Raw genomic sequence first — 57671 nt, forward strand, 5'->3', positions numbered from 1 at the left:
ACCACTCCCGGCCCCTACCAACCATACTGCAGGATCGAGCTGCTGAGTATGTAAATAATGACTGCCCACCACCCCTAGCAGACCAAAGAACACAAACACACTGAGATCGCCCAAACCGCGATAACCGTAGGGTTTCTCTCCCATGGTGTAGGCAATAGCGGCAACAATCGCCAGAGCCCCCAGACCAATGAAACCAAGCCAGGCCAGCCAATAATCGCCGATGCTCACCCACAACAGCAGCAAACCACTCGCCACCGATAACAAGGCCATTAGCACTATCGCCCGCAACATTTGCGGTGCGCTCAGCAAACCAGCCTGAATCGCCCGCGTCGGTCCCACCCGGGTCTCATCATCGAGGCCCTTCAGCGCATCACCATAGTCATTGGCTAAATTGGATAAAATTTGTAACAACACCGCCGTCAATAACGACAGTACAAATACTGGCCAACTAAACTGCTGCTGTTTCAGCGCCAGACAAGAACCTAAAAGAACCGACGAGCTCGCCAAAGGCAGCGTTCGCAAGCGGGCAGCATGCAACCAGGATTTCACAGTAATACTCAACATAAAAATAACAACTCGGCGCCTATTATTGCTCAGCATCAAAGCAGAACCAAATCTGACTATGATGTTATAAAAAAAACCGCTACATTGAGACGGTCGTCGATAGCAGGAATCGTAAAGGTGCAGCTCTCTTATAATCAATTTAAACTGCTGATGCAGCAACTAAAAAAGGCGCCACAGCATGGTTTTCAGCAAGCCTGCATCCGCTTGCCTAAATTAGATTTATTAGCCTGGTTAAATCAACAGCAACAACATACTCGTGGCTACTGGCGGGATAAACATCAGCAACAAGTGGCTTTTGTCGGTGCCGCAAAATCACTGATTGGTCAGGAACAACTACAAGCTCAGTGTGAACAACTCAACGCCCAAAACAATCAACTGCGATTCTATGGTGGTATTGCCTTTGCGGAACAAGCCGCATCGTGGCCCAGTTTCCCACAACAGCGTTTTATTTTGCCGCGCTTTGAGATCCGAGGCAATGGCGAAGATTTTCAATTCCTCATTAATGCCAATTTTGAACAACAAATCGACTTAGAATATCAACGGATCGAACAAGCTTTTTCATCGCTCCAAGCCACTCAAACCATCGAACCAAACCAGCTCACAGTGCTAAGTCGTCACGACCAGCCCAGTCAAGCCCAATGGCAGCAACTGGTGACACAGGTCACCAGCAGTGAATTTCAGCAGCATACTGCAAAAGTGGTCTTATCTAGGCAGACAAGTCTGAGCTTAAGTGCTGATATTAATGCTTTTTCACTGTTGCAACAATGGCAACAAAAAGAGCCTCAGTGCTATAGCTTCTTATTTCAGTTTGATGGCTTTCACTGCTTTGTTGGCTGTAGCCCCGAGCGCCTGTATTCACGGGAAGGAAGCCAGCTGACCAGTGAAGCCCTAGCCGGAACTGCCCCAAGAGGCGCAACTCCAGAACAAGATTTACAACTTGGACAGGCCTTATTAGATGACGCAAAAAACCAACGAGAAAATCAATTGGTGGCCGATGACTTAAGCTGTCGTCTCGGCGAACTCAGCTTACATGTACAAACCTTGGCCGAGCCAGAGCTCGTCAAGCTAGCTCAGGTGCAACATCTAAAGCGACGGATCATTGCTCAAATCAGTCCCGATTTGGATGATAGTACTCTGTTACATGCCTTGCATCCAACCCCCGCCGTCGGCGGTCTACCGCGCAGTTCGGCGATCCAATATATCTTAAAGCATGAAGGATACGCTCGCGGCTGGTATGCCGGTGCCGTCGGCTGGTTTAGTGGCGCGCAAAGTGAGTTTTCGGTCGCGATCCGTAGCGCCTTGGTCGGTGCTCAACAACTGACTATTTTTGCTGGCGCGGGGATCCTCGCCGGCTCAGATCCTGAGCTAGAATGGCAAGAACTCAACCACAAAATCGCCACCGTATTACAATTAGTCGATGAGGACGCCCTTGAACAAAAGTAACCCCAAAAATATTAATATCGCTTGGGCGGAACTGTTGATTGAAGACTGTCTGCGCCATGGTATTCGCCAGTTTTGTATCGCGCCGGGCTCTCGCTCTACCCCCTTAACCTTGGCCGTCGCTAATCACCCTGGCTGCCAAAGTCTGGTTCACTTTGACGAACGTGGTCTTGGCTTTTTCGCCCTCGGTCTAGCCAAGGCTAGCCGACAAACGGTGGCAATTATCACCACCTCTGGTACTGCCGTCGCAAACTTATATCCGGCGGTAATTGAAGCACGGCAAACCGGCGTGCCACTATTGATCCTCAGTGCCGACCGCCCCCAAGAGTTGCTTGCGGTGGGAGCCAATCAAGCCATTGATCAGCGTAGGATTTTTTCCGACTACCCGATTTACCAAGCCAGTTTAGCCGAACCCAACCTCGCCATGTCACCCAGTAGCATGCTCACGGAACTAGGTCAGGCCTTGGCCATGCAACAACAAACCGCTGGCCCGGTACATCTTAATTGCCCCTATCGAGAACCCTTTTACCCACAGCAGGCGCGACAAGATTTATCCAGCCACCTAGTTGACTTAGCCGTTTGGCACGACAGTGACCAACCCTATTACCAAGTAGTCATCAGCCCTCAGAGCCCCACTTGCTCGGCGGCTTGGTCAAGCTTGGATCGCAACAGCAAAGTGTTAGTGGTAGTTGGTAAACAACTGCCCGAACAGACTCAGGCGATTATCGCTTGGGCTGAGCAACACCATTGGCCAGTGGTAGTCGATTGTCAGAGCCATTGGCAAGTAGTCGATAGCAAAGTCATCACTCAAGCAGACTTATTACTGGCCAACCAGCACTTTGCCACGGCTAATCAACCGGATTTAGTGATCCAGTTTGGCGCGCATCTGGTCGCCAAACGTCTCAGCCAATGGTTGGCCAAGATCTCGACACAGCAGTGGCTAATTGATCCCGCACAGCAGAGACTAAATCCCAAGCATCAACAACAAATTCGCTGGCAGTGCCAGCCCACTACTTGGCTCAAGAGCCATCTGGCGAAGCAGCCAAGTAGTGGCGCTTACTTAGAGCGATGGCTCCAGGCACAGCAACAAATTCAACCCATCGTGCAGCAGCATCTGCAAGACTATTCAGAGCTATCGATCAGTGCTCAAATCAGCGCCTTACAAGCACCTGGCTCAACCCTCTTTATGGGCAATAGTATGGTGATACGGACCTTCGAACTCTTAGGCCAGAGCTGCGCTGCCACAAATTATTTTGCCAACCGCGGAGCCTCGGGCATCGACGGTCTGCTGGCAACCAGTGTCGGAATTAGTCAGGCTTTGGCTGGATCAACCAGCTTAGTGATTGGCGATACCTCGCTACTGCATGACTTGAATTCACTGGCGCTGGCGAGTCGCAACCAACATAAGCTAGTGATCATCTTATTGAATAATCAAGGCGGCGAGATCTTTAGTTTACTGCCTGAACTGGGTGAGCCCGAGCAGCACCAGCAACTGGCCGAGGACTATTACCAATTGCCCCAACAAACCAACTTCGCCGCAGCCGCGCAGTTATTTAACTTGCCCTTCCACAGAGTCTCGAGCAAGCAGCAATTCGAGCAAGCCTTTAAGCAAGCACAGCAACATCAAGGCGCGAGTTTGATTGAGGTTTGTTTTTCCGCCGGTGATGCCAGTCGGCGTTATCAGGCCTTACTCAGCGAGGTCAGTCAACAGCATGCACTTTAGTGTTTATGGACAAAGTCAACATCCCTGCTTGGTGCTGTTACATGGTTTCTTGGGGAATGGCAGCGACTGGCAGGCAGTCATCGCCGAATTAAGCGCTGATTATTACTGCGTCGCCATCGACATTCCTGGTCATGGTTTGAGCGGGCAGCAACGGTTGAAACCGCGCGCAGCATTCAAAGACTTTAGTCATCGCTTGAGCGCCTGCCTCAAACGCCTGAAAGTACGCCAATACCGATTACTCGGTTACAGCCTCGGAGGCCGCTTAGCTTTACATCACGCACTACTCGCTCCCAAAGGCTTGCAGCAGCTGATTATTGAATCGGCTCACCCAGGTTTATGCGACGCTCAAGCTCGCCAACAACGTTTAGTACAGGATCACCGTTGGGCCGACCGTTGCTTAAACGAGCCGCTGGAAGAGCTATTAAACGATTGGTATCAACAGGCGGTGTTTAGCAATTTATCGAGCTTACAACGCCAGCAACTGATACGAAAACGCAGCCACCAAGATCGTCAAGGCCTAGCTGCAACCTTAACCGCCTGTAGTTTAGGTTTACAAGATGACCTCTCAAAGCAGCTAAGACGCTTAAAAATGCCGCTCGATTTTATCGGCGGAAGTTTAGACCATAACTACCAGCGCCTAGCCAAGCAGCTACAGCAAGATTATCCGCAACAGCATTGGCATCACATTGCCAATGCTGGGCACAATTGCCACTTTGAACAACCGGCGCTGTTTTCCCAACAACTCACTCAGTGTCTTAAAAATATATAAGAGAAAAACATGACTACAATTGAACGCACCCCAGTAAATTGGCAAAACGTCAACCATGACTACCAAGATATTTACTACCATAAATCGAAATACGGTATCGCCAAAATCACCATTAATCGTCCGCAGGTTCGCAATGCTTTTCGACCGTTAACGGTGCAAGAGATGATGCATGCTTTGCACGATGCGCGAATTGATCCTGAAGTCGGGGTGATTATTTTAACTGGTGAAGGAGAGCTCGCCTTCTGCTCTGGTGGTGACCAATCGGTACGGGGGGATTATGGCGGTTATCAAGACGATCAGGGCACTCATCATCTGAATGTTCTCGATTTTCAACGACAAATTCGGACCTGTCCCAAGCCCGTGGTCGCGATGGTAGCTGGTTATGCTGTTGGTGGCGGTCATGTCTTACACATGATGTGCGACCTAACCATTGCCGCCGATAATGCTAAGTTTGGCCAAACTGGGCCTAAAGTTGGCTCCTTCGATGGTGGCTGGGGAGCCAGCTACATGGCACGCATCGTCGGTCAGAAAAAAGCCCGCGAAATTTGGTTTCTCTGTCGAATGTATGATGCCCAAGAGGCGCTCGACATGGGCTTGGTCAACACCGTGGTGCCCTACGCTCAATTGGAAGCCGAAACCGTACAGTGGTGTCGTGAAATGCTGCAAAACAGCCCAATGGCGCTACGTTGCCTGAAAGCCGCATTGAATGCCGACTGTGATGGACAAGCAGGCCTGCAAGAGCTCGCGGGTAATGCCACCATGCTATTTTATATGACCGAAGAAGGCCAAGAAGGACGCAACGCCTTTAACGAGAAGCGCCCTCCGGAATTCAATAAATTTAAAAGGAACCCTTAGGCAAATAACAAATTAATCATCTAATATTAGTAAGTTAACTTGCTGTGATTAATTTAAGGGATGAAAATGTCTTTCATCCCGCCTGCGAATAAGGAACTCGGTATGCTCTGTAATTGGCAAAGCGCAAAGATCTCTCGCTATACTCTGCAACTTCGTCACCCAATTAACCTTGGTCCACAGCAAATCAGCCAACGGCAAGGTCTCTATCTGGACGTCTGTTTTAACGATGGACGAAGAGGTCGTGGGGAAGTTGCCCCGCTGCCGGGCTTTAGCGAAGAAACGCTCGACCAAGCAGAGCAACAACTACTGGATTATTTACAGGGCCATAGTATTCGCAAGTTCTATCCCAGTGTCGCCTTTGCCATCGACTGCTGTGTCGCGGGTATGCCCCCAGAAGTACCGATCAAGGTCGCGTACCCCCTATTAGACGGTGACTTCGCCCAGTGCCAGCAAACCTTAGACCAGAGTCATGCAACTTTAGCCAAACTCAAAGTGGCTCGTAACTCCCCTAAAAGTGATCTAGAGCTAATTACCCAATTGCAACAACATTATCCTCAACTGCGTTTACGTTTAGATGCCAATCAAAGTTGGCTCTGGAACCAAGCAATTTATGTATTAGAAAATATCGATTTAAATCGTATTGATTACATCGAAGAACCGCTTGTCAACAGCCAACAGTGCGCGATGCTCGCCAAGCGAACCCAAGTCGGAATAGCTCTAGATGAAACCCTACAAGATAGCAGTTATCGCTACCACTACTTCGACGGTTTACGCAGCTTAGTACTCAAGCCGAGTCTAATCGGAACATGGCATCGCTGTACCAGCTTAATTGATCAAGCGCATGCCGACCAGGTTAGCTGTGTACTCAGCTCAGCCTACGAAAGTGAAATAGGTTTACAATGGATCCAGAACATGGCGAAAGACTTTACTCCCGAGCAAGCGCCAGGACTGGACACACTTAAAGCATTTAGCGACCAAACCATTCAACTTGAGCTGATCCAACAACTTCAAAATAACCACTAATTCGCTCAGCGGTGACCCTAAATAAATCAATAACGGCACCGCCAGCTCAACTTTTGAGCAGCCAATTCATAGCATCTTGCCGCGTTTTCGATGAAACCCCAGATCTCATTCAAGCATCGCTCATCACTTAAAAAGCGTTTTCTAGAGCCTTGTCACACTCTCACTACGTTTGTGAATAAACGTCATAAGCGTACAAAAAAGCGTCATTGGTTGTTTACCAATATCGACTTAGGCTGATTGCTGAGGAGTGCCTTATTGGGATGACCTCTACACCCTACAACTAGAGCAGATTGGCCGAACGATGTAATTCTCGCCAGGCACAATCGCCCTAAATAAAAACATAATAAAACAAGCTATCAAGCAAGGAGCCATATATGAAAAAGCTGATCATGTTAATCTGTACAGCCGTATTAGCCCTATCCACACCAGCCTTTGCCAAAACCGTAAAAATCGGTTTAGCCATCGATGATTTACGTCTAGAGCGCTGGCAGAAAGACCGCGATTTTTTTGTTGAGAAAGCTGAGGCGCTTGGTGCCAAAGTATTCGTACAGTCTTCAAATAGCAACGAGACTGCACAAATATCTCAAATTGAAAACATGATTTCTCGCGGTGTCGATGTATTAGTAATTATCCCTTACAACGGCAAGGTTTTGTCGAATGTTATCGCTGAAGCAAAATCTGAGGGCATTAAAGTGCTCGCCTATGACCGCTTAATCAATAATGCAGACATCGATTTTTATCTATCTTTTGACAATGAAAAAGTAGGTGAATTACAGGCCAAAGCGTTGATCCAACATAAAGCCAATGGCAACTTCTTTTTGATGGGAGGCTCACCTGTCGACAACAACGCGAAATTATTCCGCCAAGGACAAATGAATATCCTGCAACCGCTGATCGACAAAGGCGATATTAAAGTGGTTGGCGATCAATGGGTCGATGGCTGGCTCGCTGAAAACGCATTAAAAATCATGGAAAATGCACTCACCGCCAATAACAACAATATCGATGTTGTTGTTGCCTCCAACGACTCCACCGCTGGTGGTGCAATTCAAGCGCTTGAAGCGCAAGGTTTAGCCGGAAAAGTCTTTATTTCCGGTCAAGATGCCGACTTAGCAGCAACTCGTCGGGTCCTTGCTGGCACGCAAACCATGACGATTTACAAACCCATTAAGCTATTAGCCACCACCGCAGCCGAATTAGCGGTTGAAATGGGCGAAGGCAAAATGCCCAAAGCCAACTCGAGCTTAAACAACGGCACCAAAGATGTGCCCGCTTACTTGTTAACTCCGATCCCCGTAGACAAAGACAACATCGACAGCACGATTCTTGCCGATGGTTTCCACACCAAAGCAGACGTTTACCAATAACCTTCTGATCATCCAGCGGTATTGAAAGGCGGGGCCTTCCCCGCCTTTTGAGGAGCACTTATGAGTCAAACCAGCTTATTAACAATGTCTAACATTGTTAAGAAATTTTCCGGCGTGGTGGCCTTAAATGGAGTCAATTTTAATCTTGAGCGCGGTGAGGTGGTATCACTTTGCGGCGAAAACGGTTCGGGTAAATCAACCTTAATGAAGGTGCTCACCGGGGTGCACCCCTACGGATCTTATCAAGGTCAAATCCATTACAAAGGCCAACCCTTAATTTCACACAATGTCAGAGATAGTGAGGAAAAAGGCATTGCGATTATTCACCAAGAACTCACCTTGGTGAAAGAACTATCGATCTTGGAGAACATTTTTCTGGGCGCCGAGCTCAGCCATTATGGCGTGCTGGATCACAGCGCAATGTTTCAGCAAACCAAAGCCCTGTTGCAACGGGTGAACTTAGATATTTCGCCGGATACACCGATCCGCGAGTTAGGCGTCGGCCAGCAACAACTAGTGGAAATAGCCAAGGCCTTATCCAAACAAGCCGAAGTTTTGGTCTTAGATGAACCCAGCGCCCCACTCACCGAGTCGGAAACTCGGATACTGTTAGACATCGTCAAACAGCTGCGCAGTGAAGGCGTTAGCTGTGTGTATATTTCTCACAAGCTCACCGAAGTCAAAGAAATCTCTGACCGCATCTGCATTATTCGCGATGGTGAGCATATTGGGACTCAGTCAGCCAAACAAATGAGCACCGACGATATTATCAGCATGATGGTTGGCCGCGAACTCAAACAACTGTTCCCTCGGGAAGAACATCCGATCGGTGACGTGGTATTAAAAGTTGGGCCAGTGAATGCCAAGCTCACCAAAGGCTCGCCCTTAAAGCAAGTGGACCAAGTCAATTTTAGCCTACATAAGGGCGAAATATTAGCGGTCGCCGGTTTAGTGGGGTCGGGCCGCACCGAACTGATGCAATGCTTGTTTGGTTCCTATGCGGGCATTTATCAATGTCCGATCGAACTAGACGGTCAGCCAATTAAGATCCGTCATAATCGGGATGCTCTCAAATATGGCATTGCCATGGTACCTGAAGATCGCAAGCGTCACGGGATTGTTCCGATCATGGGCGTTGGCCATAACATTACCTTGGCAGGATTAAATATGTTTACTGGCCCCGCTCAAGCCTTAAACGAATCGGCGGAACAGGCCTCAATAGACCAATCCATCGCACGACTCAAAGTCAAAACCGCTTCTGCCGACTTGGCGATTAAAAGCCTTAGTGGCGGTAATCAGCAAAAAGCAATTTTGGCGAAGTTTCTGCTACTAAAACCGCGTATTTTAATTCTCGATGAACCAACACGAGGGATCGATGTGGGGGCTAAATATGAGATCTATAAACTTATTTTTCAGCTTGTTAAACAAGGAATTAGCATCATTATGGTGTCTTCAGAATTACCCGAAGTATTAGGGATCAGTGACCGAGTCTTGGTGATGCACGAAGGTAAATTAAAAGGCCTATTAGACAATCAAAACCTGAGCCAGGAAATGGTGATGGATTGTGCATTGGCCGAGGAGTAAAACATGTCTAGTCAAGAAACCACCATCACCCCCCCTGCAGTCAAGGGCAACTTGATGGATAAACTGAAAAAAATGCAGCTACAGGTATTAGTAATGTTTGCCGCTATTGCTTTGATCATGCTGTTTTTCTATTTTGCTACTGACGGTAGTTACCTCACCCCTCGTAATATTTCAAACCTGTTACGACAAACTGCAATTACAGGGATCCTCGCCATCGGTATGGTCTTTGTCATCATTTCTGCTGAGATTGATTTATCGGTCGGCTCAATGATGGGGCTACTCGGCGGCGCTGCTGCAATTATGGATGTATGGTGGCAACTGCCCTTGCCTCTCACCATTGTTCTCACCTTATGTGCTGGCTTACTGCTCGGGCTTTGGAATGGCTGGTGGGTTGCCTATCGCAGAGTGCCTTCTTTCATCGTCACTCTCGCCGGTTTATTGGCCTTTCGAGGTATTCTGATCGGTATTACTGGTGGCAGTACCGTGGCGCCCACCAGCCCCAGTATGGCGATTATTGGCCAAAGCTATCTCCCCGATCTGTTTTCGCTAATGACCACTGTTGGCGCATTGATCGTATTCTTTGCCTGGCAAGGCAAACGACGTAAAAACCGTAGTGCCCACCAGCTAGATAACAGTCCCATTGCCGGGGATATACTGAAATTTGGTTTTATCGCAATTTTTGCCTTAGCGGCAATATTGTTGCTCAACGATTATCGCGGCGTCCCCACCCCGGTACTACTATTGGTAGTTTTGATGTTTATCGCCGCATTCATGGCCAAAAAAACCGCTTTTGGACGGCGTATTTATGCCATTGGCGGTAATCTCGAAGCCAGCCGCCTATCAGGGATCAATGTAGAAAAAACTAAACTCAGTGTATTTGCCATTAATGGTTTATTAGTTGGGGTCGCAGGTTTAATTTTGGCCTCCCGCTTAGGCGCGGGTTCCCCCTCGGCGGGTAATATCGCCGAACTGGATGCAATTGCCGCCTGTGTGATTGGCGGTACCAGCTTAGCGGGTGGGGTCGGTACCGTATTCGGAGCTGTTTTAGGCGCCTTTATCATGGCCAGTCTGGACAACGGAATGAGCATGATGGATGTACCGACCTATTGGCAATCGATCATTAAGGGCAGTATTTTGCTACTCGCAGTATGGATGGATGTTGCCAGTAAAAAACGCGCTTAAAACAGCACGCTGTGCAAGCCGACAATGATCGCACACCAGGCTGCTTAATTGTTGGACTGAGCTGATTTAAGGTCGTAAAAGCAAAAGCAATTACGACCTTTTTCCTTGGCTTTATACATCGCGGCATCAGCATTTCGGATCAACATTTCGGCATTAATGCCATCACCCGGATAAATACTGATGCCAACACTGGCGTACACCGGATGAACCTGAGTATCCAAATATATTTCTTCGGCTAAACGACTTAAAACCTTATTCACCACCGACGATGCATCCTGATGCTGGTCTATCGAAGTCAATGCGAGCATAAACTCATCTCCCGCAAAACGAGCCACCGAATCTTCCGCTCGAATGGTGTCTCGCACCACCTGCGCAACTTGCTGCAATAATTGATCACCCGCAGCATGACCAAAACTATCATTCACCTGTTTAAAATCATCTAAATCAATAAACACGACTGCCAATTGAGTCTCACTAAGTTGTGCTTGACGCATCGAGGCATTTAACTGCTCCAAGAACAGCGCTCGATTTGGCAGGCCAGTCAAACCGTCGTGACTGGCGAGATGACGTAGATTAGTCTCATTGTCTTTCAGTATTTTAATCTGCAGGTTAATTTGCTGCGACATGGCATAGAAACTATTCGCAAGTAAACCAATCTCATCATTACGGTCGCTTGGTAATAAACGCTGATCCAACGACTGGCCCGCAGAAAAATCTTTCACTGCCGCCACCATATTACGGATCGGCATCGACAAAATCCGAGCAAACAACAGTGAGGTCAATAATCCCAATAGGCTCAAACCCAAACACACCTTAATCATTGAACCAGCCAAGACATCCATAATCGCACTCAAGCTTGGTAAAGGGCTAGCCAAACCCAATACCGCCATTTTTTGATTGGTGATAGAACCATAAAACAACGCAGTAAATGATACCGCCCGTTGGTAATTCACGCCAACAGAGGAGGGCAATACATAGGTCAGCGGTTGATGGTTACTAAATAACGCTTCCATTTCGGGAAAATCTTGTTGAATTAAATAGCGGTGGCCAAAATGAAAACCAAACTGCTTATCAGAATCTGGATTCACTAAATAATCACCGTGCTGATTACTCAGATAAATATCAACACCTTTTGGTAAATCCGCCTGTAATAAACTAAACAATTGGGTCAAACTTACATTAATCACCACCAAACCGAGCGTCTGACCATCAACATACACTGGCGAAGCAACCTTTAAAGTTGGATGATGCAAATCCACTTCCAAGCCCTGCTCGGTATGAATTTCAATATCCGATAGATAAACTTCATCCGGACTAAGCCGCAACGTTCGAAAAACATAAGGATAATGAGCTTTTTCTTCTAACTCAGAAGGGCTGCGAGAAACCACACCAGAACTTAAACGGTCCACCCGAATCAACTCTCGACCAAAGTCGGCGGCACCAATAAAACGGATCTGAAAATAAGAAGAGTTTAACTTCAGTTTTTGGGTAAATATTGAATTCAGTTGCTCGGCAAATTCAGCGGGTTGAAGCGTACTAAAATAACCGACGGTCTGTGGTATAGCACTCAAAAAACGTGCATCTTTGGCAATTTCATCGATGGTTCGACTAAACTCACGGGTTAATATTTGAGTGGTTGTGGCTAGTTCTCGTTCGGCGCTTTGGCTGAGCAAACCGCGGCTTTCGTGATAACTGATGGTCGCCGTCACGATCGAGGCTAAGATCCCAAACATTGAAAACCATAAGCCAAGACGAAGTGAGATGGAATTACTCATGGTCATTCCATCGTGGCCATATTTTTGCCACTTAGAATAAGCTGCCAAACTTGACTACGACGTTGCTGATCCTCTACCGCTTGTAGCCAGATAATTTTATCTTCGGTAACACTTCGCGGATCTTGTACAATCGTATTCGCCAGCCCTTGGCGCTGAGTTAAACGCTCACTCACCCAAGGCTCTAAAGTGTAATTAATCCATTGATGGGCTAACTCTGAGTTTTTCATGCCTGCCGAAAGAACCCAACAATCAAGCCAGGCTAAGGCTCCTTCTCTTGGGATCACGTAACCAACCTGAGCGCCAGCATCGGTGAGCATTTTGACCTGCTGCGCGCCATAGTTAGCAAACATCAGCGCTATATTTTCCTGAGTAAAATAATCTAGCGCCTCCTCGGGGGAAGCATAAAAGGTCAATACATTCCGTCGCAAAGCCACTAAACGTTCGGTGGCTTGCCTGAATTGCGTCTCATCCAATTGAAACGGATTAGCAACCCCCTCGACCATCGCCGCCAAAGAGTAATTATGCGAACTGCCGTTATAAGCCAAAATTTGAGCACGATAACGGGGATCCCATAATACCTGCCAACTAGTAGGAGGCTGTTTAAACATGGCTAAATTATAAATAAGCCCCATTTCAGAGTAGGTATAAGGTACCGCATACACGGCATCGCCGCGAGTCGCTCCCGGGATCGATTGCAATGCCTTAAAGCGAGACCGTTGATGAAGCACATTCGGCAGTAGTTTTGGATTGAGCGGCTGGGTCAAATTAGCGTTGATGTAACGCTGCAATTCGGCGCTATTCACCGCAAATACATCAAAATCAGCCCCCTGCTGATGACCGATCCGTAGCCACATATCATCATCGTTAGTCACATAACTAACTTTAACTTTTACTTGATAGCGTTTCTCGAACACGGTCACAATATCGCTGTCAGCATAACCGGGCCAAGCCAGTACCCGCAAATCGACCTGCTCTGCAACCGCTGGCAAAATAGCTAACCAAGCAACCAGCAAACCTGCTGATATAACTCGCAACATTCCTTGTTCCTTGATGTTTACTTAGAGCTAAGCTATAAAACGTAAAATAACAATAGAGTGATTAAGTATACGAATAATGTCCATAATGTGAATTAAAAGTTAAGCGCATTCAACAAACCATCGCTATAAAGCTTAGCTTACTCTTCAGCGCTTATACAAAATCCATGTGTGAACGATTGATTGCTACAAGAAAAATGAATATTAGAGTTCAGTTTGGGTTAACGCTTGACCCAGTGATTCAAAATAAGCCAGTAGCGCAACGCCAATCCGCTGCAGATGTTCGGAATCTGGGTAAGCCCCTGCTTGAGCAAGCTCACTTTGCTTGGTTCCACTCACCAAATAGGCATTTTTGAGTTCCTCGCGACTTTGCACCCAAGCTTCGAAAGCACGAGCCATCATCTCCGTTGGCAGACTAAAATAACTTTGCTTAAACTGCCTATCTAAGGCCAGCGAACGTCGCACATAAGAGTTTAGATCTTGTCCATCTGAGCTTAATAGAGCCACAGCAAACAAGCGGTTGAGGCGTTGATTCAATGGATGCTGGCGTTGCCGATCATCAGACAACCAGCGACTTGAAGCAAAATCATGGATAGCCGCGGGCTCAACAAATAACTTATCGGCCATATAATGATCGAAGGCATGCCACCATTCATGGGCCAAAGCACCTGCCCCTGCATTTTTTGCTAAGGCAAGGGTTCGTGAATTGAGTGCGTAATGGGCTTGCGCTAAACGCTGCCCGCCATGCCCAAAGGCCAAGTTTAAATGACCGCGTAACCCCAAGGCCTGAGGCGGCAAATTTAATAGAAAAGCAAGATCAGCCAAAGCATCAAATAATAAGTTTGCGGCCAGCACCTTTTCTTGCGCAGTCACCCAAGCGCCAATGCTTAAGCCCGCAAAACCAAAAGTATTTTTAATGTCAGCAAAATCCACTTCATCACCATGACGGTAATCGGGCCCTCGCCGATAGTAATCACGATATAAACCTGATTGACCCGGTTCCGACTTATCCAAACTCAGATCCTAGCGAACGACTGATCTGAATTTTACCATCCACAAAGTCGATGAAATGGTGAATACTGGGTAATGCATCTTGCTGATGGTGCGTCACATACACCAGATGACTCAGTTGATATTTTGCGACTCGCTCAAGGGCATTCAGCACCAAACGACGCTGTAAAAAATCTAAGCCTTGGCATGGTTCATCAAGTAATAACAAAGCGGGGCCTTTCACTAAGGCTCTAGCAATCAGCAGTAGCCGTTGTTGTCCGTAGGATAAAGATTTAAAACCACAGTTAGCCAGCTCAGTTAAACCAAATAGTTCCAACCACAACTTGGCTTGTTGTCGTTCCAGCTCCGAAACTTGTTGATAGATACCGATGGAATCATAAAGACCTGACAACACCACTTCCAGAGCACTGCAGTTAACCCGATACTGCAAATGTAAACTCGAGGAAACCATGCCAATTTGCCGTTTAATTTCCCAAATGCTTTCGCCACTTCCCCGAGAATAACCCAAGACTTCAATTTGATTACTATAACACTGGGGATGGTCGCCAAAGATCAGGTTAAGTAAAGTGCTCTTACCACAGCCATTCGGCCCCCGAATTTGCCAATGCTGACCTGCTTCAATACTCCAAGTTAGGCTCTCAAATAGCGTTTCACCGGCATAGGCCACTTGCCCATCGCGGATCGAAAACAAGGGACCCGATGGCGGCGATTGGCACTGTTGGCGTAAACCTTCAACAATCGCGAATGACTGCCGCTCAGCCTGTTGCTCTAACAAACGACGCTCTGGGTGCTCGCGCCATTGCTCGATGGTGAGTTGTTGACTCAAAGCCTGATCGTCGAGCACCGCAACATGACTGATCGCCGCAGGTAGCTCTTCGTCACGCGAACTAATCAGCATCAGTTGGCTCTGCTGGGCAAGCGAGGCCAGTAAATCCAGTAACTGTTGTTGGTGCGCCAGATCTAAACCGGCAAAGGGTTCATCGAGCACCAATAACTGCGGCTGGCGAAGTAAGGCCAAGGCCAGCATCACTCGGCGAGTTTCTCCCGTAGAGAGCAGCTTAAAACCACGCGCCAACAAACCACTTAAATCACACTGTTCGATCACTGCTTGTCGTTGCGCTGGCTCATGGTTAACCCGCAGCAATAATTCAGCCACACTATGTCCGGGGTCGAATTGGTCACTAAAATCGCTGTCATCTTCGGCTAACTCGCGCTCTAACAATGCTTGTTGCTGCTCTAGGGAGACCAAAGCCACTCGCTCCGGCGCACCGCAACACTCGCCAGCTTGAGCAATTAATTCACCATTGAACCACGCCCCCAACAAAGATTTACCACTGCCACTGTGGCCTAAAATGGCCCAGTGCTCAGTTGCTGCTATCGACCAATGTTTGATTGCTAAACGCCGCTCACCGGCGAGCAGTACCAAGTCTTGTATGATCATCGAAATACTTCCTAGAGCCTTAGGGGATACTTGTTGGAGATGAAACACGATTCATCCCTGGCCGCAATAGCATAAATTAAACGTCCCTTATCTTCATCTAAATCCCTCATGACGATTGGTCAACACTGGCATTTCACTGCCCACTACGACCAATCTAGCCGAGACATAAAGTCAGCTTAAGAAGCCCTTTTATTGCCATATTCAGCATAATTTGAAAATCCTTACCCACTTGTCAGCGGACTAAATTTGAAGACCTTGAATTATTTATTGGGTTTCTCAGGTCTGATAGGGCAGAACAAATATAATTGGACGCCTCTATACCGTGACTCAAGCATCAAATCATAAACCCTCCACACCCTATGTCTCTCCCGGTATGCCCGCCTTAGATATGAGTGGCAAAGCCACCTCATTCTTTGAGTTTTGGCCAACTTGGGCAGTCTACATTCCAGTCGTGGTACAGTGCTTACTGTTAAGCCTACGGCATCGCTCGCTCACTTTACCACTACTCGCCAACCCCAAGTTGCCGTTAGCGGGCATGGTTGGTGTTGGCAAGAGTGAATTACTCTGTCAAGCGCAAGGACACTGCGAACAAGCCGTGCTGCGTTGGTTAAAAGTGACTCGCAGTGGCGCACCACTAGAACGCCAAGTTGAAGACTTAATATCCTTAATGGCGCAACGTGACTTGCAATTTCCCTTGGTTGGAAAACCCGATATCGGCTGTCGAGGTGCAGGAGTCAAGTTACTGCACAACACCAAACAATTACGCGAATGTTTAGCCAGCTACCCACTCAATGCCGTGATGTTGCTCCAAAAACTGGCCAGTTATGAAGCGGAAGCGGGCGTGTTTTTTGTTCGTCACCCTGAACAAGCCGAGGGGAAAATTATCTCATTGGCACTCAAGTACACCCCCTATGTACTCGGCGATGGAACCAGTACCTTAAGGCAACTCATTCAAGCTGATCCCCGCGCCAGCCAATTACAGCACCTATATCTATCTCGTCACCAAGACAAATTAGATGAAGTGCTCCGCCTCGACCAACCTTATAAGCTGGTATTCTCTGCCAGCCACTGTCGTGGCGCTATTTTCCGCGATGCTCAGCATCTGATCACGCCACAACTGAATGCTGCAATCAATCGGATCATGGCTGATCTACCAGAGTTTTATTACGGCCGCATGGATATAAAATTTGCCGATATAGAGCAGTTACAACAGGGCAAAAACTTAGAAATAGTGGAGATCAATAGCGCCAGTTCTGAATCACTACATATTTGGGATCGCAATACCTCTTTTCGAGAAGCAATCCGCTCATTGCTGTTTCAATATAAAACCCTGTTCGAACTCGGCGCTGCAAATCGTAAACGAGGCTATCAACCACCAAAATTTAAAGAACTGCTGGTTCGCTGGAAACACGAGCGCGAACTAAGCGCTAGCTACCCAGAAACAGACTAAGGAGCAGTCCATGCAAAAATTCGATAACCCATTTAAGCTAAAGCTGCGTCCCCAATGGCTGGCACGCATCCTTGAGCAGGTACTGGCTCTTTCGCCCTTGGCCAAGCACTATGCAAGTCGGCCACGGCACGCCGATAAGCAGCACATCGCCGCTACGTTTTTACGTCATACTATGCGCAGCCTGGATTTCTCATTATTGGTCAACAATCCTGAAATCTTTCAAACTATCCCGCAACAAGGCCCACTATTGATTGTGGCGAATCATCCTTTAGGCGGTTTAGAAGGCGTCGCGATGAGTGAGCAACTGCTACAAGTGAGGCCAGACTTAAAGGTGCTCACCAATCAACTATTGGCCAATATTCCCGAGTTTAACCAGCTATTCATTGGGGTGGATGTATTATCAAAAAATGCTACCAAAGCTAACGCCAAAGGGATCAGAGCGGCTTGCCAGCACCTCGCCAAGGGCGGCGCGCTGATGATTTATCCTGCGGGCATGGTCTCGGCCATCAATACCGACACCGGCAAAATTGAAGACCGTCAATGGCATACTTTGGTTGGTCGTTTGGCGCTGCGTTATCAGGCGACGGTACTACCCTGTTTTGTCTCAGGCCGCAACTCGAAGCTGTTTTATTTAGCCGGCCTCGTACATCGTCGACTCAGAACTCTATTGCTGCCCCGAGAACTGGTGAATAAACGTGGCCGTGAATTTACCCTGCAGCTAGGTCAAACGATTGCCCCTAAGGACTATCAAGACTTAGCCGATGAGCAAGCCGTGACTGATTATTTTCGAGTCGCCACCGACCTACTGAGTTTATCGCCACTCACCACTCCCAAGCTGGTGTCGAAATATCCCCCGCTACACTTGGTTGAAAGCCTGCCCCATGGCCGCCAACAATTACGTCAGCAATTACAAGCGCTCGAAGATTGCATGTTACTCGAACGACGCAACTTTGCAGTCTATTGTGCCCCATACTCACGATTAGGCCCGATGATGGATGAAATAGCTCTCGCCAGAGAAGTCACCTTCAGAGCCGCTGGCGAAGGCACCGGAAAACCACTCGATAGTGATCAGTTTGACCCTCACTACCTGCACCTGTTTGTTTGGGATAAACAAGCCAATTGCTTAGTTGGCGGTTATCGTTTAGGTCAAGCCAATGAGATTGTGAAACAACATGGCATTAAAGCCTTATATAGCCGCTCTCTGTATGATTTTGAACCACAATATCTGCAACGCATGGGTGACTGTCTGGAGATGGGGCGGTCGTTTGTGGTTCCTAAGTATCAACGCCATCCGCGGGCTCTCGACTTGCTTTGGCAGGGGATTGGTCACTATGTTGCCAAACATCCGCAATATCACACCTTATTTGGCTGTGTCAGTATCTCTCAAGAGCATTCTGAGCTCGCCCAAGCTTTTATATCTGACTCTATGATTTCTGCCTTTCGGGCTGAACAACGTTACTTAAATGACGTCAAGCCAATGGTGCCTCTCAAGGTTAAAGGCAAGGTATGGACTACCAAGGTACTCGCATCCTTAAGTAATATCGCCATCTTAAACAAACTGATTGGGCAATGCGAACCGGGGAAATCGATCCCAATTTTATTACGTCATTATTTAGCGCTAAACGGTCGTTTTGTTTGTTTCTCGGTGAACAACCGCTTCAATCAATCACTCGATGGGTTAATTATTGTTGATCTTAGAAAGACCCCTCAGAAATATTTACGGCGTTATCTCGGTCAAACGGGTAGTGAAATATTTTTAACTAAATGGAGACATAATGAAGCCGCTGCATAAGGCAACCATCGGGGCATTGCAACAAGTACAACACTTAGTCGAAGCCAGTGATAGACAACGCTACAATCAACCCTCACGACACAGTGAATCTGGGATAGGACGCCATGTGCGACATATTTTGGACCACTTTTTAGCACTACAACAAGGTATTAAACAAGGCTGTATCGACTACAATCAGCGTCATCGCGACAGTCAGTTAGAACAGGACCCAATGATTGCATTACAACTCATTCACCAACTGAACCATTGGTTTTCGGTAAGCGAGACTACGCTCGCAGACGCGCCCATTCGAGTTGAATCTGAAATTTCCAGTGTGCAGCAGTGTAGCCAGCAATTTGACAGCAGCATCGACCGAGAACTTTGTTATCTAATTAATCATACGGTGCACCATGTCGCCTACGCCAAGCTGGTAGCTAAAGAACTCGGGCTGCTGGTAAATGCCAAAATTGGGATAGCACCAAGTACCGCCAGTTATCTGCGTCAGCAGGCCAATTAAATGTGTACTTTAAGCCTGATACGCCTGCCACAGCAGCTAGTCATCACCATGAATCGTGATGAGGCAAGAACTCGTCATGAAGCCGGACTCATCCAGCACAGCATATGCAACACTCAGCTCTTATATCCACGCGATGCTCAAGCGGGTGGCAGCTGGTTTGGAGTGAACAATCATGGGGTAACGCTGGCCTTACTCAATCGTTATCAAGATCCACAGCACAGCGATGCGCCAAGCCGCGGAACCATCATTCCACAGGCGCTCAATGTTGGCGCAGCCGAAGCACTTGAAGAACATTTAACCAACCAAGATTACCGTGACTATAATCCTTTCGATTTATTGATGATGTCACCACACTTATGTCAACACTACCGCTGGAATGGCCAACAACTCAGCACCAGTCCAGTCACTCAAAAAGCGCTGCTATTCAGTTCTTCGGCGCTAGATACCAAGCGGATTATCGCCAAGCGCCAACAGTACTTTGCGCAATGGTGGCAAAGTCAGGAGGAAAATCTCAAACAGAATGCAGAACAGTTGGCCAACGGTGTACTGCAAGCCGTTCACCTCCAACAAGGCAAGCAGCCGAATGAATCCGTATTAATGGATCGCCAAGATGCTCACAGCAAAAGCATATGCCAAGTGGTCCTCGGTAGGAAAAATCTTAATTTTAACTACTACCCCGAAAACAGTTTAGCGCACTGGCGCAACCAAGCGGCAAATCCAAAAAGAGACTGGCAGTCATTGCATAGACAGCAGCGCCAGTTAATCCGCCTTACCCCCAGTCAATGAGAGAGGAACCATGATGAAAAAGCTCCTATTTAGTTTGCTACTACTATCTGGCACCAGCTACGCCGCCGATGCTATTTATACGCCTTGGTATAACAATTTAGCAATTAAAGGCTACGACAGCGTCGCCTACTTCACCGACAATGCGCCGATAGAAGGCAGCAAGCAATACCAATATCAGTGGCAGGGTGCGATCTGGCAATTTAGTAATGCCGAACATCTCGCCATGTTTAAGGCGCAACCGGAAAAATATGCCCCACAGTATGGCGGCTATTGCGCCTATGCCGTCGCCAACAATAGCACCGCCAGTATTGAGCCAGAGCAATTCACCGTGAACCAAGGTAAGCTCTATCTCAATTACGATGCCGAAATACAAAAAAAATGGCTCGCGCAACGCGATAACTATATTGCAGACGCCGATAAAAACTGGCCCAGTGTACTGAAATGATACAGCGCTACAGCAAGTTAGTGAATGGCCTCAGCCCTTGGCAAATAGCCATCTTAGCGGCACTGGGATACGGCGCTTGGGCCGCTTTGGTTAATCGGGAATATGGGCCAGTTGTCAGCTTAAGAGCCGGACTGGTACAAGGCAGCTACGCGTTTGTTTCAACGGCCTTGATTAGTTATGTCGCTCGAGCAGTATTGCAACGCTGGGGGTATCACCAGCACATCCGTTACTTAGCAATGCTGCTAAGTTGGTTGGTAATGCTGAGCATTCCCAGCCTGTTACACCTGTGGCAACATACCCCAAATTGGCAGCAAGCGATGCTACCCGGCGTATTATTCGGAAGCCTCTATTTATGGAGCTACTGCCAACAGCTGCAACCAAGCAAATCATGACTCAAAGGGATTTTAATCCTCAGCGAAGTAATGTCTTAAAAGTATTTCACATCAAATAAATCACGGATTTCAGAAGTGAGGGGCATGAGGCTTGGCGAAGTCTCAAAATGCCAAAGCGAGCCCCATCAACGACCATGGTTTAAAGCTTCAACGGAACATCTATCCGCTGATTTCGCCTGCAATAGCCAGTGATCTATCACTGCCCTCTCAGCACCTCGTAGAAAATTGAAACACGCTCTACAACATGTCTTGGCAACACTATCGTTGTTTCACCATGAAGTACTGACAGCCCGTTTTGGGGTAACCTTCTTGCACCCACTACACTTGATAATCCTGCGGTTTATAAAAGGGCATGGCTTGAAAATCTAGTGAGTGCAAGAAGCACTTAAGACAAGCCCGAAATTTCCCCACTTGCTCTACTTTATTTAAAATTTGACGACCAATATCTTGACCGGGTAATGCTTCACAAACCCCTAGCGTATCCAATAACAAGCAATCACCAAAAGAGCGAGTGATCGCACCAGCAATCACCTCACCGGTATTACTTTTCAGTTGAACCACGAGCGGAATTCTTTCGGTAATTTCCCAATTGGCGAGTTAAAGTCCTTGATTTGTTTATCGAGATAATCAATCGGCTGTTGAGTAGGATTGTCTAATACTTCAATGTTTATTTAAACTCCGTAATGCTCAGTAGGACTGACGACATGCCAAGCTTGGCTGCTTTCAGGCCTTTCATTGTTTGCTGAAGGTGCTGACATTTCTAGTGCTATCGTGAGTGACTCACGCTAAGCACGCTCATCTTCGATGATGACTCTGATGTTGAGAGCCGCTAGTTGCAGCTAATCTTGTCACTAAAAAAGATGCCCTTAAACAGGGTTTCTCTTGGCTTCCCAGCATTACTCAGGGCGATGTGGTTTGTGCTGTGACTCATTTTGTGGCTTAGGTTGGAGCTCGGCTTGCGATTGGATGCTTTTACCTTTTACTTGCTGATGCTGGTATGCCTGTAAGCGTTTCACCTTATCAGCCAAAGTATTGGTCCAAGCGATATACAATAAAACAAACAAGGCAAGCATGCTCAGTACATCAAGCGAAGAGACCAACGAGGACTGTACCAAGGGATTGGTAAATATCATATTAAGCAAATCAATCAAGGCAAGGCCAGACAATAGCAAACGGCCGTGAATACTGCCGTAGCGTAAGGAGTAAGCAGCCAATAAACTGAACAATAATACAACTAAGGTCAATTCAAAATTGAGTGGAAAAATCCATAGCTTCGGGCCTGATTCAGCCTCCGTAAGTACTCCACTGAAAACCGCAACAAGCCACGCCAATAATGCGCAACCCACATAAGCGTTAATCGTCCATTTCATCATTCGAGTATGAGTCATATACAACCTCGCAAATGAGCTATCCAAAACAATGCACAGCGATATGTTTACTATGGATATTTGCAAACAACATCGACTCAGTCACTCACTAAATCAAGTACCGCACGATTACGCCCTTGGTGTTTGGCATCGTATAAACAATCGTCGGCCATCTGGAGTATCTCGTTGTTATCATCAACCGACATCGAGCTCAGCAATACCCCGCCTAAACTAATCGTCAACACTGGACTCACTTGCGAATCCTGATGCTCAACTTGAAGAGCCGCCACCTGTTCTACGATTCGCCTGGCCATCAAAGGTAGTTCATCTTGATTCACGTCGGTTAACAGCAACGCAAATTCCTCACCACCGACTCGCGCAACACAATCTTCGCTACGCTGAACCACCGAAGTTAAAGCCTTCGCCACCAATTTTAAAGCTTCGTCCCCCTGCAAATGCCCATAGCGATCGTTATAAGCCTTGAAATAGTCGAGGTCTGCCATCATCACGGCAAGCTTAGACTTGTGACGACGAGCACTCGCAATTGCTCGAGTAAGTTCACGCTTAAAGGGGCGGCGATTCAGTAAGCCGGTTAGCTCATCGGTTTCGGCTAATACCAATAAGCGTTGATTTGCTTGTAGTAATTCAGACTGCAATCGCACCAGTGCCAGCTCTTTCTTTTCTTTGATCAGCAAACTAGTAATCGCGGTCGCAAATTGGCTCAACAGCGTTACCTGATGATCATGCCATATCGATCGATAATTCAGACTCGCACAGCTCAGCAAACCAAAAGTCTGCTTGCCATCGTGTAAAGGAAAACCAGCAAAAGACTTAATACCACGCTCGCGCAACAAATCATATTCAGGCTCCGCCTGTTGCTTAACCGTTTCAATATCATTCACGGTAAAGGGTGTCGCATCGCGCAAATATGCATTCAGCAATCTCAATGGCTCTAAATCAATCGGATCGAGTCGGACCTCTTGCTCAAAAAGCGTCCAAACATTTCGATAAACCGCCAACGGGCCTTCAAAAGTAAAGATACAGACCCGTTCCACCGCAAATAAACGACCAATGATAGCAAGCGCACGTTGTAATAACTCATCCGTGGAGCCTTGAGTAAGAAAGGACAGTGATATCTCGGATAACAGTTTATTGGCTTCGGTTTGCCAATTCAGCAAAGCCGTTCGCTGTTCAACGGTAGCTTCCAGCTCCTCTCGATGTTGATGTAACTGTAATTCGGCAGCTAAACGCGCATCCAACCCCCGCTGAAAACGATGTTGCAATTGCCGCATTGAACTCGCAACCAAGCCAATTTCATCGTTACGTTGCAATAGCTGATCTGGCAATTGCACGATTTGCTGCTGCTTGGTGAAAATTTGATCCGCCACCTTGGCTAAACGGTGTAGGTCGTGAGTGACCAGACGCGTCACCAATAGCAGAATAATAAGAGTCATCAACAACGTCTTAAAGCCGTTAGTCAGAAAGATAACCAAAGCTTGATTTACAATATCACGTTTCACCACCGATAAGTCTAAACCGACACTTAATTGACCAAGGTTTTGCTGTTGATAAACCAAGGGATAAACGTAAATTTTCTCACTCAGCTCAGCCACACCGATAGCAATATTCAGCTCATCGTTAACTTCTAACTTAAGCATTCCCACATATTGTTGTTTGAGCAAAGCCTGCAGCAAATCATCAACCAAGTTGTAGTCGATATACCATAAGGCTTGTTCAAGTGCGGTAATATTGGCCTGGTTATACTCATCAACGCTTTGTTCGATGTGTCTTACCGCACCAGTGAAATGAAACGCTAACTGCACCACAACCGAGACCAACGCAAACACCGTGCTAGCACCAACAATCAGCAACACCATTTTTTTAGCAATTGGAGATCGCGATTTCAACAAGGCTTTTAGCATGGCATCCTCAATGGACAAACTCGAGTGTTAGCTTATTATGCTCATCCAAAAATAGTCGTTCAAAGGCGATCCCAGACCAGTCTTGCGCTTTGAGCTGTTGATAAAATTCTGTATTTGGTTGTACTAGTCTGAACATCGGTAGCGTCACATTTGACGGCAGTGCGTAACCCAGATAGTGCAGATGAATTAGGCGTAAACCCCAACCTGCAGCCATAAAGTGTCCTCCCCCGAGCGCGCTGAGTTGTCCCTGCTCTCTTAATTTGAGTGCTTCTAGTGAAACATTCACGCTACTTAAAAAAATATCTTTTCCAGCGCTTTTACCAATGTCTTGTATCGCTTGCAAACTGCCAAAAGCCATATGATCATTGGCCGTCCAAATATATTTGAGTTGGGGATATCGACGCAGCAAAGATTTGCTTTGTTGATAACTGCGAGCCTGTTCCCAATCACCATATATCACTGGTTTCACGCTTAAATTAGTTTGCTGATGAAAAAAGCTAAGAGCGCCCGCTTCCCTTTCCTTGGAGGCCGGAGTGGCTCGATCACCGGATATCAGCACCACTCCGCCAGGCTGCCCGCCCGCTTGCTGATACATCGCTTTAGCCGTTTGTTCGCCAATCCAATAATTATTCGGCACCAAACGGCTAATAATATACTGTTGCCAATGCGTATTTAGCGCATATTTTGAGCGCAGCACTGCTTCTAAATCGTTGAGTAATATCAATACATAAACTGGCTGCTCTTCCAACAAATGAAGCATTCGTGGCAAGCTTTGTTTCTCGTTAACCAACATCAAGTAATCGGGCAATTGCTGTTGCTGAATCATCTTCTCGAGATACTTAATCATTGAATACTGCTCACGTTTCGCGTGGAAAATTGTCAATTTTAAATCTAAACGTTGTGCCGCCGCGAGGGCAAACAAATCGACGTGTGCCCAAAAATTCTCCGTCGGCTTACCTGGATTAAGAAACACCACCGAAGGTTGCGCAAATACGCAAGCACTCAAAAAAATAAAGATTAAAGCGATGACTTTAAGCAAAGTCTAAACCTAGGAAAATAATCACTATCTAAAACTATAAACCACCTGACAAATTTAGCTTCTTTAGTTAGCATTCAGCCCTGTATTTACCGAACGAAAGCCAACCTTAGCGAACAAAAACCACAGCTAGAGCAGCGGCACCAATTCAATGGCTCATGATATGACAAACCATGAGTGATAAAGCCCTATGCTCAGGTCTATTTTTAGATCAAACAAAACCCGGTTCGTCGAAACCAAAACAGCCATGATACTTTGACCAAGCAGGTGGTTCGATGAAGCACGGCGCTCTGGCCAGCAATCAACAAATCCACGAATAATTTACTCGGCTCACAAGATCTTCGCGACGAGACCATTAATTTGCTAATTATTCTTCAATTCTCGATAAAAATTGAGCACTTAGAGCAAAAGTATGCGATCTTAGAAGACTAGTTATTTACGGAGAAATATAATGGCGCAGTTGTCGTTTAAACTAAAATTACTAATCAGTATTACGGTACTATTTTGTTGTTTGTTAGTGACAATGCTGATTTTTGGGAACGCATCACTCAGTACCGAGCAGGCTGCTGCTGCCACCCAATTAAATGCCAATCAAATTCAGGCATTATTTGCCGAAACGACAGCTCAGGCAAAAGCTAAAATGTTGTTAATTTCAGCGCTTGGTGGCCTTGTGATATTAGTGGTGGTGACCATGATATTACAAAACTTCTTAGCCTCTTTAGCTCGAATGACCCGCCACATGGGTTATCTCGCAGGAAAAGATGGTGACTTAAGATTGAAATTGGAGGCTCAACAGAGCCAAGAGTTAACCGACATGGCGCTGCAATTTAATGCCTTTACCGAAAAACTTCGCCAAATAATGCTACAGCTACAACAGCAGGCCAATCAGCTCACTCAAAGTTCACAGCAACTGGCAAAAAATGCTCAAACCTCTGGTAGCTTAAGTCGCCGCCAACATAATGAAACCGACAATGTCGCCACCGCGGTCAATCAGATGTCATCCAGCGCCGGAGAAGTCGCCGAACTGGCCAATGGTACTGCCAGTAACGCCCAAAAAGCCGAGCAACAGCTCAGTCAAACTCAGCAAGAGTTTCAATATTCTGTGGAACAGATCCGCGACGTATCATCAAGTATGGAAGGAATTAGCGAGCGAATCACCAAGGTTGCCGGACGCAGCCAAGATATTAACAGTATTTTAGAAACCATTCGCGGTATCGCCGAGCAAACCAACTTATTAGCTTTAAATGCCGCCATTGAAGCCGCTCGAGCTGGTGAACAAGGACGCGGCTTTGCGGTTGTAGCCGATGAGGTTCGTAATCTTGCAGGAAGAACCCAAAGCTCCACCGAAGAAATTAACCAGTTGATTCAAGCCTTACAAAGTGATGTGAATGCAACCGTAGATTTAATATCCACCAGTCGAGAACAAGTCAACAAAACAGCTTTAGATACCGAAGGTAGCTACGAACAGTTGCATAGCGTGGTCGCTAGTATTTCGGCCATCAACGACAATGCCGCTCAAGTTGCGACCGCAGCGGAGGAGCAAAGCCATGTCAGCGGCGATATCAATAATAATATTAGCGGCATGGGTGAAGCGGCTGAGCAGCAAAATGCCTTAACTCATGATATTGAAAATCTCAGCACCGAATTATCTCAATTGGCCCTGTTACTCAATGACCAACTGGCGACTTTGAAGGCCTAAGTTATCGTTAATGAGTACCAGTTTACTTTTTGCCAGCTGGTACTCATCCTTCCGATGAGCGGTTTAATTCAGTTCCCGTTCTCAATCATCCATCCCTTCATGCCGTGAGCCAACTCGCGAGTAACTTCATTAAACTAGCCTATCCTTAGAAGAAACAAGTCATTGGAGTTGGTTTATGGACATGACACTCACCTTTTTAGGAGCCGCCGAAGAAGTCACGGGATCTTGTCACTTACTCACCATCAATGATCGCCAGATCCTATTAGATTGCGGGTTGATCCAAGGTAGCAAAACTGATGCCCTACGCAATCATCAAGACTTCTATTTTGATCCGAGTCGCATCGATGCTGTCATTCTTAGTCATGCCCACATCGACCATTCCGGGCGGATCCCACAACTGGTGAAATCAGGTTTTAGCGGGCCGATCTACACTCATAAGGCCTCGGCAGAACTATCCGAAATCATGCTCAAAGATGCCGCCATGTTGCAGCAACGCGATACCGAACGAGTCAATAAGAAGCGATTGAAAAACAATCTTCCCACGATCGATATACTTTATGACGAACGCGATGTCGAACAAGCAATAAAGCAGTTCTTGCCCATTACCTACGGACAAAGAGTCAGCATTTTCCCCGGTATTGAACTGCGCCTCTCCGATGCGGGGCACATCCTTGGCTCTGCTTTGGTCGAACTATGGTTAACCGACCCCACCGGTCAGAAAAAAATTGTCTTTAGTGGTGATCTAGGCCGAGAAGGCATGCCAATTCTTAACGATCCGGTTGCCATTGATGATGCCGATTTAGTATTAATGGAAAGCACCTACGGCGATCGTTTTCACCGCTCTTGGGAAGAAACCATCACCGAACTGGAACAAATATTTGCCGCTGCGATCAGCCATAGTCAAGGTAATATTTTACTCCCCGCTTTTTCGGTGGGCCGAGCCCAAGAATTGCTCTACCTATTTCATCTTTATGCCAAACAATGGGATTTATCTCGTTGGAAGGTTTGCTTAGATAGTCCAATGGCGATAGAAGCAACCAAGGTATACATCAATAATTATCCGGTAATGGATGATGACTTTAAGCGCTTTACTCGGCAACACCCTGGCGAGCATCCCTTATTGTCTAATGTTGAATTTATAGAAAGCACCGAAGAGTCGATGGCGCTCAACGATATCAATCACGGTTTGATCATCATCGCTGGCAGCGGCATGTGTAATGGCGGCCGGATCCGTTGCCACCTAGAGCATAATCTTTGGCGCAGCGAATGTGATGTCATTATATGCGGCTATCAAGCAATTAGCACTCCCGGAAGGCTACTGGTTGATGGGGCAGATTACCTCACCATTCATGGTAAACCAGTGAAAGTGGCGGCTAAACTACATACCGTGGGCGGTTTATCTGCCCATGCAGACCAAGCGGAACTCATCGCTTGGTATCACCAATTTAAAGCGAGCCCTCCCTTAGTTTTAGTACATGGCGAACCACTAGCTCAACAAGGTTTAATCGCCGCTATCAATGAGCAACTCAGTCCGCCCCCCAGAGCTTTAGTCGCCGCAAAACGCGGCGATAAACTAGACTTGAGCGCCTTGCCAAAGCTGGTCTGGCTGCCCTAAACAATATAATGATATATCGCCGCGAAATGGCAAGCGCAGCCCGCCACCACAAATACATGCCATATCGCATGGCTGTAGACTCGATGTTTAGCGACATAAAAAAGCGCGCCAATACTAAACAACAAACCGCCAACAGCTAACCAGACGAGACCTAGGGTGGCGATATTCAAGTACATAGGATAAGCGAGCACTAACGATAACCATCCCATAATGAGATAAGTGCTCAAGGAAATTTTAGGAAAGCGAGTGCCAGTGAGTAGCTTAAAAGCGACCCCAAAAATCGCGAGGCCCCATATGATCAACATCGATCCCCACGATAGCATCCCCTCAAAGCGAAGCAACAAAATAGGGGTATAAGTTCCGGCAATTAACAAGTAAATAGCAGAATGATCAAACAGTTTTAAGCCTGCCTTCCAAGTGACATTGCGACACCCGTGATACCAGGACGAAGCCAAGAATAATAGGATCAATGCGCTTCCATAGATTGTCACCGCACTCACCGCCATCAAACCATTAGCCTTAATGATTAACATGACTAAACCGATGATCGCAATCAACAAAGCAATCCCATGAGAAGCAACATTCAGTTTCTCTTCACGCTCACTGTAGCCACTGGTCAATACGCTCATTTCGCAACCCATTTATCATCAACTGAATCAGCTTAAACTTTCAGCGTACAGTTGTACACTGAAAATAATATGAATTTTTATTGTCGTCGGACAGACATCATCACCGCATCTATAATGTGATTGATCATTAGTTTTTAAGTGCTTGAAATATTGAGTCTCACCGGCCGTTCAAGCGCTAAATCCTTTCCACCAAGAGTTCAAATTTCCGCCATAACGTATCGCAAAAAATTAACAAAGCGCCCGAGAGAGCCTGCATCATAAGCGTATTCAACTATAATTAAGGCACCAAACATCAATCACTTGCAGAGTTATGGAGAATGCGATGCGGCAACAACTTCCGCTTGCTTGGGCTCAATCGATAGCACTATGCCAAGACGTGAGCCAGCTAAACTTTGAACATCTGCTAAAGAACATTAGCAATGATCCTCAATTGCAAAAATTTGCGCCCGATGGGATCTGCCAAATCGACCCGCGCAACGGCAATTTAATTATCTATAATTCAGCGCGCGCCAAACGGATCCATACAACCAGCCCGCCGATAAACGTAAATACCAACCAAGCGTGCCCTATCTGTGAAGGTAAAAGCGCCGATATTTTAGATATTGCCGAACACAGTCAAGGTTTTACCTTTATCAATAAAAACCTGTACCCTATCTTTCATCCGATCAAGGAATTACCTCAAGAAGCCGCAGACTACTTTCAGCATCAAGATCCTTACCACAATGGTCGCGCCTCCTATGGCTTTCACCTCTTACAGTGGACCTCGTCGATCCACGAACTCGACTGGCATAACTTGCCCTATGCTGACGCCATGATTAGCTTTCAGCGATTGGCAGCTTTAGAGCAAAGCTTGCTGCATCAACCCACCGATTTTATGTCTCGTTCCGAAAGCAAAGTGGAACAACAGGTGGTCAGCGGATATGTCTCAATTATAAAAAACTATGGTGCCACCGCTGGGGCCTCGCTGAGCCATGGTCATCAACAGATCGCTTATAGCAATATTTTGCCACAGCATTTTTTTAATAACCTACGTTTTAGAAAACGTCATAACCGCCCCTTCAGTCAGTACATGATTGACGAAAATCCTAAAAAGCTATTAGTAAAAGACTATGGCGAGGTACAACTAATCGTGCCTTACTTCATGAAAAGACCACTAGACATGCTTTTGATCTTTAAAGACAACGAAAAACGCTACCTACACCAACTCAATCAACAACAGCAACAGCAATTAGTGCTGGGTATACAACAGGCGATTCGAGCAATCATGCACCTGATGGAACAGATGGGGATGAGCCCTGCCTATAATATGATTGTGAATAACGGGCCTGGCTGTGGTTTATACATCGAGTTTCTGCCCAAAACTCAGATGATGGGAGGCTATGAGCAAATCGGCTTATTTGTTTGCCAAGCCAACGCTTCTGATTCGGCCAAATTAATACGTCAACATATCGCAGCAGAATCCAACACTAAGCAATTTTGCGCTGCAGACAGTGGCTAACGATAACGGTTTAAACCGCAGTCTAAACACCACTCAAGCAAAATCCCCAGCAAACTGTGCGCAACCAACGGAGAAATCATCCGTTCCGCAATATTTTATATCCCCGATGCTGCGACCTGAGCTTTTCAAGTGTTTGCGTAATTCTGGCAAAAAAAGAAAAGAAGTAATGCTGATATCCATCGCTATATTTCACGGCAAGGACTTAGTTACACTGCGCAGCTTAGGGCATGTGGTTTGACAAGGGGGCTCAATGCTTTGTCTAAGCTCGCCCTGGCGACACACTCATCGAGCATCATGCAGATCACCTCATCGTACGGCATCTGATCCGCAATTTCGCAAGCTTTTAGGAAATAACGAGTCCCATGATTCATTCCCGAAACCAAATTGGTTTCCATAAGAGAACATAAGCCGAGTGCATCCATGTTGAGATTTAATTGAAAACAAGGTGTTTCGCCCAAAACCTCGCACACCGAAACCTACAAAAGCGGCAGCAGCCAAAGCCTTCACAGCAGCAAATATCATGCGCTTCGATTTCTTGCAGTATTTCACTATCAGATGCTTTTACTATCGCACCAAGGACCCACAGTCACTCTTTGTCTGCTAAACACTTCTACCAACACAGGCTACTGGTATTGACCATATAAAGACATAAGTTTTAACTCAAATTTAGCAAAGTTTTACACTAAAAAATGATCATCAACCATAACCATCAACTATCAATTAAGACAAATCACTTATAGCTAGCTGCCATCACCAAGAGTAGTTAGACGCTCTTTGTAAAACCATGAAATAGACAGCGCTTTCGGTGCTGTCTATTTCACTTGATAAGGGAATCATGCCTTGCTTCAAGCTGCAACAAACAAGCTCGTAGCTTAGACTATTTGTGTCCAGTCAAATCTGTCGACTGAGAGCGGGTCCTGCTGGTGTTCTGCACCGAACTCTGTAAGTCCCGCTGAAAAGACGACTTATACATTTCGCGGTTATCCTGTTTTAAGCGACTAAAGGTATTCGGCGCCGAATGCTGTAAGTCCATGCTGTCTTTTATACTCTGCCCGACGCCTGTCAGCGCACCATAAGTCAATAAGGCTAAGGACAAACGAGGGTTACCAACCACCCTTGAGAGAGGCTTGGTGAACATCATCCGGGTCGGTAGGAAGCGGGCCGTTTTACCCACGCGGGTTTGCCGAGGAAACATTCGGTCCATCGCCTGATTGGTATTTTGCCGCTGTTGGTAACGATGGTAGAGCGAGAATGCCAATAAACTAGAGCCTAACACCGGTGCAATTTTTTCCTGAGTATAATCGACAGCGGCTCGACCACCGTGGGCCAGCTTGTTTCCAGAGTCCAACTCCTGATACCGCTCATGCATATTCCAAAAAGTACGTTTAGCTTCCCCCATTTTCTGCTTACCAAACTTAGTTGGACTCTGATACAGCTCCCACGGCTGCAACAACTGGGCTTTACGCTGCTGTAAATAGCGCATTGACTGATCCGGCTGAGTAAAGAGCCTTGCAATATTGCCAGGATGATAACGTTCCATTGTTTTAGAAGGCATTTTATCGCCCACACCACTGGCATAACCTTTCCCGTATCGAAGCAAACGTTCGCTATTATCGGCCAATACATCAACGCCCTTATTAAACACCGCTTTTTGGATACGTTGAGGTAGCCAGTCATCCTGGCTGCTCTTAAACTTAAGCATTTCTCTGCCTTTATTGTTGGCGACGACGGCAGATTCCTGAACGCTTGAATCTAACTGTTGGTGAAAGGTGTTACGACGTTGTTGGGTCCAGTCCTTCACGGAATCCAGATGCTGCCCGAAGGGCGAGGACTGTAAAAACGATTGCTGATAAGAGGATAATTGGCTCTGTAGCCGATTAACATTGCGGCTGAAAAACCGAGTGGTGTCGAATAAAGGTTTAAAAGGGACTGAACTTCCCTTTGCTTGCTCGTCCATAACTCACTCCGTAGAAGACTCTTGTTTAATTCACTGAAACAATTTTCGGGCCACAAGGTAGTAAGTTATTTTTAACTTATAAATCAAATGATTACATCTTTACTTATTGTCCACTAAAACGCTCTGGGTAAATTATCACCCGGCCAATCTCGAAACACACCCGCTCGATACCGATAACAATGTCTATCGCTGCACAGGACAGTCACACTCCCTAAATCAAAGGGACGCAATGCGTCCCTTTAAACACACTATCACGGCTTACAATTTAAAAGTTTTAACATCGCTATTGAGTTCTTCGGCATGCGTTTGTAAGGCTTGTGATTGTTTTAAGCTATTATTCGCTCTCGAGATCAGGTTTTCAGTCACATCTTGGATCGCCACTACATTTTGTGAAATTTCATTTGAAACATGAGTTTGCTCTTCTGCGGCGGTCGCAATTTGAGTAGCCATGTCTCGAATTAACGTCACCGAAGCAGTGATTTCTTCCAAGGCATCACTCGCCTTATCGGCATCATCCACCGATCCGCTAGCTAGCTCAGAGCTACTAGCCATCAGCGAGACAGCGCGCTCGCTAGTTTTTTGTAGCAGATCGATGGTGGCTTTAATCTCTTCGGTAGAAGTATGCGTGCGTTGCGATAATACTCGAACCTCGTCGGCAACCACTGCGAAACCACGCCCCTGTTCTCCAGCTCTAGCTGCCTCAATCGCCGCATTTAAAGCCAGTAAGTTGGTCTGCTCGGCAATCCCTTGGATTGTGGTTAATACAGTACTGATTTCCATGGCATGTTGACTTAAATCGGCGATCACCGAACTTGCTTCCGTCACCTCGTTGGCCAGCCGGTTGATCGAAGCCTTGCTATTCACCACCAACTCATGACCATGGTTTGTGCTACTTGCCGAATCGTGAGTGGCCTGTGCTGTTCTATCCGCATGCGAGGCGATCTCGACTGTGGCCGAGGCCATCTCGGTCACAGCAGTCGCAACCATAACAATTTCTTGCTGCTGGCCTTCAATTTCTGCAACCGTCTCATTGGCGCTACGAATACCTAATTCTGATTGCTGTGTTAACTGGATCGACTGCTGCTGCACATGGCTGATCAGCTGCTGCAGACTTGAGACAAAAATATTAAAGTTATTGGCCAGCTCACCCACTTCATCTTGATTATCGATATCGATCCGCTGAGTTAAATCACCACTGCCTTGAGCAAACTCGGCTAAGGCACTCGACACTCGCCCCAATGGTTTGAATAAGATGTTACACAACAAATTGAATAAAATGACACACACAACCACAACCGCCAGAGTCGCCATCACTTGTCCCCAAACTGCTGCAAACAAGGGCTTAACCAACGAATCGTGATTCACCACAATCACCGTCGCCAAATTAGTACCGACGATAGCTTTAGCAAATAAAACAAACTGCTCACCCTGGATATTCACCGAGGCAGTTTTACCGACACGCAATGCATTTTGGATATCTGCGTAGTTTAAACCCCGCTCTGCCACCGATTTATTTAATAACTTAGTGTCTGAATACACGAAAAACTGGCCTTGCTGGTTCACGATGAACATGTCCCCTTGGCCCGGTAAAATCACTTTATCCAGAGTATTCATAATATCGGTAATTTCAACATCTGCGCCCAAGACTACTTGTTGACCATTCAGCCTTAAAGCTTTACCCAATGACACCACATTGGCCCCAGTGGCCGCGGCTACGGTTGGGTTATCCATAAAAACTTCACTCGGCTTGGCCTTCGCATTGATATACCACCCCCACTGACGCGGGTCATTGTTGCCGGCTGGCAATACCACGCCATTGGCATTTTTTTGCGAACCATCGGGATATGCGAGGAACACATTATCGAAGGCTCCCGAATCACGAATTTGTTGTAAATGCAGTACCAGTTGTTGCTCTTGAGCGGCTTCACTCAAAGATGTCAAAGCCCGTTCTTTAGATAGCAACCAATTGCTTACGTATTGATTATAAGCAGTCGAAGAGCTAAGTAGTCGCTGCTCCACATCATAATCGAGGCGCGACAAAGATGCCCTGAATGATAAAGCTTCTACTAGTAATCCACCCAAAATAATCGCCAAGCTAGCAGAAATGGCGAGTTTATTTTTCAGGGATATTTTTTTAAACATTCATAACCTCTATTGGGAAAAAGAAACAGCTATGCCCGCCTAACGGCGGTCGACACGATGTCACGGTGGGCATTGAACAATATGATCATCGACAAAGTCAATCGATGAGAATTCTTGGCTTGATTCTCCATCACAGCCCAAGATATTGAGCATTATAACTTTAAATATTTAACAACGCAGGTTTATCATCTACCAGCGTGAGCAAGATTGAATTAAACGTGATCTTTGACTAAATCATACCTCTGACCCGCAGCCTCATGAAACGCAACGATCAAGCTCCAAGCGTAACGTTAGGCCAAACAATAGCGACAAAAAAACCACTCAATAGAGCGGCTTGATCAGTGTCGCTTAAAGTGGCTAAAAACTTAAACACTCATCCAACGTTTTACATCCGCCTCATCGACGTCCTCTTTACGACCTTGCAAGACCACATTACCTCGATCGAGTACGGTGTAATGGTCGGCCAAAGCCACCGCAAAATCAAAGTACTGCTCTACCAATACAATCGCCATTTCACCGCGATCGCGCAGCAGCGCCAGTACTTTTTGAATATCTTTAATAATTGAAGGCTGAATGCCTTCAGTAGGTTCATCGAGCATCAACAACTTTGGCTGCATAATTAAGGCCCGAGCAATCGCCAGTTGTTGTTGCTGCCCGCCCGATAAATCACCGCCGCGACGGCTGAGCATTTGCTTCAATACTGGAAACAAACGAAAAATTTCATCGGGAATAAAACGTTCCGACTTCGGCAGCACCGAAAAACCAGTTTTCAAGTTTTCCAGAACCGTTAACTGACCAAATATTTCGCGCCCCTGCGGCACAATGGCAATGCCTTGCTTGGCACGCTGTGCGGCCGACAGTTTACTAATATCTTTACCGTTAAACATGATGCGACCGGCACTAATTGCTTGTTGGCCCGCCAGCGCCTTCAGCAAGGTGGTTTTGCCCACCCCATTACGACCCAGTACACAGCTGATCTTGCCCGCTTCAGCGTTCAAATCCACACTGTATAGCGCCTGACTAGCGCCATAGTGACTATTCACTTGAGAAAGTTCTAACATTTATCCACCTTACATAACGCTTGGCTGGCGGCACTGTGATGGCAGCCTGATTGACAAAATTCCAACATCAATTACGACCTCCTAGCGCCCTAAATAAACTTCAATCACTTGCTGGTTTTGCTGTACCTGCTCAAGAGTGCCTTGAGCTAATACCGAACCTTCATGTAATACCGTAACCGGACAATCGAGGGCTTTTACAAAATCCATGTCATGTTCAACCACCACCAGCGAGTGCTTCTTGGCCAGTTGTTTAAATAACTCGGCGGTTAAAGCGGTTTCTTCATCGGTCATCCCAGCAGCCGGTTCATCGATAAGTAACAACTGCGGTTCCTGCATAATTAACATGCCAATTTCCAACCACTGTTTTTGTCCATGCGACAGCGAGCCTGCCTGCCAATCTTGTTTATCGGCTAAGCGGATTAAGGCCAGCGTATCGTCAATGGTTTTATGAGCACGCCTGGAGAGTTTATGCAACAAGGATTCAAACACCCCTCGATGCCCAGCGAGGGCTAATTCAAGATTTTCAAAGACCGAGAGATTTTCAATCACCGACGGTTTTTGAAACTTACGACCAATTCCCAAATTAGCAATTTCAGCTTCATCATATTGAGTCAGGTCCACATCATTATTAAAAAATACCGAGCCTTCATCGGGACGCAACTTGCCAGTAATCACATCCATCATGGTGGTTTTACCCGCGCCATTGGGGCCAATAATCGCCCGCATTTGACCCGGCTCAAGGATCAACGACAAACTATTCAAGGCTTTAAAGCCGTCGAAGCTTTTGCTGACACCGTCCACATATAAGATTGTGTCTTGAGGAATATGTACGCTACGCATTCACCACTCCTTCACTTTTTTTGCCCGATTTAGCTGTTGGGCTAGCTTGTGCGTTTGCTTGACTATCGGAAGTTGTCATTACAGGCTTTCGCGCAGAATGAGCGGCGAACTTGGCCTTAATACTGGCATATAAGCCCACGACGCCCTTGGGAAGCCACAAAGTCGTCACCACAAATAAACCGCCTAAGAAAAACAACCACAGCTCGGGGAAAGCGCCCGTAAACCAAGACTTACCAAAGTTCACCAACAGTGCGCCAAAGATGGCGCCAAATAAAGTGCCGCGACCACCTACTGCCACCCAAACAATGCTCTCAATCGAGTTGAGCGGTGCAAATTCGCCAGGGTTAATAATACCAACCTGTGGCACATACAGCGCCCCCGCAACCCCCGCTAACATCGCCGAAACCACAAATACAAACAATTTGAAACGTTCCACCCGGTAACCGATAAAGCGCGTCCGGCTTTCACTATCGCGCACCGCAATTAATACTCGCCCCAGCTTGGAATTAACAATCCAGCGACAAAGCAGATAAGCCAGCGCTAATGCCAACGCACTCAAAGCAAACAATACCGCACGGGTACTCTCCGCCTGCAAACTAAAACCAAGAATATCTTTAAAATCGGTTAAGCCGTTGTTACCACCAAAACCCATGTCGTTGCGGAAAAATGCCAACATCAGGGCGTAGGTCAGGGCCTGGGTAATAATCGACAAATACACGCCGGTCACTCGGGAGCGAAAAGCCAGGTAACCAAAAATAAAGGCCAAAATACCCGGTGCTAAAAACACCATTAACATGGCAAAGGGAAACCAATCAAAACCAAACCAGTACCAAGGCAACGCCGACCAATCGAGAAATACCATAAAATCTGGTAGCTCTGGGTTGGCGTATACCCCACGGTCGCCAATTTGTCGCATCAAGTACATACCCATGGCGTAGCCACCCAAGGCAAAAAATGCACCGTGCCCCAAACTTAAGATGCCGCAATAGCCCCACACTAAATCCACCGCCAGCGCGAGCAAGGCATAACACAGATACTTGCCTAACAGGGTAACCCAATAAGAGCTAAGATGGAGTGGGTTTTCCGGGCTAAGTGCCAGGCTCATGAAGGGCACTAAAACCGCCGACAATAACAAGGCCAGCAACATGGCGTTGCCAACTTTGTCTTTCACTAAAAATCGAACTAATACTGACTTCGGCATGAACTAGTCCTCCACCGTACGACCTTTCAAGGCAAATAAACCTCGAGGACGCTTTTGAATAAACAGAATGATGAAAACCAGCACCAAAATCTTGGCTAAGACTGCGCCAGCAAAAGGTTCCATTAACTTGTTCGCAACCCCTAAGGTCAGAGCTCCAATCACCGTACCAAACAGGTTACCCACACCGCCAAATACCACCACCATAAAGGAATCGATAATGTAATTTTGCCCCAAATTCGGGCCAACATTGGTCAACTGACTTAAGGCCACTCCAGCAATACCAGCAATGCCCGAGCCCAAGCCAAAGGTCATGGCATCCACCCAACTCGAGCGGATCCCCATTGAATTGGCCATCGCTCGGTTTTGCGTCACCGCCCGCATTTGCAGACCGAAAAAGGTCTTGCGCAAAATGGTCCATAACAGGGCAACCACCATAAAACTGAAAATAATGATGTACAGGCGGTTATAAGTCAGCGACAACACGCCGTTAATTTCCAACGAACCGCTCATCCATTGTGGGGTAATCACCGCTTGGTTCAAAGGGCCAAAGATGCTGCGCACCGCCTGCTGTAACACTAAACTTAAACCAAAGGTCGCCAACAAAGTTTCTAGCGGACGACCATATAAGAAACGGATCACCCCTCGTTCGATCAAAATCCCTACCAGCCCCGATACCACAAAAGCCGCAGGGATCGCCACCAACAGCGACCATTCGATATGATGAGGCATCAACTGTTGCACCACATAGGTGGTATAGGCGCCGAGCATGATCATTTCGCCATGGGCCATGTTAATCACGCCCATCACCCCGAAGGTAATCGCCAGGCCAACCGCAGCCAGCAATAACACCGCCCCCAAACTCAAGCCAAAATAGATATTTTCAGCGACGCTATTCAGTTGCAATAACTGCTGGTTGGTCGCTATCGACTCGTTAATCGCGGCCAGCACCTTGGCGTCTTTTTCAATTGTTTGTTGTTTTACCAGTACATTACGTGAGGCAGGGTCTAACTGACCAGACAATAGTTCGGCAGCCTCGGCACGCGCCGATAGATCGGCAAATTGCAGGTTAATGATCGCCTGCATTTCTTTAAGTTTGGCGATCACCGCCGGATCTTGCTCCAGCACCATACGCTTTTCGATGAGCCCAGAATATGAGCTATCTGCGTCATTCATTAGCGAGCGGATCGCCGCAATGCGCTGCTCGCTGGTCTCTGCATTCAAGCCGACCAATGCCAAACCATTGCGCAGTTGACGGCGAATTTTGTTATTCACGGTAATTTTCTTAATTGCCTTTTTTTTCAGGGTGCCTAAATCACTGCCATCAATTACCGAAGTAATCGCATATTGCTTACCTTTCTGCTTAGCGATAACCACTTGTTTGCTTGATTTGATGTAGTACAAGTTAGCGTCTAACAGACTTTGAAAAATTAAACTATTCCGTGGATCGGTAGTTTCTATAAGCTGTTCAATCGCTTGCTGCTTCTGGGTGTTTTTTTTGGTGGTTAAAGTCTGCACGGTCTGTGACCAATCGCTGGCTGGTGCTGCAAACAAAGCACTACTGAATAAAAGTGCCAACAACAGTGCGGAGAAACGAGATATGTATATGCTCAAAACAATCCCTACTTTCTATGGATAACAATTAAAAAAGGCGCTACCGAAGCAATTCAGTCGCGCCTTTCATTTAAGCACCGGAGGCGCTTAGCTGTTCAGGCGAACCGACTTAATAGTTCTGGCCTGAACATTGGCCGGTCTTAATATTGAAGTTGCCACAGCTAATTGGCGCGGTCCAATCAGCAACTAACAGGGCACTTTCAGGAAGATGGTTCGTCCAGGCATCGCCAATCACACCACCCATGGTTTGCCATACGATATCGAACTGACCATCGGCTTGAATTTCACCAATTAGCACTGGTTTGGTCAGATGATGGTTGGTATTCATCACGGCATATCCACCAGTGAGATTCGGTACGGTAATACCATACATCGCTTCTCGGACTTCATCGGTAGCGGTCGTGCCAGCTTTTTCAACCGCTTCTGCCCACATTTGGAAACCGATATAAGTTGCTTCCATAGGATCATTGGTCACGCGTTTGTCATCGCCAGTATAGGCTTTCCACGCGGCAATAAACTCATCGTTGGCTTCACTCTCAGCACTTTGGAAGTAATTCCATGCCGCTAGGTGACCCACCAAAGGAGTGGTATCAAAACCAGACAGCTCTTCTTCACCCACCGAGAAAGCCACCACAGGGATATCTTCAGCCGATATCCCCTGGTTGGCTAACTCTTTATAGAATGGCACGTTGGCGTCACCATTAATGGTTGAAACCACCGCGGTTTTTTTACCTGCGCCACCAAATTTCTTAATATCAGAAACGATAGTTTGCCAATCGGAATGACCAAAAGGCGTGTAGTTAATCATGATGTCAGCAGGCGCGACCCCTTTAGACTTGAGGTAAGCTTCTAGAATTTTGTTGGTGGTGCGTGGGTAAACATAGTCGGTACCGGCCAATACCCAACGTTGAACGCCTTCTTCACTCATCAAGTAATCCACGGCAGGGATTGCTTGCTGGTTAGGCGCGGCCCCTGTATAAAATACGTTTTTAGAGCTTTCTTCGCCCTCATATTGTACTGGGTAGAATAACATGCCATTCAATTCTTCAATCACAGGCAACACCGACTTACGCGACACTGAAGTCCAGCAGCCAAAAATTACATCCACTTTATCCTTGTCCAGTAATTCGCGTGCTTTTTCGGCAAACAACGGCCAGTTAGATGCAGGGTCAACCACCACCGGTTCCAGTTTTTTGCCTAACAAGCCACCTTTTTTGTTTTGTTGGTCAATCATCATCAGCACGGTATCTTTCAGTGTGGTTTCACTGATCGCCATGGTGCCTGACAAGGAGTGCAAGACTCCGACCTTGATAGTATCTGCTGCCTGAGCTGCGCTCATTGAAAAAGCTAAAGCTACGCCACTGGCGACTGTGGCTATTTTCTTCCATGTATTGTGTTGTGTCATTGCTATATTCCCTATTTTTGTTGCTTTTAAAGCATGCGATACCTCATGCATTGCTAGTCGAACTGCAGCACTGACCATGCCAACCAACCAAAATCATTATAAAACAATCAGTTAATCCCAGAGACAAAGCGAAACACAAGATCCTAATGCACAAGAATCGAACATTTGCCTCAAAAACATGCACCAAAATATTTTAGTGACTAATAAGTATTCATCTATTGCACCAAAGAAAGGCGCTCGCACCATAAAGATCCACGATCAGGATAAGAATTTGTGACCAATACGCATTCAAGCTAGTGCTGCTTAGTACAGGAAAAGCTGGTTTGGTTCTTGCTGTATTTATCTAAATAAATAAGGTCAAAAACAACTAGTTAGCTAAAAAGGAATGATGTGAGTCAGCTTACTCAAGTCAAGCACAGCAGTACTCCGGCGCCAATTAAGCAAGGCTGGCTAGCCAAACTCGAGCTAGGTTTTGCGCCAATTGCGGCCAAGACTCGCTTAACCTTAAACCAGAGTATTGGCCCATTACGGGTGCAACGACCGTTTCACCCTGAGCGGCAAGCAAACGATTGTTGCCACGTTTACTTATTGCACCCACCTGGGGGCTTAGTGGCTGGTGACCAGTTACATATGAACGTAACATGTGCCGAAGGCAGTAAGGTCTTACTCACCACCCCCGCCTCTGGCAAACTGTATCGCTCCAATCTTGCTCGCCAGCAACAGAGTCAACAACAGTTGTTTCACCTACAAACCAATAGCAGTTTGGAATGGCTACCACCGGAAACCATCGTGTTTAATGGCGCTCAAGGCCGTTTAGACAGTCACTTTAAGCTACACGGCAATGCCCAATTAATTGCCTGGGAAATCACCTGTTTAGGCCGTAAAGCCAGCGATGAAGACTTTGATCATGGTGAATTATTGCAATCGATTAAGGTTTATCGCGAGCAGCGTCCACTATTAATCGAGAATACTCGTATTCATAACGCAGTGAGTGCCAACAATCCAGCGGCGCTGGCAAGTAAACATGTCTATGCTTGTATGCTAGCCACCGTTGACCAGCTCAGTGAGGCCAAGCAAACCGAACTATTAGAACTTTTACGGGAGCATCTTAGCTGTCCACAGCTGGGGATCACCCTCGTCAGAGGCCTAATTATCTTGCGTTATTTAGGCGATCAGGCCGAAACCGTGCGTCAGCAATTTGAAGCAGCATGGGCGCTGATCCGCCCATGTACCCTAGGCCGAGAAGCCATAGCACCACGCATTTGGAATACCTAATTACTCACAAATTACGAGGCAAATATGGAATTAACACCAAGAGAGAAAGACAAGCTACTGCTGTTCACCGCATTTTTGGTTGCCGAGCGACGCAAAGACAAAGGCCTAAAACTCAATTATCCAGAGACCGTTGCCTATCTTTCAGCGCAAATCGTCGAAGGCGCCCGCGAAGGCCGAACCGTCGCCGAATTAATGAGTTGGGGAAGAACCCTGCTCAGCCGCGATGAAGTGATGGATGGCATCGCAGAAATGGTCCCTGAAGTGCAGGTTGAGGCCACCTTTCCCGATGGCACCAAACTTGTCACTGTGCATAACCCGATCCCTTAGGCCTGGCCTCTAGCACCAACAACAAGGAACGACAGATGATACCTGGAGAACTAATTATTGAAGATGGTTGGATAGAGCTCAATCAAGGCTTAGCCACCACTAGCATCGATGTTGCCAATAGCGGCGATCGCCCGGTACAAGTGGGTTCACATTACCACTTCGCCGAGACCAACCCAGCCCTGCATTTTGACCGTAAGGCCGCCTTTGGCATGCGACTAAATATTGCAGCAGGCACCGCAGTCCGTTTTGAACCCGGACAAAGTCGCCAAGTAGAACTGGTTGCTTTAAGTGGTAAGCGCGAAGTCTACGGTTTTCGTGGTGAAGTAATGGGTGCCTTAGACACCAAGGAGCAAGCATGAGCAAGATGGATAAACGCGCCTACGCCGAGATGTTTGGCCCAACGCTAGGTGACAAGGTGCGTCTAGGCGATACCGAACTCATCATTCAAGTCGAAAAAGATTACGCCCAATATGGTAGCGAAGTGAAATTTGGCGGCGGTAAGGTGATCCGCGACGGCATGGGGCAAAGCCAAGCCAGCTGTGCGATGGTACCCGATACGGTGATTACCAATGCCTTGATCCTTGATCATTGGGGCATTGTTAAAGCCGATATCGCGATTAAAGAAGGTCGCATTCAGGCCATTGGTAAAGCAGGCAATCCGGATATTCAAGATAATATTGATATCGAAATTGGTGCCGGTACCGAGGTGATCGCCGGTGAAGGACAAATTATAACGGCTGGCGGAGTCGACTCTCATATTCACTTTATTTGCCCGCAGCAAATCGAAGAAGCCTTAATGTCTGGCACCACCACCATGTTAGGTGGCGGCACCGGACCAGCCACAGGTACCAATGCCACTACCTGTACTCCGGGGCCTTTCCACTTAGGTAAAATGCTGCAAGCGGCTGACAGCTTTCCCATGAACCTAGGCTTTTTAGGTAAAGGTAACGCCAGTTTACCACGCCCGCTAGAAGAACAACTGGTTGCTGGCGCCATGGGTCTCAAACTTCACGAAGACTGGGGCACCACCCCGATGTCTATCGACAACTGTTTAACCGTGGCCGAAAACTACGATGTGCAGGTGGCCATTCATACCGATACCCTAAACGAGTCGGGTTTTGTAGAGGATACCCTCGCCGCTTTTAAAGGCCGAGTGATCCATACCTACCACACCGAAGGCGCCGGTGGCGGTCACGCCCCCGATATCATTACCGCTTGTGGTTTAGACAATGTATTACCCTCGTCAACTAATCCAACTCGCCCCTACACGGTAAATACCGTGGATGAGCACCTGGACATGTTAATGGTATGCCATCACCTCGACCCGTCAATCCCAGAGGACGTGGCGTTTGCCGATTCACGGATCCGCAAAGAAACTATTGCTGCTGAAGATATTTTGCACGATTTAGGTGCCTTTTCGATGATTGCTTCCGATTCACAGGCCATGGGGCGGGTCGGCGAGGTGATTACCCGAACCTGGCAAACCGCGCATAAGATGAAGCAGCAACGCGGCTTACTCGAAGAAGATAAAGCTATAGGCTGCGACAACTTCCGCGCTAAACGCTACGTCGCCAAGTACACCATCAACCCAGCGATTACTCATGGTATTGCCCACGAAGTCGGCTCGGTGGAGGTGGGTAAGTTAGCCGACTTGGTGTTATGGAAACCAGCCTTCTTTGGCGCAAAGCCTTCACTCATCATCAAAGGTGGGGCAATTGCTGCAGCACCGATGGGCGATCCCAATGCTTCAATCCCCACTCCGCAACCGGTTCATTACCGGCCGATGTTTGGCGCCTATGGCAAGGCCATGAGCGAAACGAGGGTCACCTTTGTCAGTCAAGCGGCGCTGGACGCCAAGGTACAGGATACCCTCGGGTTACAGAGTCGCTTGGTAGCTTGCAAAAATACCCGCAACATCACCAAGAAAGACATGGTGCATAACCACTATCAACCCCATATGGAAGTCGATTCACAAACCTATGAAGTTCGTGCCGACGGCCAATTACTGGAATGTGAACCTGCAACCGAACTGCCACTGGCGCAGCGCTACTTTTTATTTTAAGGAGAGAATGAATGTTAAAGGTGTATCAAACCCTCCATCACTACCATGGTCCGGTCCATCACCGCGTGGTATTGAGCTACGAGTTACGCAAAAAGGCCCGGATCAAGGCGCAAACCGAGGCCCAGCAAGAAATTGGCTTCTTCTTAGAACGCGGTCAGGTGCTACAAAATGGTCAACTGCTGGAAGCCGACAATGGTGAAGTGGTTGAAATTAGAAGTGCCGATGAACTGGTCACCACCGCTTATAGCGATGACCCATTGATGTTCGCCAAAGTCTGTTACCACCTAGGCAACCGCCATACCCCTCTGCAAATTGGCGAGGGTTGGGTTCGTTTTCAACCCGACCATGTATTGCAAGATTTAGTGGAATTGTACGGTTTGCGGGTGGAGCAACACCAAGGCCCCTTTGATCCCGAGACAGGAGCCTATCACAGCCACTTACCGGGACACAGTCACTAATGGCCAGTCTGGCGCAACTGCAACTCATGCGACTGGTAAGCCCCAGCTTACCAGTGGGAGGGTTTGCCTACTCGCAAGGTTTGGAGTACGCCATCGAAAATGCTTGGGTGACTAACCCCGCCGCGCTAAAAGCTTGGGTCCAGGGCTGTTTGGAAGCAGGCCTTGCCTGTCTGGATATCCCAATGCTCGCGGCTTTATACCAAGCTTGGTCGATACAAGATTACCGCCGCTTTGAACAGCTTAATCTGGAACTCATCGCCAGCCGAGAGACTCGGGAGTTAGAGTTAGAAGACGTTCAAATGGGCAATGCGCTACGCGTTTTATTACAACAGCTCGACGCCGACATCATCGCGCCATTAAGTGATGAACCGATGAGCTGGACCAGTATGTTTGCGGTTGCAGGTGAACATTGGCAGATCCCACTCAACGACTTGGCAGATGGCTACCTATGGACATGGTTAGAAAACCAACTAGCGGTGGCGGGTAAAACGTTACCGCTCGGGCAAACCGCCTGCCAAAAGCTACTTAGCGAGTTGCTACCCTTGTTGCCGCCCGCACGCGCCTATGGCCTGGCTTTGCCCTTTGAACAAATTACCGGGTCGCTGCCCGCCTTAAGTTTGGCCAGCACCCTTCACGAAACCCAATACTGCCGCTTGTTCCGCTCTTAATCGGCGAAACTGAGCCAATCGAGGATATAAAATGACCATTAAACAAACTTTACGCGTCGGGGTCGGTGGCCCTGTCGGTTCGGGGAAGACCGCCTTACTGACCGCCCTTTGTCGCGAACTGAAAGACCGCTTTAACCTAGCGGTGGTAACCAACGACATTTACACCAAAGAAGATGCCCAGTTTCTGTTGCGTCACAACGCACTGGCCGAAGATCGAATCTTAGGGGTTGAAACTGGTGGCTGTCCCCATACCGCGATCCGTGAAGATGCCTCGATGAACCTTGCTGCAATCGCCGAGTTAAACCGTCGGCATCAAGGCCTAGATTTAGTGCTGGTAGAAAGTGGCGGCGATAATCTCAGTGCCACCTTTAGTCCAGAGCTGAGCGACTTAACCCTGTATGTGATTGACGTTAGCGCTGGCGATAAAATTCCCCGCAAGGGCGGCCCAGGGATCACCAAATCTGACCTACTGATCATCAACAAGACCGATCTGGCCCCTTATGTAGGTGCCTCGCTGGACGTGATGGATCGCGATGCAAAAAAAATGCGCGGCGAACGCCCCTTTGTTTTTAGCAATCTCAAAACCAACCAAGGTTTACAAGACATCATCAACTTTATTATCGAGCAAGGCATGTTAGAAGAAAGCTCTGCAAACCTCGCCAATTCAACCCTTTAACGGAGATCTCCCATGAAAAAATTACTTAGTATCGGTTTACTCGCCCTGGTCAGCTTCCCCAGCTTGGCCCATGAAGGCGTTCATAATGGCTTGAGCGCGGGGATCTTACATCCACTGACTGGTCTTGACCACCTGCTCGCCTTAAGCCTTATTGGTCTATTAGCCAGTCAAACGGGCAAACTCAAACTCAGCTTAATGCAAAGCCTGTTCGCCTTAGTTTTAGCCGCCGTTGTCGCCAGCTTTGGTTTTGTGCCACCGATGCTGGAAACGGGTCTCGCCATTTCACTGTTAGTGATGGCGCTATTAGTGGCCAAGCTACTGCCCAGTTCGGCGAGTGCCGTGACCGCTGCGGTTTGTATTGTCGCCGCACTTCATGGTGCAGCGCATGGTAATGAGGTGCCAGCAAGCGCCGATGTGAAGCTATTTTTTGCCGGCTTTATTGCCAGTTCGATAGCCATCATTTGTGGGGGGTATCTGCTTGGAAACTTGGTTCAACGTTCACCCTATGGTCTAAAGTTGATGCGCGGCTATGCCAGCGTAGCGGCCTTCTTTGGCATCTCAGCCTTAATCGCTTAAACCTTACCCAGTGCAGCAAACCTGCTGCACTGGGTACTCGCCGCCAAGCATCGACTTAGCGGCGACAAAGCTCACCAAGTACGGCATAATGCCGCCATGAATTGCGATCCCCTACAGCAACATCCGCTGCATCAGACTTGCCAACAACACCCGAACCGGGTGGCCCTGAGTATTGGCGAACAGCACTATAGTTATCAACAGTTACAGGCAATGGTGGGCGTTACCGCAGCACAACTGCGTCGGCAAGGCCTTAGCCGAGGCGACCGACTCAGCTGTTTTGGTGATGACCAGCTACGCATGTTGCTACTACAGTTAGCCAGTTTAGAACTAGGCTATATTTTTTGCCCACTCAACCACCATCACCCAGTGAGTCAACTGCAAAGCCTTAGCGAGCGAATTGATGCCAAGTTCTATTGGACTGATAGCCAAGCAACACTGAGCGGTCGCCAAAGAGTTGAATTTAATCCTCAGCAAAGAGATTTAAAGGCAATTTCGCCAGACCAAATACAAACCAGCCAAGCGATAAGCATGGTGTTTACTTCAGGTAGCAGTGGCCCAGCAAAGGCGGTGGTGCACAGTTGGGCAAATCATTACTTCAGTGCCTTGGGTTCGCACAGCATGCTCCCGCTGGTGCCCCAATCTCAATGGTTATTATCCTTGCCGCTTTATCACATTGGTGGACAGGCCATTGTATGGCGTTGCCTATTAGCGGGGGCCGGGATCGTCGTGGCACAGAACAAGGGCCAACTGTATGCCGACTTAGTGAGCAGCGCCACCAGCCATGTCTCCTTAGTACCAACGCAACTTTACCGGCTATTACAGCGCCCCGATTTTAACGCTGCCAATTTGCAGCTAAGCACGCTCTTAATTGGCGGCGCAGCCTGCAATGATAGACTCATCGATGCAGCACTCGAGCGGGGATTTCAGGTCTATAGCTCCTATGGTAGTAGCGAAATGAGTTCACAGGTGGCCACCCGCAACCATCGATTAGGCCAGCGAGGCTATCAATTACTGCCCTACCGACAAGCCAAAATAGAGGCACAACAAATCCTGCTACGGGGCGAAACACTATTTCTCGGCTATTGGCAGAATGGTGGGATTTGCCCAGTCGTCGACCAAGAGGGCTGGTTTAACAGCGGTGATCATGGGCGAATGCAACAAGATAATCTTTATCCCTTGGGTCGCAGTAATCATATGTTTATCTGTGCAGGTGAAAACATCCAGCCAGAAGAAATCGAACAGGCCTTGTTGCAGCACCCGCAAATTAGGCAGGCGATTGTGGTGGCACAAGATAGCGCCGAGTACGGCCAGCGACCAGTAGCGTTTATCGCTGGCCCAAACGGCTTGACAAGCCACCGCTTAAATCAATTCTTACGGCGGCAACTAGCGGCTATCAAACTGCCGATAGCCTATTATGCTTTGCCAGAAACGAATTCGCTGAAACCCTCGCGCAGCGAATTAACCAAGATAGCGAATCACAAATCCAGTTGTTGTGACCAGTGTTGATACTCAAAAATTGTAATCCAAGATTGTTGATAAGCGTGTTGCAGCGCGCTGTGCTGCTGTTCTTTCAAGTTAATCTCACTGTCGGGAACAAAACAACAAGTCCCTTTCAAAAATTGCTCTCGTTCAGCTAAATAACGATTTAATAAACCGGTTTTTGCAAAATCGATTTCACTTTTCATAAGCACTCCTTACAAGCAAATTAATCGCTAGCGCTTGGTGCCCGCGCCCGCCAAACAGCGGCGCTGCACTCGACTTAGATTTATCACGCTTGGCGATCCCCGACAAGCTTTATTCAACAGACAAGCGAGCAAATCAGCTTACCGGTCACGAATAACAACTTCACCGCCTTCCAGATACAAACAAAAACCAGCGTTCAAAAATGATGAAAGCTTATCCTAACAGCTTACTCTGCAATCATTTTCTGCTAGCCTTATACAAGGCTTCCCGATCATAACGAGTAATGATGGCCCTCCCCAACATCCAATTACTGCGTCAGTTTGTACAATATTACGAACAAAGCCATCATTTTCCTGAACGAACCAGCGCAACTCAACGCAAGCAACTATTTATAGAACTTGAGCGCCAGCTTAACTGCCAGTTGTTTAATCACGATTACCAGAACCTAAATTCGCAAGGGCAGCTACTTTATCAACGAGCGAAACAACTACATTCTCAGCTATACAACTTACTCAGTGACCAACAACACCCGATTCAGCCACAACAAATCATCATTGGAATAGATGAGTTTGTACCTTGTCAAAGTCTATTGCACTACTATCCACGCTTTATTAGCGAACTATCGCTGCAACAGTTAAAACTAGTGCAACTTGGCTCACAACAGCTATCAGAACAATTAATCCAAGGGGAAATTGATATTGCCTTACGAGTTGCCCGTCAGCAAAAACCTGCAAAAACCCATTCGCGCCGTTACTGCAATCTTAGCTTAGCCCTGGCCTGCGCTGCACGGCATAGTTTGAGTAAACACCAACAACTTAGTGTCGAACAATTACAAGGCCATCGCCAGCTTTGCTTACCTCACCTTCCCATCGAACTGCAACTCAACCGAGTCAATTGTTGGCAACTGGAACATCGCGAGCTCCTTCATGATCTATTGGTATTAGGTATGGGATGGGCCTTTGCCCCACGGCATTGGTTAGAGGCGAGCTTTCGTAATGGCAGCTTAATTGAATTACATCTGAGTAATTATTTTTCACCAACCAAATTAGAGATAGAAATACTATGGTTAAGCAGCCAACGAGACAGCCAGGTCGCCCATTGTTTAAACCTGTTAGGACTGAGCGCTTATGATGGATGAACACGCCACCCTTGCCGCTTTACAAAGCTTTGTTTGTTTAGCCAAGCAAGCCGACCTCAATGCTTGTTCCGAGCAGCTAGCTTTGCCCACCGAGCGGATCCTAGAGCAACTGGAACAACTGCAGCAGCGACTGGCCTGTAGTCTATTTGTACAAACCGGTCAGTTCTATCAATTAAGCCACGCAGGCCTAGCCTTAGTTGAACAAGCCGAGCTAATTGTGGGTCGTTACGCCGAGCTCCAGCGGCACTGTCAGCACTTGCAACAGGCCAAAAGTTTACAACTCAGTATCAGTTATCAAGCCTGGTTTCCCAGCCCTTGGTTAACTTTACTCGCACAGCAGTTACATCGTTATGATCCGCTATTGGAGCTCCGCTTTAGCGGTTCTCAACAACACTCGGTACACTTTAGTTTTTCAGCGAACAAGCAACATGCAGCAGCTGAAGTATTCCCCTGGAAACAAGCGCAGCTCGTAAAAGTGGCACATCCCAAACTAGTGAATCATCGCCAGCAGTTCGACGCACATTTAAAGCTTTTCGATATGAGGGAGCCACAGCAAAGCAATCTGTTTATGGGTGAAACCTTGCTACTCGATGCGCTACAAGCGGGCCTCGGGTGGGCAATATTGCCACAGATCAGTGTCGAATCACGCTTAGCCGAAGGAACCCTCAAAGCCTGGCCAAATCTGCTAGGCGAACAAGCAACATACATTCATCTATCGGCGCACTGTCCGAGCGACCTCCGTCACTTTTTGATGCAGCAGAAAGATGTCGCTTAAACGGGCCGTCACTAACGGACAATGCCAATTGAAGCCGAGATAGGTATAATTAACCATTGCCAACATTCATCAATCGAGATCATGAGTCGACCCCATTGCGCCCGCTGTTTACGCCCACAAAGTCACTGCTTATGCCCATACATTCAACACTGTCGGCATCGGCATCCGCTTATTATCTTACAGCACCCAAGTGAACAGAAGCAGGCCAAAGGTACTGCTCACTTAGCTTGTTTAGCCTTAGAGCAAGCGCAATTAATATCTGGTGAGCAGCCCGAAGATTTCGCCGCCTTACGCCAAGCTGTAGAGCAACAACCACAACAGTATTGGCTAATTTACCCCAGTGAGCACAGTCAAAGCCTCGAACAACAGGCGTGTCTGGCGCTCACTCAGCAGACCACTCTGCATACGCCTGCGCTTTATCCCACGTTGATATTTTTAGATGGCACCTGGCGTAAAGCGCAAAAACTCTGGCACCTCAACCCTTGGTTACATGCTCTGCCCCAGTTTCACTTTACCAGCCCGCCTCAAGGCCAATATAAAATACGTAAAACCGCCATTGCACAGGGACTCTCCACTATCGAAGCCATCGGCTATGCCTTACAGCAAGTCGAAGCATTCAACCCTAGACCACTCTCCGCAATATTGGAAGCGCTGGTGACTCAACAACTCAAGGCGATGCCTCAGCAAGTTCAAGCCCGTTACTAAATCCTGAGGAACGGATAGCCAAGCGACAAATAGTGACAAGCATCATTAAATTAACATATTCGCAACATTGGACTGGCGATTTAGCGGCTGTGATTTATAATTACATTAGTCGGTTGTCGCTTTTAGATGCTCAGGCTGTAATACTTGGTTTACCAAGCGTTATGCCTTCCCAATCTACTAGCGGTGCCGGCTCGCCTATATTAAGCCCACATTCGATCAACATTAAGCTAACATTCGATACAAATAACCATGACCTAGCGTGCAGAATGTGAAAAAATAACCATTCCTCTGTGCTTAGCGAAAGACCTTGTCGATATGGATGATAAAAAACGCCCACTTTACTTACCCTATGCCGGACCGGCACTGTTAGAAACCCCACTACTGAACAAAGGCAGCGCCTTCAGCCAAGAAGAGCGGATTTTCTTTAACTTAGAGGGACTACTGCCCGAAGCCATCGAAAGTATCGATGAACAAAGTGAACGAGCCTACAAACAATACCAAAGTTTCACCAATGATCTTGATCGACATATTTACCTACGCAATATTCAAGATACCAACGAGACTTTGTTTTACCGACTCGTCGAAGACCATATCAGCGAGATGATGCCAATTATCTACACTCCCACCGTAGGCGCGGCCTGTGAGCAATTCTCTAATATTTATCGTCGCTCTCGGGGGCTATTTATTTCTTACCCCAATCGCCACCGTATCGATGAACTACTGAACAATGCCACCCGTCACAACGTAAAGATTATCGTGGTGACCGATGGCGAACGGATCTTAGGCTTGGGCGATCAAGGCATCGGAGGCATGGGGATCCCAATTGGTAAATTGTCGCTGTACACTGCGTGTGGCGGGATCAGCCCAGCCTACACCTTACCCATCGTATTGGACGTGGGCACCGACAACCAGCAGCTATTGAATGACCCAATGTATATGGGATGGCGTCATCAACGGATCGGCGGCGAAGAATACGCTCAGTTCATTGAGTTATTTATGCAAGCCGTGATGGTGCGCTGGCCGGAGGCTCTGATCCAATTTGAAGACTTCGCCCAAAAAAATGCCATGCCACTCTTACAACGCTATAAAGATCAATTGTGCTGCTTCAATGACGATATTCAGGGAACTGCAGCAGTCGTCGTCGGTTCATTATTAGCCGCCTGTAAAGCCGCCGACTCGGCGTTAAGCGAACAAAGGATCACCTTTGTAGGCTCAGGGTCAGCCGGTTGTGGGATCGCCGAAGCGATTGTGCGCGCCATGATCGAAGAAGGGATCAGTGAACAACAAGCCCGCAGCCAAGTTTTCATGGTCGATCGCTGGGGTTTACTGCAAAGCAACATGCCCAACCTGTTAGACTTTCAACAGCGCCTGGCACAACCCGCCGAGCTGCAGCAACTATGGGGCTTGAGCAGTGACAGTCTATCCTTACTCGATGTGGTCGAACACGCAAAACCGACCGTGCTGATCGGCGTCTCTGGCGCCCCGGGAGTATTCAATCAAGCGATCATAGAAACCATGCATCGGCACTGTGAAAAACCCATCGTATTACCCTTATCAAACCCTACCAGCCGAGTTGAAGCACTTCCCGAAGACATCCTTCGTTGGACCCAAGGGCAAGCGCTAGTGGCGACCGGAAGCCCCTTTTCTCCAGTAAAACTAGGAGAGCAGAGCTACCCCATCGCCCAATGTAACAATAGTTATATTTTCCCCGGCATTGGCCTTGGCGTCTTAGCGAGTCAAGCGACTCGAGTCAGTGATGAGATGTTAATTGCCAGCAGCCGAGCCTTAGCCGAATGCTCACCGTTGGCCAATGACGGCGAGGGGGCTTTGCTGCCTCCCCTCGAAGAAATTCGCATCGTTAGCAAACACATCGCTTATGCGGTCGCCAAAACGGCCATGCAACAGGGTTTAGCAATCCCCATCTCTGATGAAGTATTAAGTCAGACGATTGAAACCAGCTTTTGGCGCCCAGAATACCGTCACTACAAGCGCACTTCGTTCTAGACTTTGCAAGCACTCAACAGTCTCTAAAGCTGTTGAGTGCTCGCACTTGGTTTGAGTTAAACTAAATCTTCCTGAGCCTTTCGGATGATTGATTCAGCATGTTTCCAAGGATTGTTATCACTTTATTCCCAATAAAATACCACCAAAGATTAATCGCCGCCCAATCATCTCAAACTCAGCTAAACCGAAAAACCATAAAACTCGGGGAAAATAAGTAGCGATACCAACACTAAAATTTGTAGCGCGATAAACGGAATAACACCTTTGTAAATATCGGTGGTTTTAATCGCTGGGGGAGCCACACCTTTTAAATAAAACAAGCTAAAACCAAAGGGCGGGGTAAGAAAAGAAGTTTGTAAGTTCATGGCGATCAAAATCGCAAACCAAGTTAAGTTAATCCCCATCAGGTCGGCAACCGGATATAACATCGGCACCACGATAAACGATATTTCTACAAAATCGATAAAGAAACCCAGCACCAATATGACTAACATCGTTAAGATCAAGAATCCCCATTTATCTCCAGGAAGGCTGGTCATCACTTGCTCAATGACCTCTTCGCCACCGGTGTAGGAAAACACCATCGAGAAAGCCGTCGCACCAATGAAAATAGCGAACACCATCGCAGTAACGTTAACCGTTTCCAAGGCCGACTGATAAATAATTTTCCAAGAGAACTGACGATATAACAAAGACAACAAAACAGCGCCAACACCACCAATCGCCGAAGATTCAGTGGGCGTAGCAATGCCATAGAAGATAGAGCCCAATACCGCAATCATTAAGCTTAAGGGGGGAGCTATCGCCTTAAAGGCCTTCCAACAAGGCTTGAGACCATGCCCAGCAACTTGATCTTTAGGTAAAGCGGGGGCCATTTCAGGCTTGAGAAAGGCAATCAGCAACACATATAAAATGAATGCCCCAACGAGCACCCCTCCCGGCATTAATGCGGCCTTGAATAGGTCGCCAACCGGAACTCCCATCACATCCCCTAGAATAATCAAAATAATCGACGGCGGAATAATTTGACCAAGGGTGCCCGAGGCACAGATCACGCCAGTAGCAAGCCCCTTGTTATATTTATATTTCAGCATCACCGGCAAGGAAATAACCCCCATCGCCACCACCGAAGCGCCCACCACGCCTGTTGATGCAGCCAACAACGCGCCAACTAGAATGGTGGATACCGCTAAACCACCGCGTACGCCTCCAAATAGCTGGCCCATCGCTTCCAATAGCTGTTCAGCAAGACGTGTTTTTTGCAACACGATCCCCATAAAGATGAACAACGGTACCGCCATTAATACTGAGTTTTGCATGATGCTCATGATACGAAAGGGCATAAATGCAAATAGCTCGAAGCCTTCGGAAAGAACCCCAAATACCAGCGCCACGCCGCCAAAAACAAAGGCCACCGGAAAACCAGTTAATAGCATGCATAAGGCTACGAAAAACATGACAATCCCAATCATGAAAACTTCCTTTTAGCGACGACGAGTTAGTGCTGATTTCGCAGCTGAATTAAATTTTTGAGTAACATGCCTAGGCCGCTTAACGCGACACATAGCGCTGAAATAGGGATCATCGCTTTAATTAGCCAGCGATAAGCCAAGCCACCTGGGTCACCACTAATTTCACCAAGATGATAAGACTCCAAGGCGAAGTCATATCCGTACCAAACCATCAACCCACAGAATGGTAACAGCAATAGCAGCACCCCCAAGCTGTCTATCCAAGCCTTTTTACGACGAGATAACTTGTCATAGATAATGTCCACTCGCACGTGTCCTTCGGCCTGTAAGGTCGAGGCAATTCCCAATAAAAACATCGCCGAGAATAAGTGCCATTCCAGCTCCTGCATACCAATTGAACTGGAGCGAAAAAAGTAACGCATCACCACGTCATAAAAGATATTTACCAGCATCAACAGCATCAATACCGCAGTGAGAGACGCAATTCCTTTAGAGAAACCATCAATAGCTCGTTGCCAACGCAACATCTTTCACCTCCCCTTTAATTTGTCGGTGGAGGCGCTAGCCGCCACTGCCGCCAGCGCCTTAAGCCACTACAAATCTTGGGTACTATTTAAGTAACCTTGCTCAGAAATGGCAGTATAAGCTCGTATTTGCTGCATAAATTGCTGCTGCGATTGAATTATCTTAGCGGCCATCGGGTCGCTCGCAGCCTTCTCTTGGAGCAATGCATCATTGGCTTCCTTCAAGGCTTTAATCACCGTCACCGGGAAGGTCTTCACTTGAATATTTGGATACTCCTGCAACATGGTTTGCCAGTTCTTGGCACTTTCAGCATAGGAATGAATAAACATGTCGTAAGCCGCCTTACGCATCGCGACCACAAGGATCGCTTGCAAATCTTTCGGTAAACTTTCAAGCTTTTTCTTATTCGCGATAAACATTAACTCAGTGGCTGGTTCATGCCATCCCATGTAGTAGTAGGGCGCGATTTTATGGAAGCCCATTCGCAGATCCAATGATGGCCCCACCCACTCCAGCGCATCGATAGTATTCCGCTCTAAGGCGGTATATAACTCACCGGGCGGAATATTCACTGGTGTTGCGCCAAGCTTAGCCAATACTTCACCTGCAAATCCGGGAATACGCATTTTAAGATTCTTTAAATCGTCTACCGAGTTAATTTCTTTGCGGAACCATCCCCCCATCTGTACTCCAGTATTCCCGCCAGGAAAGGGCAGCAAGTTATGCTCAGCGTAAACCTGATCCATCAAGGCTTGACCGCCACCATATTGCAACCAGGCATGTTGCTCAGGGGCATTCATACCAAAGGGCATCGTAGTGAAGTAGAGAGTATTCGGGACCTTACCTTTATAGTAATAAGAGGCGGAATGACCTAAATCGTATTGACCACTTTTCACCAAATCAAACACGCCAAACGGCGCTTTGTGTTTGTTGGCGGAGTCGACCCGAATTTTTAAACGCCCATTGGACATCTCGTCGGCCATTTTCACCATGTTTTTCACAGCGTCACCAAATACTGGAAAATTGGGCCCCCAGCTTTCGGCGAGTTTTAATTTATAAACTTTCTCTGCGGCCAAAGCCGTGGAACTAAAGGCAATAATGACCGAAGCCAATAATGTTTTACTGCAGAGGGACTTAAGCATGTGATTCACCCTTTCCTTATCATCCGTTGATTATTTTAGGTATGACCAGTATTCGCTGCTCACGAATTGAGTACCAACAATGTTATCATATTGTTAACGGGACGCTATCCGCTAAACTACGGTTTTCGATTACGTAAAATCACGTAGCCTTATACTTTGGTATAAGTTCGTACGATTTCACTATTTTAGCTCAGGCAACAGACTTAACATTAAATTAACATGAAATAATGAGACGCTTCGGTCATGTGGTCGCTTAAAATTAAAATTATTCTACTGTCGGTGGTTCCCCTGATTTTCGTTACAGCCTTAATTGCTAGCTTGGTCTTTAAGCAATCATCAACGCTGGCAAAGCAACAGCTTAAGCTGATCAAAACCAATATCATGCACAGCAAAACCCTGGAACTGCAAAATCATATCGCGCAAGCCTTTGCGAGCATTCGCAATATTTATGAGCCAGCGTCTGCCAACGATCAATACGCGAAACAGCAAGTTCGAGACATCCTCACTCGACTACGCTTTAGTGAAGATGGTTATTTTTTTGCGTACACCTTAGATGGACTAAATTTAGTACACCCGATATTGCCCGAATTAGTCGGAGAAAACCTTTGGAATTACCAAGATGCGGAAGGCACCATGTTAATTCAGGATCTGATTACTCAGGCGAAAGCTGGCGGCGGTTTCAGCCATTACTTATGGGAAAAACCCAGTACCGGAAAACGGGTGAAAAAGCTGGCTTATGTGGTCCTGCTCGACAAGTGGCAATGGATGCTAGGCACTGGCGTCTATCTCGATGATGTGGATGCAGAACTGGCTCGAATCAAGCTGCAAACCGAGCAAAATATTGATCATAATTTTATATGGCTATTCATCGTCACCAGCATTTCAGGCATTGTGATCGCTTTACTAGGCACCTCTCTCAACATTTCCGAACACAAGCTGGCCGATAAAAAACTGAAAGCGCTCACCCAACGAATCATCGACTCCCAGGAACAAGAGCGACAGCGCGTGAGTCGTGAATTACATGACGGTATTAATCAACTGCTTGTCTCTATTAAGTATCGCCTAGAAAGCGC

52 protein-coding genes (2 of these 52 cut by a window edge) are annotated in these 57671 nt (G+C 47.3%); 31 read left to right on the plus strand and 21 right to left on the minus strand.

The genetic code is table 11. From position 1 onward, the window contains the following. A protein-coding gene (locus tag ACRRS0_RS21545) for a 1,4-dihydroxy-2-naphthoate polyprenyltransferase (RefSeq protein ID WP_432455546.1) crosses the window boundary here: on the minus strand, window positions 1–564 show its 5' portion. The gene continues 348 nt to the left of window position 1, outside the view; 564 of the gene's 912 nt are visible here — the first part of the coding sequence; it begins with the start codon at window positions 562–564; the stop codon falls past the left edge of the window. Window positions 565–681: 117 nt separating this feature from the next. On the opposite strand from ACRRS0_RS21545, the gene ACRRS0_RS21550 reads away from it, so the two are divergent. The 8 genes from ACRRS0_RS21550 (at window position 682) to ACRRS0_RS21585 (ending at window position 10507) form a co-directional block, all read left to right on the plus strand. Beyond that, a complete protein-coding gene (locus tag ACRRS0_RS21550; protein WP_432455545.1) occupies window positions 682–2007 on the plus strand; it encodes an isochorismate synthase in 1326 nt (441 codons plus the stop codon). Then, window positions 1994–3727, plus strand: a complete 1734-nt coding sequence (gene menD, locus ACRRS0_RS21555; RefSeq protein WP_432455544.1) for a 2-succinyl-5-enolpyruvyl-6-hydroxy-3-cyclohexene-1-carboxylic-acid synthase — start codon at window positions 1994–1996, stop codon at window positions 3725–3727. Before ACRRS0_RS21550 ends, menD begins: the two co-directional genes overlap by 14 nt. Further along, on the plus strand, window positions 3717–4496 hold the full coding sequence (gene menH / locus ACRRS0_RS21560; RefSeq protein WP_432455543.1) for a 2-succinyl-6-hydroxy-2,4-cyclohexadiene-1-carboxylate synthase: 780 nt from the start codon (window positions 3717–3719) through the stop codon (window positions 4494–4496). The genes menD and menH overlap by 11 nt, the downstream gene beginning before the upstream one ends. 9 nt (window positions 4497–4505) lie before the next feature. Next, complete coding sequence (gene menB / locus ACRRS0_RS21565; RefSeq protein WP_432455542.1) at window positions 4506–5351, plus strand: 1,4-dihydroxy-2-naphthoyl-CoA synthase; 846 nt, start codon at window positions 4506–4508, stop codon at window positions 5349–5351. 66 nt (window positions 5352–5417) lie between these two features. Next, window positions 5418–6374 (plus strand): o-succinylbenzoate synthase, encoded by a 957-nt coding sequence (menC, locus tag ACRRS0_RS21570; protein WP_432455541.1) that lies wholly within the window; start codon window positions 5418–5420, stop codon window positions 6372–6374. Window positions 6375–6748: 374 nt separating this feature from the next. Further along, entirely contained in the window at window positions 6749–7741 is a 993-nt protein-coding gene (gene xylF, locus ACRRS0_RS21575) for a D-xylose ABC transporter substrate-binding protein (protein WP_432455540.1), read from the plus strand. Window positions 7742–7801: 60 nt separating this feature from the next. Next, window positions 7802–9325 (plus strand): xylose ABC transporter ATP-binding protein, encoded by a 1524-nt coding sequence (locus ACRRS0_RS21580; protein WP_432455539.1) that lies wholly within the window; start codon window positions 7802–7804, stop codon window positions 9323–9325. A gap of 3 nt (window positions 9326–9328) precedes the next feature. Further along, window positions 9329–10507: a sugar ABC transporter permease gene (locus ACRRS0_RS21585; protein WP_432455538.1), complete on the plus strand. Its 1179-nt coding sequence runs from the start codon at window positions 9329–9331 to the stop codon at window positions 10505–10507. A 44-nt stretch (window positions 10508–10551) separates the two neighbouring features. On the opposite strand, the gene ACRRS0_RS21590 is transcribed toward ACRRS0_RS21585, so the two are convergent. The 4 genes from ACRRS0_RS21590 to modF form a co-directional block, all read right to left on the minus strand. Then, complete coding sequence (locus ACRRS0_RS21590; protein ID WP_432455537.1) at window positions 10552–12282, minus strand: diguanylate cyclase domain-containing protein; 1731 nt, start codon at window positions 12280–12282, stop codon at window positions 10552–10554. Window positions 12283–12284: 2 nt separating this feature from the next. Beyond that, on the minus strand, window positions 12285–13319 hold the full coding sequence (locus ACRRS0_RS21595) for an extracellular solute-binding protein (RefSeq protein ID WP_432455536.1): 1035 nt from the start codon (window positions 13317–13319) through the stop codon (window positions 12285–12287). A gap of 201 nt (window positions 13320–13520) precedes the next feature. Next, on the minus strand, window positions 13521–14330 hold the full coding sequence (locus ACRRS0_RS21600) for a CLCA_X family protein (protein WP_432455535.1): 810 nt from the start codon (window positions 14328–14330) through the stop codon (window positions 13521–13523). Further along, window positions 14323–15768: a molybdate ABC transporter ATP-binding protein ModF gene (gene modF / locus ACRRS0_RS21605; RefSeq protein WP_432455534.1), complete on the minus strand. Its 1446-nt coding sequence runs from the start codon at window positions 15766–15768 to the stop codon at window positions 14323–14325. Before modF ends, ACRRS0_RS21600 begins: the two co-directional genes overlap by 8 nt. 322 nt (window positions 15769–16090) lie before the next feature. On the opposite strand from modF, the gene ACRRS0_RS21610 reads away from it, so the two are divergent. Genes ACRRS0_RS21610 through ACRRS0_RS21635 form a run of 6 tightly spaced genes read left to right on the plus strand, consistent with a single transcriptional unit; the run spans window position 16091 to window position 21129 of the window. Beyond that, entirely contained in the window at window positions 16091–17218 is a 1128-nt protein-coding gene (locus ACRRS0_RS21610) for a D-alanine--D-alanine ligase (RefSeq protein WP_432455533.1), read from the plus strand. A 10-nt stretch (window positions 17219–17228) separates the two neighbouring features. Beyond that, on the plus strand, window positions 17229–19010 hold the full coding sequence (locus tag ACRRS0_RS21615; protein ID WP_432455532.1) for a lysophospholipid acyltransferase family protein: 1782 nt from the start codon (window positions 17229–17231) through the stop codon (window positions 19008–19010). Further along, a complete protein-coding gene (locus tag ACRRS0_RS21620) occupies window positions 18994–19506 on the plus strand; it encodes a hypothetical protein (RefSeq protein ID WP_432455531.1) in 513 nt (170 codons plus the stop codon). The genes ACRRS0_RS21615 and ACRRS0_RS21620 overlap by 17 nt, the downstream gene beginning before the upstream one ends. Next, window positions 19507–20292 (plus strand): NRDE family protein, encoded by a 786-nt coding sequence (locus ACRRS0_RS21625; protein ID WP_432455530.1) that lies wholly within the window; start codon window positions 19507–19509, stop codon window positions 20290–20292. Window positions 20293–20302: 10 nt separating this feature from the next. Then, a complete protein-coding gene (locus tag ACRRS0_RS21630; protein WP_432455529.1) occupies window positions 20303–20737 on the plus strand; it encodes a YHS domain-containing (seleno)protein in 435 nt (144 codons plus the stop codon). Then, on the plus strand, window positions 20734–21129 hold the full coding sequence (locus ACRRS0_RS21635; protein ID WP_432455528.1) for a hypothetical protein: 396 nt from the start codon (window positions 20734–20736) through the stop codon (window positions 21127–21129). The genes ACRRS0_RS21630 and ACRRS0_RS21635 overlap by 4 nt, the downstream gene beginning before the upstream one ends. Before the next feature lie 318 nt (window positions 21130–21447). Here ACRRS0_RS21635 and ACRRS0_RS21640 read toward each other — a convergent pair whose 3' ends face one another. The 4 genes from ACRRS0_RS21640 to ACRRS0_RS21655 all read right to left on the minus strand — a co-directional run bounded on the left by ACRRS0_RS21640 (window position 21448) and on the right by ACRRS0_RS21655 (window position 25457). Then, a complete protein-coding gene (locus ACRRS0_RS21640) occupies window positions 21448–21690 on the minus strand; it encodes a GNAT family N-acetyltransferase (RefSeq protein WP_432455527.1) in 243 nt (80 codons plus the stop codon). Window positions 21691–22025: 335 nt separating this feature from the next. Continuing rightward, complete coding sequence (locus tag ACRRS0_RS21645) at window positions 22026–22517, minus strand: hypothetical protein (RefSeq protein WP_432455526.1); 492 nt, start codon at window positions 22515–22517, stop codon at window positions 22026–22028. A 77-nt stretch (window positions 22518–22594) separates the two neighbouring features. After that, window positions 22595–24418 carry a diguanylate cyclase domain-containing protein gene (locus tag ACRRS0_RS21650; protein WP_432455525.1) on the minus strand — a complete coding sequence of 608 codons (1824 nt, stop codon included), beginning with the start codon at window positions 24416–24418 and terminating at the stop codon, window positions 22595–22597. Between the two features lie 7 nt (window positions 24419–24425). After that, window positions 24426–25457: an ABC transporter substrate-binding protein gene (locus ACRRS0_RS21655; RefSeq protein WP_432455524.1), complete on the minus strand. Its 1032-nt coding sequence runs from the start codon at window positions 25455–25457 to the stop codon at window positions 24426–24428. A gap of 448 nt (window positions 25458–25905) precedes the next feature. Between ACRRS0_RS21655 and ACRRS0_RS21660 the strand changes: the two genes are divergently transcribed. Both ACRRS0_RS21660 and ACRRS0_RS21665 read left to right on the plus strand, forming a co-directional pair. Continuing rightward, window positions 25906–27153 carry a methyl-accepting chemotaxis protein gene (locus ACRRS0_RS21660; protein WP_432455523.1) on the plus strand — a complete coding sequence of 416 codons (1248 nt, stop codon included), beginning with the start codon at window positions 25906–25908 and terminating at the stop codon, window positions 27151–27153. Window positions 27154–27328: 175 nt separating this feature from the next. Further along, window positions 27329–28768: an MBL fold metallo-hydrolase RNA specificity domain-containing protein gene (locus ACRRS0_RS21665; RefSeq protein ID WP_432455522.1), complete on the plus strand. Its 1440-nt coding sequence runs from the start codon at window positions 27329–27331 to the stop codon at window positions 28766–28768. Here the strand turns inward: ACRRS0_RS21665 and trhA are convergent. Further along, window positions 28765–29397, minus strand: a complete 633-nt coding sequence (trhA, locus tag ACRRS0_RS21670; RefSeq protein WP_432455521.1) for a PAQR family membrane homeostasis protein TrhA — start codon at window positions 29395–29397, stop codon at window positions 28765–28767. The two genes, ACRRS0_RS21665 and trhA, sit on opposite strands and share 4 nt — an antisense overlap. A 322-nt stretch (window positions 29398–29719) precedes the next feature. Here trhA and ACRRS0_RS21675 point away from each other — a divergent pair, with 322 nt between their 5' ends. Continuing rightward, window positions 29720–30895 (plus strand): hypothetical protein, encoded by a 1176-nt coding sequence (locus ACRRS0_RS21675; RefSeq protein ID WP_432455520.1) that lies wholly within the window; start codon window positions 29720–29722, stop codon window positions 30893–30895. An 877-nt stretch (window positions 30896–31772) separates the two neighbouring features. Here the strand turns inward: ACRRS0_RS21675 and ACRRS0_RS21680 are convergent. From ACRRS0_RS21680 to urtA, 7 genes are all read right to left on the minus strand, one after another. After that, entirely contained in the window at window positions 31773–32852 is a 1080-nt protein-coding gene (locus ACRRS0_RS21680) for a hypothetical protein (protein ID WP_432455519.1), read from the minus strand. Window positions 32853–33110: 258 nt separating this feature from the next. Beyond that, window positions 33111–34994 carry a methyl-accepting chemotaxis protein gene (locus ACRRS0_RS21685; protein ID WP_432455518.1) on the minus strand — a complete coding sequence of 628 codons (1884 nt, stop codon included), beginning with the start codon at window positions 34992–34994 and terminating at the stop codon, window positions 33111–33113. 365 nt (window positions 34995–35359) lie between these two features. Beyond that, on the minus strand, window positions 35360–36055 hold the full coding sequence (urtE, locus tag ACRRS0_RS21690) for an urea ABC transporter ATP-binding subunit UrtE (protein WP_432455517.1): 696 nt from the start codon (window positions 36053–36055) through the stop codon (window positions 35360–35362). Window positions 36056–36136: 81 nt separating this feature from the next. Continuing rightward, complete coding sequence (gene urtD / locus ACRRS0_RS21695; protein ID WP_432455516.1) at window positions 36137–36895, minus strand: urea ABC transporter ATP-binding protein UrtD; 759 nt, start codon at window positions 36893–36895, stop codon at window positions 36137–36139. After that, a complete protein-coding gene (gene urtC / locus ACRRS0_RS21700) occupies window positions 36888–38096 on the minus strand; it encodes an urea ABC transporter permease subunit UrtC (protein ID WP_432455515.1) in 1209 nt (402 codons plus the stop codon). The genes urtD and urtC overlap by 8 nt, the downstream gene beginning before the upstream one ends. A 3-nt stretch (window positions 38097–38099) precedes the next feature. Continuing rightward, window positions 38100–39707 carry an urea ABC transporter permease subunit UrtB gene (urtB, locus tag ACRRS0_RS21705; RefSeq protein WP_432455514.1) on the minus strand — a complete coding sequence of 536 codons (1608 nt, stop codon included), beginning with the start codon at window positions 39705–39707 and terminating at the stop codon, window positions 38100–38102. Between the two features lie 109 nt (window positions 39708–39816). Continuing rightward, window positions 39817–41112, minus strand: coding sequence for an urea ABC transporter substrate-binding protein (gene urtA, locus ACRRS0_RS21710; protein ID WP_432455513.1), 1296 nt, complete (start codon window positions 41110–41112; stop codon window positions 39817–39819). Between the two features lie 390 nt (window positions 41113–41502). On the opposite strand from urtA, the gene ACRRS0_RS21715 reads away from it, so the two are divergent. The 9 genes from ACRRS0_RS21715 to menE all read left to right on the plus strand — a co-directional run bounded on the left by ACRRS0_RS21715 (window position 41503) and on the right by menE (window position 48660). After that, a complete protein-coding gene (locus ACRRS0_RS21715) occupies window positions 41503–42387 on the plus strand; it encodes an urease accessory protein UreD (RefSeq protein ID WP_432455512.1) in 885 nt (294 codons plus the stop codon). Between the two features lie 24 nt (window positions 42388–42411). Continuing rightward, complete coding sequence (gene ureA, locus ACRRS0_RS21720) at window positions 42412–42714, plus strand: urease subunit gamma (RefSeq protein ID WP_432455511.1); 303 nt, start codon at window positions 42412–42414, stop codon at window positions 42712–42714. 35 nt (window positions 42715–42749) lie between these two features. Further along, window positions 42750–43073, plus strand: a complete 324-nt coding sequence (locus ACRRS0_RS21725; RefSeq protein ID WP_432455510.1) for an urease subunit beta — start codon at window positions 42750–42752, stop codon at window positions 43071–43073. Then, the gene (gene ureC / locus ACRRS0_RS21730) at window positions 43070–44776 is read left to right on the plus strand and encodes an urease subunit alpha (RefSeq protein WP_432455509.1); all 1707 of its coding nucleotides are present in this window, start codon (window positions 43070–43072) and stop codon (window positions 44774–44776) included. Before ACRRS0_RS21725 ends, ureC begins: the two co-directional genes overlap by 4 nt. 11 nt (window positions 44777–44787) lie before the next feature. Continuing rightward, window positions 44788–45234 (plus strand): urease accessory protein UreE, encoded by a 447-nt coding sequence (gene ureE, locus ACRRS0_RS21735; protein ID WP_432455508.1) that lies wholly within the window; start codon window positions 44788–44790, stop codon window positions 45232–45234. Next, window positions 45234–45902 carry an urease accessory protein UreF gene (locus tag ACRRS0_RS21740; protein WP_432455507.1) on the plus strand — a complete coding sequence of 223 codons (669 nt, stop codon included), beginning with the start codon at window positions 45234–45236 and terminating at the stop codon, window positions 45900–45902. The genes ureE and ACRRS0_RS21740 overlap by 1 nt, the downstream gene beginning before the upstream one ends. Before the next feature lie 31 nt (window positions 45903–45933). Then, window positions 45934–46578: an urease accessory protein UreG gene (ureG, locus tag ACRRS0_RS21745; protein ID WP_432455506.1), complete on the plus strand. Its 645-nt coding sequence runs from the start codon at window positions 45934–45936 to the stop codon at window positions 46576–46578. 12 nt (window positions 46579–46590) lie between these two features. Further along, entirely contained in the window at window positions 46591–47154 is a 564-nt protein-coding gene (locus tag ACRRS0_RS21750; protein WP_432455505.1) for a HupE/UreJ family protein, read from the plus strand. Window positions 47155–47250: 96 nt separating this feature from the next. Then, a complete protein-coding gene (gene menE / locus ACRRS0_RS21755) occupies window positions 47251–48660 on the plus strand; it encodes an o-succinylbenzoate--CoA ligase (RefSeq protein WP_432455504.1) in 1410 nt (469 codons plus the stop codon). Here the strand turns inward: menE and ACRRS0_RS21760 are convergent. After that, the gene (locus ACRRS0_RS21760; protein ID WP_432455503.1) at window positions 48630–48839 is read right to left on the minus strand and encodes a hypothetical protein; all 210 of its coding nucleotides are present in this window, start codon (window positions 48837–48839) and stop codon (window positions 48630–48632) included. The two genes, menE and ACRRS0_RS21760, sit on opposite strands and share 31 nt — an antisense overlap. A 281-nt stretch (window positions 48840–49120) precedes the next feature. Between ACRRS0_RS21760 and ACRRS0_RS21765 the strand changes: the two genes are divergently transcribed. The 4 genes from ACRRS0_RS21765 to ACRRS0_RS21780 all read left to right on the plus strand — a co-directional run bounded on the left by ACRRS0_RS21765 (window position 49121) and on the right by ACRRS0_RS21780 (window position 53459). Then, window positions 49121–49975, plus strand: coding sequence for a substrate-binding domain-containing protein (locus ACRRS0_RS21765; RefSeq protein WP_432455502.1), 855 nt, complete (start codon window positions 49121–49123; stop codon window positions 49973–49975). After that, on the plus strand, window positions 49965–50750 hold the full coding sequence (locus ACRRS0_RS21770) for a hypothetical protein (protein ID WP_432455501.1): 786 nt from the start codon (window positions 49965–49967) through the stop codon (window positions 50748–50750). The genes ACRRS0_RS21765 and ACRRS0_RS21770 overlap by 11 nt, the downstream gene beginning before the upstream one ends. 81 nt (window positions 50751–50831) lie before the next feature. After that, window positions 50832–51455 carry a tRNA-uridine aminocarboxypropyltransferase gene (locus ACRRS0_RS21775; RefSeq protein ID WP_432455500.1) on the plus strand — a complete coding sequence of 208 codons (624 nt, stop codon included), beginning with the start codon at window positions 50832–50834 and terminating at the stop codon, window positions 51453–51455. Window positions 51456–51770: 315 nt separating this feature from the next. Continuing rightward, window positions 51771–53459 carry an NAD-dependent malic enzyme gene (locus ACRRS0_RS21780; protein ID WP_432455499.1) on the plus strand — a complete coding sequence of 563 codons (1689 nt, stop codon included), beginning with the start codon at window positions 51771–51773 and terminating at the stop codon, window positions 53457–53459. A 179-nt stretch (window positions 53460–53638) separates the two neighbouring features. On the opposite strand, the gene ACRRS0_RS21785 is transcribed toward ACRRS0_RS21780, so the two are convergent. The 3 genes from ACRRS0_RS21785 to ACRRS0_RS21795 form a co-directional block, all read right to left on the minus strand. Continuing rightward, a complete protein-coding gene (locus ACRRS0_RS21785) occupies window positions 53639–54931 on the minus strand; it encodes a TRAP transporter large permease (RefSeq protein WP_432455498.1) in 1293 nt (430 codons plus the stop codon). A gap of 26 nt (window positions 54932–54957) precedes the next feature. After that, window positions 54958–55458, minus strand: a complete 501-nt coding sequence (locus ACRRS0_RS21790) for a TRAP transporter small permease subunit (protein ID WP_432455497.1) — start codon at window positions 55456–55458, stop codon at window positions 54958–54960. Between the two features lie 66 nt (window positions 55459–55524). Beyond that, on the minus strand, window positions 55525–56598 hold the full coding sequence (locus ACRRS0_RS21795; RefSeq protein ID WP_432455496.1) for a TRAP transporter substrate-binding protein: 1074 nt from the start codon (window positions 56596–56598) through the stop codon (window positions 55525–55527). A gap of 243 nt (window positions 56599–56841) precedes the next feature. On the opposite strand from ACRRS0_RS21795, the gene ACRRS0_RS21800 reads away from it, so the two are divergent. Continuing rightward, a protein-coding gene (locus tag ACRRS0_RS21800; RefSeq protein WP_432455495.1) for a cache domain-containing protein crosses the window boundary here: on the plus strand, window positions 56842–57671 show its 5' portion. It continues 601 nt past the right edge of the window; the window shows 830 of its 1431 coding nt (coding positions 1–830); the start codon lies at window positions 56842–56844; its stop codon lies beyond the right edge, outside the window.

It is taken from the genome of Agarivorans sp. QJM3NY_29 (genome assembly GCF_050870835.2).
Lineage (GTDB): Bacteria > Pseudomonadota > Gammaproteobacteria > Enterobacterales > Celerinatantimonadaceae > Agarivorans.

Coding starts and splice junctions, on each gene's coding strand:
- menH (WP_432455543.1), top strand. CDS start 3,717: ATGCACTTTAGTGTTTATGGACAAAGTCAACATCCCTGCTTGGTGCTG.
- menB (WP_432455542.1), top strand. CDS start 4,506: ATGACTACAATTGAACGCACCCCAGTAAATTGGCAAAACGTCAACCAT.
- menC (WP_432455541.1), top strand. CDS start 5,418: ATGTCTTTCATCCCGCCTGCGAATAAGGAACTCGGTATGCTCTGTAAT.
- xylF (WP_432455540.1), top strand. CDS start 6,749: ATGAAAAAGCTGATCATGTTAATCTGTACAGCCGTATTAGCCCTATCC.
- ACRRS0_RS21580 (WP_432455539.1), top strand. CDS start 7,802: ATGAGTCAAACCAGCTTATTAACAATGTCTAACATTGTTAAGAAATTT.
- ACRRS0_RS21585 (WP_432455538.1), top strand. CDS start 9,329: ATGTCTAGTCAAGAAACCACCATCACCCCCCCTGCAGTCAAGGGCAAC.
- ACRRS0_RS21590 (WP_432455537.1), bottom strand. CDS start 12,282: ATGAGTAATTCCATCTCACTTCGTCTTGGCTTATGGTTTTCAATGTTT.
- ACRRS0_RS21595 (WP_432455536.1), bottom strand. CDS start 13,319: ATGTTGCGAGTTATATCAGCAGGTTTGCTGGTTGCTTGGTTAGCTATT.
- modF (WP_432455534.1), bottom strand. CDS start 15,768: ATGATCATACAAGACTTGGTACTGCTCGCCGGTGAGCGGCGTTTAGCA.
- ACRRS0_RS21615 (WP_432455532.1), top strand. CDS start 17,229: ATGCAAAAATTCGATAACCCATTTAAGCTAAAGCTGCGTCCCCAATGG.
- ACRRS0_RS21620 (WP_432455531.1), top strand. CDS start 18,994: ATGAAGCCGCTGCATAAGGCAACCATCGGGGCATTGCAACAAGTACAA.
- ACRRS0_RS21625 (WP_432455530.1), top strand. CDS start 19,507: ATGTGTACTTTAAGCCTGATACGCCTGCCACAGCAGCTAGTCATCACC.
- ACRRS0_RS21630 (WP_432455529.1), top strand. CDS start 20,303: ATGATGAAAAAGCTCCTATTTAGTTTGCTACTACTATCTGGCACCAGC.
- ACRRS0_RS21635 (WP_432455528.1), top strand. CDS start 20,734: ATGATACAGCGCTACAGCAAGTTAGTGAATGGCCTCAGCCCTTGGCAA.
- ACRRS0_RS21645 (WP_432455526.1), bottom strand. CDS start 22,517: ATGACTCATACTCGAATGATGAAATGGACGATTAACGCTTATGTGGGT.
- ACRRS0_RS21650 (WP_432455525.1), bottom strand. CDS start 24,418: ATGCTAAAAGCCTTGTTGAAATCGCGATCTCCAATTGCTAAAAAAATG.
- ACRRS0_RS21660 (WP_432455523.1), top strand. CDS start 25,906: ATGGCGCAGTTGTCGTTTAAACTAAAATTACTAATCAGTATTACGGTA.
- ACRRS0_RS21665 (WP_432455522.1), top strand. CDS start 27,329: ATGGACATGACACTCACCTTTTTAGGAGCCGCCGAAGAAGTCACGGGA.
- trhA (WP_432455521.1), bottom strand. CDS start 29,397: ATGAGCGTATTGACCAGTGGCTACAGTGAGCGTGAAGAGAAACTGAAT.
- ACRRS0_RS21675 (WP_432455520.1), top strand. CDS start 29,720: ATGCGGCAACAACTTCCGCTTGCTTGGGCTCAATCGATAGCACTATGC.
- ACRRS0_RS21680 (WP_432455519.1), bottom strand. CDS start 32,852: ATGGACGAGCAAGCAAAGGGAAGTTCAGTCCCTTTTAAACCTTTATTC.
- ACRRS0_RS21685 (WP_432455518.1), bottom strand. CDS start 34,994: ATGTTTAAAAAAATATCCCTGAAAAATAAACTCGCCATTTCTGCTAGC.
- urtE (WP_432455517.1), bottom strand. CDS start 36,055: ATGTTAGAACTTTCTCAAGTGAATAGTCACTATGGCGCTAGTCAGGCG.
- urtD (WP_432455516.1), bottom strand. CDS start 36,895: ATGCGTAGCGTACATATTCCTCAAGACACAATCTTATATGTGGACGGT.
- urtC (WP_432455515.1), bottom strand. CDS start 38,096: ATGCCGAAGTCAGTATTAGTTCGATTTTTAGTGAAAGACAAAGTTGGC.
- urtA (WP_432455513.1), bottom strand. CDS start 41,112: ATGACACAACACAATACATGGAAGAAAATAGCCACAGTCGCCAGTGGC.
- ureA (WP_432455511.1), top strand. CDS start 42,412: ATGGAATTAACACCAAGAGAGAAAGACAAGCTACTGCTGTTCACCGCA.
- ACRRS0_RS21725 (WP_432455510.1), top strand. CDS start 42,750: ATGATACCTGGAGAACTAATTATTGAAGATGGTTGGATAGAGCTCAAT.
- ureC (WP_432455509.1), top strand. CDS start 43,070: ATGAGCAAGATGGATAAACGCGCCTACGCCGAGATGTTTGGCCCAACG.
- ureE (WP_432455508.1), top strand. CDS start 44,788: ATGTTAAAGGTGTATCAAACCCTCCATCACTACCATGGTCCGGTCCAT.
- ACRRS0_RS21740 (WP_432455507.1), top strand. CDS start 45,234: ATGGCCAGTCTGGCGCAACTGCAACTCATGCGACTGGTAAGCCCCAGC.
- ureG (WP_432455506.1), top strand. CDS start 45,934: ATGACCATTAAACAAACTTTACGCGTCGGGGTCGGTGGCCCTGTCGGT.
- ACRRS0_RS21750 (WP_432455505.1), top strand. CDS start 46,591: ATGAAAAAATTACTTAGTATCGGTTTACTCGCCCTGGTCAGCTTCCCC.
- menE (WP_432455504.1), top strand. CDS start 47,251: ATGAATTGCGATCCCCTACAGCAACATCCGCTGCATCAGACTTGCCAA.
- ACRRS0_RS21760 (WP_432455503.1), bottom strand. CDS start 48,839: ATGAAAAGTGAAATCGATTTTGCAAAAACCGGTTTATTAAATCGTTAT.
- ACRRS0_RS21765 (WP_432455502.1), top strand. CDS start 49,121: ATGATGGCCCTCCCCAACATCCAATTACTGCGTCAGTTTGTACAATAT.
- ACRRS0_RS21770 (WP_432455501.1), top strand. CDS start 49,965: ATGATGGATGAACACGCCACCCTTGCCGCTTTACAAAGCTTTGTTTGT.
- ACRRS0_RS21775 (WP_432455500.1), top strand. CDS start 50,832: ATGAGTCGACCCCATTGCGCCCGCTGTTTACGCCCACAAAGTCACTGC.
- ACRRS0_RS21780 (WP_432455499.1), top strand. CDS start 51,771: ATGGATGATAAAAAACGCCCACTTTACTTACCCTATGCCGGACCGGCA.
- ACRRS0_RS21785 (WP_432455498.1), bottom strand. CDS start 54,931: ATGATTGGGATTGTCATGTTTTTCGTAGCCTTATGCATGCTATTAACT.
- ACRRS0_RS21790 (WP_432455497.1), bottom strand. CDS start 55,458: ATGTTGCGTTGGCAACGAGCTATTGATGGTTTCTCTAAAGGAATTGCG.
- ACRRS0_RS21795 (WP_432455496.1), bottom strand. CDS start 56,598: ATGCTTAAGTCCCTCTGCAGTAAAACATTATTGGCTTCGGTCATTATT.